The organism is Koromonas soli, assembly GCF_059726265.1.
In genome coordinates, this window is sequence record NZ_AP040872.1 from 920,493 (window position 1) to 975,171 (window position 54,679).

60 protein-coding genes (1 of these 60 running past the window's edge) are annotated in these 54,679 nt (G+C 57.8%); 28 read left to right on the forward strand and 32 right to left on the reverse strand.

Translation table 11 applies throughout. The features are described 5' to 3' along the window. Positions 1–145 precede the first annotated feature (145 nt). The 3 genes from AC6IY8_RS03985 to AC6IY8_RS03995 all read right to left on the reverse strand — a co-directional run bounded on the left by AC6IY8_RS03985 (position 146) and on the right by AC6IY8_RS03995 (position 1,463). On the reverse strand, positions 146–445 hold the full coding sequence (locus tag AC6IY8_RS03985) for a carboxymuconolactone decarboxylase family protein (RefSeq protein WP_497777401.1): 300 nt from the start codon (positions 443–445) through the stop codon (positions 146–148). Positions 446–602: 157 nt separating this feature from the next. Further along, positions 603–1,100: a hypothetical protein gene (locus AC6IY8_RS03990; protein WP_497777402.1), complete on the reverse strand. Its 498-nt coding sequence runs from the start codon at positions 1,098–1,100 to the stop codon at positions 603–605. Between the two features lie 39 nt (positions 1,101–1,139). After that, complete coding sequence (locus AC6IY8_RS03995) at positions 1,140–1,463, reverse strand: YtxH domain-containing protein (protein ID WP_497777403.1); 324 nt, start codon at positions 1,461–1,463, stop codon at positions 1,140–1,142. A gap of 417 nt (positions 1,464–1,880) precedes the next feature. Between AC6IY8_RS03995 and AC6IY8_RS04000 the strand changes: the two genes are divergently transcribed. Genes AC6IY8_RS04000 through AC6IY8_RS04015 form a run of 4 tightly spaced genes read left to right on the forward strand, consistent with a single transcriptional unit; the run spans position 1,881 to position 5,756 of the window. Beyond that, entirely contained in the window at positions 1,881–2,570 is a 690-nt protein-coding gene (locus tag AC6IY8_RS04000) for a cytochrome C assembly family protein (RefSeq protein ID WP_497777404.1), read from the forward strand. Next, positions 2,567–3,949 (forward strand): glutamyl-tRNA reductase, encoded by a 1,383-nt coding sequence (gene hemA / locus AC6IY8_RS04005; protein ID WP_497777405.1) that lies wholly within the window; start codon positions 2,567–2,569, stop codon positions 3,947–3,949. The genes AC6IY8_RS04000 and hemA overlap by 4 nt, the downstream gene beginning before the upstream one ends. Positions 3,950–3,959: 10 nt before the next feature. Continuing rightward, positions 3,960–4,895 carry a hydroxymethylbilane synthase gene (gene hemC, locus AC6IY8_RS04010; protein WP_497777406.1) on the forward strand — a complete coding sequence of 312 codons (936 nt, stop codon included), beginning with the start codon at positions 3,960–3,962 and terminating at the stop codon, positions 4,893–4,895. 18 nt (positions 4,896–4,913) lie between these two features. Continuing rightward, entirely contained in the window at positions 4,914–5,756 is an 843-nt protein-coding gene (locus tag AC6IY8_RS04015) for a uroporphyrinogen-III synthase (RefSeq protein ID WP_497777407.1), read from the forward strand. A 30-nt stretch (positions 5,757–5,786) separates the two neighbouring features. On the opposite strand, the gene msrA is transcribed toward AC6IY8_RS04015, so the two are convergent. Further along, positions 5,787–6,332 (reverse strand): peptide-methionine (S)-S-oxide reductase MsrA, encoded by a 546-nt coding sequence (gene msrA / locus AC6IY8_RS04020; RefSeq protein ID WP_497777408.1) that lies wholly within the window; start codon positions 6,330–6,332, stop codon positions 5,787–5,789. Between the two features lie 315 nt (positions 6,333–6,647). Here msrA and AC6IY8_RS04025 point away from each other — a divergent pair, with 315 nt between their 5' ends. Further along, complete coding sequence (locus tag AC6IY8_RS04025; protein WP_497777409.1) at positions 6,648–7,730, forward strand: dihydrodipicolinate synthase family protein; 1,083 nt, start codon at positions 6,648–6,650, stop codon at positions 7,728–7,730. 83 nt (positions 7,731–7,813) lie between these two features. Here AC6IY8_RS04025 and AC6IY8_RS04030 read toward each other — a convergent pair whose 3' ends face one another. Further along, positions 7,814–8,668, reverse strand: coding sequence for a ferritin-like domain-containing protein (locus AC6IY8_RS04030; RefSeq protein ID WP_497777410.1), 855 nt, complete (start codon positions 8,666–8,668; stop codon positions 7,814–7,816). Positions 8,669–9,008: 340 nt separating this feature from the next. Between AC6IY8_RS04030 and AC6IY8_RS04035 the strand changes: the two genes are divergently transcribed. Both AC6IY8_RS04035 and amrS read left to right on the forward strand, forming a co-directional pair. Then, positions 9,009–9,329, forward strand: coding sequence for a rhodanese-like domain-containing protein (locus AC6IY8_RS04035; RefSeq protein ID WP_497777411.1), 321 nt, complete (start codon positions 9,009–9,011; stop codon positions 9,327–9,329). Between the two features lie 94 nt (positions 9,330–9,423). Continuing rightward, the gene (gene amrS, locus AC6IY8_RS04040) at positions 9,424–10,449 is read left to right on the forward strand and encodes an AmmeMemoRadiSam system radical SAM enzyme (protein WP_497777412.1); all 1,026 of its coding nucleotides are present in this window, start codon (positions 9,424–9,426) and stop codon (positions 10,447–10,449) included. A gap of 3 nt (positions 10,450–10,452) precedes the next feature. Here amrS and purU read toward each other — a convergent pair whose 3' ends face one another. The 5 genes from purU to AC6IY8_RS04065 all read right to left on the reverse strand — a co-directional run bounded on the left by purU (position 10,453) and on the right by AC6IY8_RS04065 (position 15,131). Continuing rightward, positions 10,453–11,325, reverse strand: a complete 873-nt coding sequence (gene purU / locus AC6IY8_RS04045; RefSeq protein ID WP_497777413.1) for a formyltetrahydrofolate deformylase — start codon at positions 11,323–11,325, stop codon at positions 10,453–10,455. Between the two features lie 182 nt (positions 11,326–11,507). Beyond that, a complete protein-coding gene (locus AC6IY8_RS04050; protein WP_497777414.1) occupies positions 11,508–13,553 on the reverse strand; it encodes a multicopper oxidase family protein in 2,046 nt (681 codons plus the stop codon). Between the two features lie 333 nt (positions 13,554–13,886). Continuing rightward, a complete protein-coding gene (locus AC6IY8_RS04055) occupies positions 13,887–14,087 on the reverse strand; it encodes a hypothetical protein (RefSeq protein WP_497777415.1) in 201 nt (66 codons plus the stop codon). A 172-nt stretch (positions 14,088–14,259) separates the two neighbouring features. Then, a complete protein-coding gene (locus AC6IY8_RS04060; RefSeq protein ID WP_497777416.1) occupies positions 14,260–14,460 on the reverse strand; it encodes a cold-shock protein in 201 nt (66 codons plus the stop codon). Positions 14,461–14,687: 227 nt separating this feature from the next. Then, the gene (locus AC6IY8_RS04065; RefSeq protein WP_497777417.1) at positions 14,688–15,131 is read right to left on the reverse strand and encodes a DUF1059 domain-containing protein; all 444 of its coding nucleotides are present in this window, start codon (positions 15,129–15,131) and stop codon (positions 14,688–14,690) included. Between the two features lie 143 nt (positions 15,132–15,274). Between AC6IY8_RS04065 and AC6IY8_RS04070 the strand changes: the two genes are divergently transcribed. Beyond that, a complete protein-coding gene (locus tag AC6IY8_RS04070) occupies positions 15,275–15,514 on the forward strand; it encodes a hypothetical protein (RefSeq protein WP_497777418.1) in 240 nt (79 codons plus the stop codon). Positions 15,515–15,686: 172 nt separating this feature from the next. On the opposite strand, the gene glmU is transcribed toward AC6IY8_RS04070, so the two are convergent. Beyond that, positions 15,687–17,123, reverse strand: a complete 1,437-nt coding sequence (gene glmU / locus AC6IY8_RS04075) for a bifunctional UDP-N-acetylglucosamine diphosphorylase/glucosamine-1-phosphate N-acetyltransferase GlmU (protein ID WP_497777419.1) — start codon at positions 17,121–17,123, stop codon at positions 15,687–15,689. 70 nt (positions 17,124–17,193) lie between these two features. Here glmU and AC6IY8_RS04080 point away from each other — a divergent pair, with 70 nt between their 5' ends. Both AC6IY8_RS04080 and AC6IY8_RS04085 read left to right on the forward strand, forming a co-directional pair. Continuing rightward, positions 17,194–18,477, forward strand: coding sequence for an MFS transporter (locus AC6IY8_RS04080; RefSeq protein ID WP_497777420.1), 1,284 nt, complete (start codon positions 17,194–17,196; stop codon positions 18,475–18,477). A gap of 148 nt (positions 18,478–18,625) precedes the next feature. Then, on the forward strand, positions 18,626–18,808 hold the full coding sequence (locus AC6IY8_RS04085) for a hypothetical protein (protein WP_497777421.1): 183 nt from the start codon (positions 18,626–18,628) through the stop codon (positions 18,806–18,808). Positions 18,809–18,815: 7 nt separating this feature from the next. Here the strand turns inward: AC6IY8_RS04085 and AC6IY8_RS04090 are convergent, their stop codons facing one another. Together AC6IY8_RS04090 and AC6IY8_RS04095 are read right to left on the reverse strand one after the other, a co-directional pair. Further along, on the reverse strand, positions 18,816–19,883 hold the full coding sequence (locus tag AC6IY8_RS04090) for a gluconeogenesis factor YvcK family protein (protein ID WP_497777422.1): 1,068 nt from the start codon (positions 19,881–19,883) through the stop codon (positions 18,816–18,818). A 45-nt stretch (positions 19,884–19,928) separates the two neighbouring features. After that, positions 19,929–20,495 (reverse strand): tetratricopeptide repeat protein, encoded by a 567-nt coding sequence (locus tag AC6IY8_RS04095; RefSeq protein ID WP_497777423.1) that lies wholly within the window; start codon positions 20,493–20,495, stop codon positions 19,929–19,931. Between the two features lie 190 nt (positions 20,496–20,685). On the opposite strand from AC6IY8_RS04095, the gene lepB reads away from it, so the two are divergent. From lepB to AC6IY8_RS04130, 7 genes are all read left to right on the forward strand, one after another. Further along, the gene (lepB, locus tag AC6IY8_RS04100; RefSeq protein WP_497777424.1) at positions 20,686–21,249 is read left to right on the forward strand and encodes a signal peptidase I; all 564 of its coding nucleotides are present in this window, start codon (positions 20,686–20,688) and stop codon (positions 21,247–21,249) included. A gap of 24 nt (positions 21,250–21,273) precedes the next feature. Then, the gene (locus AC6IY8_RS04105; RefSeq protein WP_497777425.1) at positions 21,274–21,900 is read left to right on the forward strand and encodes an NAD(P)-dependent oxidoreductase; all 627 of its coding nucleotides are present in this window, start codon (positions 21,274–21,276) and stop codon (positions 21,898–21,900) included. 42 nt (positions 21,901–21,942) lie between these two features. Further along, complete coding sequence (locus tag AC6IY8_RS04110) at positions 21,943–22,728, forward strand: hypothetical protein (protein WP_497777426.1); 786 nt, start codon at positions 21,943–21,945, stop codon at positions 22,726–22,728. A gap of 139 nt (positions 22,729–22,867) precedes the next feature. Continuing rightward, complete coding sequence (gene carA / locus AC6IY8_RS04115; protein WP_497777427.1) at positions 22,868–24,046, forward strand: glutamine-hydrolyzing carbamoyl-phosphate synthase small subunit; 1,179 nt, start codon at positions 22,868–22,870, stop codon at positions 24,044–24,046. After that, positions 24,034–24,645: a hypothetical protein gene (locus AC6IY8_RS04120; RefSeq protein ID WP_497777428.1), complete on the forward strand. Its 612-nt coding sequence runs from the start codon at positions 24,034–24,036 to the stop codon at positions 24,643–24,645. Before carA ends, AC6IY8_RS04120 begins: the two co-directional genes overlap by 13 nt. 54 nt (positions 24,646–24,699) lie before the next feature. Then, entirely contained in the window at positions 24,700–27,996 is a 3,297-nt protein-coding gene (gene carB / locus AC6IY8_RS04125; protein ID WP_497777429.1) for a carbamoyl-phosphate synthase large subunit, read from the forward strand. A gap of 4 nt (positions 27,997–28,000) precedes the next feature. After that, positions 28,001–28,444 (forward strand): FKBP-type peptidyl-prolyl cis-trans isomerase, encoded by a 444-nt coding sequence (locus tag AC6IY8_RS04130; RefSeq protein ID WP_497777430.1) that lies wholly within the window; start codon positions 28,001–28,003, stop codon positions 28,442–28,444. Positions 28,445–28,543: 99 nt separating this feature from the next. On the opposite strand, the gene AC6IY8_RS04135 is transcribed toward AC6IY8_RS04130, so the two are convergent. From AC6IY8_RS04135 to AC6IY8_RS04175, 9 genes are all read right to left on the reverse strand, one after another. Next, positions 28,544–29,584: an IPT/TIG domain-containing protein gene (locus AC6IY8_RS04135; RefSeq protein ID WP_497777431.1), complete on the reverse strand. Its 1,041-nt coding sequence runs from the start codon at positions 29,582–29,584 to the stop codon at positions 28,544–28,546. A 27-nt stretch (positions 29,585–29,611) separates the two neighbouring features. Beyond that, positions 29,612–30,175 (reverse strand): phosphatidylglycerophosphatase A family protein, encoded by a 564-nt coding sequence (locus AC6IY8_RS04140; RefSeq protein WP_497777432.1) that lies wholly within the window; start codon positions 30,173–30,175, stop codon positions 29,612–29,614. Continuing rightward, positions 30,153–30,440 carry a DNA gyrase inhibitor YacG gene (locus AC6IY8_RS04145; protein WP_497777433.1) on the reverse strand — a complete coding sequence of 96 codons (288 nt, stop codon included), beginning with the start codon at positions 30,438–30,440 and terminating at the stop codon, positions 30,153–30,155. The genes AC6IY8_RS04140 and AC6IY8_RS04145 overlap by 23 nt, the downstream gene beginning before the upstream one ends. A gap of 18 nt (positions 30,441–30,458) precedes the next feature. Beyond that, the gene (rimO, locus tag AC6IY8_RS04150; RefSeq protein ID WP_497777434.1) at positions 30,459–32,003 is read right to left on the reverse strand and encodes a 30S ribosomal protein S12 methylthiotransferase RimO; all 1,545 of its coding nucleotides are present in this window, start codon (positions 32,001–32,003) and stop codon (positions 30,459–30,461) included. A gap of 51 nt (positions 32,004–32,054) precedes the next feature. Beyond that, the gene (locus AC6IY8_RS04155) at positions 32,055–32,438 is read right to left on the reverse strand and encodes a hypothetical protein (RefSeq protein ID WP_497777435.1); all 384 of its coding nucleotides are present in this window, start codon (positions 32,436–32,438) and stop codon (positions 32,055–32,057) included. Further along, the gene (locus tag AC6IY8_RS04160; protein WP_497777436.1) at positions 32,435–32,875 is read right to left on the reverse strand and encodes an EamA family transporter; all 441 of its coding nucleotides are present in this window, start codon (positions 32,873–32,875) and stop codon (positions 32,435–32,437) included. Before AC6IY8_RS04160 ends, AC6IY8_RS04155 begins: the two co-directional genes overlap by 4 nt. Before the next feature lie 85 nt (positions 32,876–32,960). Continuing rightward, entirely contained in the window at positions 32,961–34,277 is a 1,317-nt protein-coding gene (locus tag AC6IY8_RS04165) for a TolC family protein (protein ID WP_497777437.1), read from the reverse strand. A 32-nt stretch (positions 34,278–34,309) separates the two neighbouring features. Beyond that, positions 34,310–35,314 (reverse strand): tetratricopeptide repeat protein, encoded by a 1,005-nt coding sequence (locus AC6IY8_RS04170; RefSeq protein ID WP_497777438.1) that lies wholly within the window; start codon positions 35,312–35,314, stop codon positions 34,310–34,312. Then, a complete protein-coding gene (locus AC6IY8_RS04175; protein WP_497777439.1) occupies positions 35,314–36,570 on the reverse strand; it encodes an efflux RND transporter periplasmic adaptor subunit in 1,257 nt (418 codons plus the stop codon). Before AC6IY8_RS04175 ends, AC6IY8_RS04170 begins: the two co-directional genes overlap by 1 nt. A 240-nt stretch (positions 36,571–36,810) precedes the next feature. On the opposite strand from AC6IY8_RS04175, the gene AC6IY8_RS04180 reads away from it, so the two are divergent. The 4 genes from AC6IY8_RS04180 to AC6IY8_RS04195 are packed head-to-tail and all read left to right on the forward strand — an operon-like array spanning position 36,811 to position 40,616. Next, positions 36,811–37,716, forward strand: coding sequence for a YihY/virulence factor BrkB family protein (locus tag AC6IY8_RS04180; RefSeq protein WP_497777440.1), 906 nt, complete (start codon positions 36,811–36,813; stop codon positions 37,714–37,716). A gap of 25 nt (positions 37,717–37,741) precedes the next feature. Continuing rightward, positions 37,742–38,167, forward strand: coding sequence for a preQ(1) synthase (gene queF / locus AC6IY8_RS04185; RefSeq protein WP_497777441.1), 426 nt, complete (start codon positions 37,742–37,744; stop codon positions 38,165–38,167). A gap of 53 nt (positions 38,168–38,220) precedes the next feature. Continuing rightward, a complete protein-coding gene (locus AC6IY8_RS04190) occupies positions 38,221–39,450 on the forward strand; it encodes a spinster family MFS transporter (RefSeq protein ID WP_497777442.1) in 1,230 nt (409 codons plus the stop codon). Then, positions 39,447–40,616 carry a glycosyltransferase gene (locus AC6IY8_RS04195; RefSeq protein ID WP_497777443.1) on the forward strand — a complete coding sequence of 390 codons (1,170 nt, stop codon included), beginning with the start codon at positions 39,447–39,449 and terminating at the stop codon, positions 40,614–40,616. Before AC6IY8_RS04190 ends, AC6IY8_RS04195 begins: the two co-directional genes overlap by 4 nt. An 8-nt stretch (positions 40,617–40,624) precedes the next feature. On the opposite strand, the gene AC6IY8_RS04200 is transcribed toward AC6IY8_RS04195, so the two are convergent. Continuing rightward, positions 40,625–41,107: a hypothetical protein gene (locus AC6IY8_RS04200; protein ID WP_497777444.1), complete on the reverse strand. Its 483-nt coding sequence runs from the start codon at positions 41,105–41,107 to the stop codon at positions 40,625–40,627. 95 nt (positions 41,108–41,202) lie between these two features. Here AC6IY8_RS04200 and AC6IY8_RS04205 point away from each other — a divergent pair, with 95 nt between their 5' ends. After that, positions 41,203–41,367, forward strand: a complete 165-nt coding sequence (locus tag AC6IY8_RS04205; RefSeq protein ID WP_497777445.1) for a hypothetical protein — start codon at positions 41,203–41,205, stop codon at positions 41,365–41,367. A gap of 21 nt (positions 41,368–41,388) precedes the next feature. Here AC6IY8_RS04205 and AC6IY8_RS04210 read toward each other — a convergent pair whose 3' ends face one another. The 4 genes from AC6IY8_RS04210 to AC6IY8_RS04225 all read right to left on the reverse strand — a co-directional run bounded on the left by AC6IY8_RS04210 (position 41,389) and on the right by AC6IY8_RS04225 (position 43,300). Then, complete coding sequence (locus tag AC6IY8_RS04210) at positions 41,389–41,631, reverse strand: carboxymuconolactone decarboxylase family protein (RefSeq protein WP_497777446.1); 243 nt, start codon at positions 41,629–41,631, stop codon at positions 41,389–41,391. 106 nt (positions 41,632–41,737) lie between these two features. Beyond that, positions 41,738–42,079 carry an STAS domain-containing protein gene (locus AC6IY8_RS04215; RefSeq protein WP_497777447.1) on the reverse strand — a complete coding sequence of 114 codons (342 nt, stop codon included), beginning with the start codon at positions 42,077–42,079 and terminating at the stop codon, positions 41,738–41,740. Positions 42,080–42,081: 2 nt separating this feature from the next. Continuing rightward, positions 42,082–42,531, reverse strand: coding sequence for an ATP-binding protein (locus AC6IY8_RS04220; protein WP_497777448.1), 450 nt, complete (start codon positions 42,529–42,531; stop codon positions 42,082–42,084). Between the two features lie 124 nt (positions 42,532–42,655). Next, complete coding sequence (locus AC6IY8_RS04225) at positions 42,656–43,300, reverse strand: HAD-IA family hydrolase (protein ID WP_497777449.1); 645 nt, start codon at positions 43,298–43,300, stop codon at positions 42,656–42,658. A 118-nt stretch (positions 43,301–43,418) separates the two neighbouring features. Here AC6IY8_RS04225 and AC6IY8_RS04230 point away from each other — a divergent pair, with 118 nt between their 5' ends. Beyond that, positions 43,419–44,198 carry a polysaccharide deacetylase family protein gene (locus AC6IY8_RS04230; protein ID WP_497777450.1) on the forward strand — a complete coding sequence of 260 codons (780 nt, stop codon included), beginning with the start codon at positions 43,419–43,421 and terminating at the stop codon, positions 44,196–44,198. On the opposite strand, the gene AC6IY8_RS04235 is transcribed toward AC6IY8_RS04230, so the two are convergent. Then, entirely contained in the window at positions 44,195–44,821 is a 627-nt protein-coding gene (locus AC6IY8_RS04235) for a putative signal transducing protein (RefSeq protein WP_497777451.1), read from the reverse strand. The two genes, AC6IY8_RS04230 and AC6IY8_RS04235, sit on opposite strands and share 4 nt — an antisense overlap. Before the next feature lies 1 nt (position 44,822). Continuing rightward, on the reverse strand, positions 44,823–47,495 hold the full coding sequence (gene mutS / locus AC6IY8_RS04240; RefSeq protein ID WP_497777452.1) for a DNA mismatch repair protein MutS: 2,673 nt from the start codon (positions 47,493–47,495) through the stop codon (positions 44,823–44,825). A gap of 132 nt (positions 47,496–47,627) precedes the next feature. On the opposite strand from mutS, the gene AC6IY8_RS04245 reads away from it, so the two are divergent. The 5 genes from AC6IY8_RS04245 to AC6IY8_RS04265 all read left to right on the forward strand — a co-directional run bounded on the left by AC6IY8_RS04245 (position 47,628) and on the right by AC6IY8_RS04265 (position 52,791). Beyond that, positions 47,628–48,635 carry a galactose-1-phosphate uridylyltransferase gene (locus AC6IY8_RS04245; protein ID WP_497777453.1) on the forward strand — a complete coding sequence of 336 codons (1,008 nt, stop codon included), beginning with the start codon at positions 47,628–47,630 and terminating at the stop codon, positions 48,633–48,635. A 171-nt stretch (positions 48,636–48,806) separates the two neighbouring features. Beyond that, complete coding sequence (locus AC6IY8_RS04250; protein ID WP_497777454.1) at positions 48,807–49,553, forward strand: YebC/PmpR family DNA-binding transcriptional regulator; 747 nt, start codon at positions 48,807–48,809, stop codon at positions 49,551–49,553. Positions 49,554–49,662: 109 nt separating this feature from the next. Next, entirely contained in the window at positions 49,663–50,265 is a 603-nt protein-coding gene (locus tag AC6IY8_RS04255) for an acyloxyacyl hydrolase (protein ID WP_497777455.1), read from the forward strand. A 15-nt stretch (positions 50,266–50,280) separates the two neighbouring features. Beyond that, entirely contained in the window at positions 50,281–51,795 is a 1,515-nt protein-coding gene (ftcD, locus tag AC6IY8_RS04260) for a glutamate formimidoyltransferase (protein WP_497777456.1), read from the forward strand. Positions 51,796–51,894: 99 nt separating this feature from the next. Further along, positions 51,895–52,791, forward strand: coding sequence for a hypothetical protein (locus AC6IY8_RS04265; RefSeq protein WP_497777457.1), 897 nt, complete (start codon positions 51,895–51,897; stop codon positions 52,789–52,791). 69 nt (positions 52,792–52,860) lie between these two features. On the opposite strand, the gene AC6IY8_RS04270 is transcribed toward AC6IY8_RS04265, so the two are convergent. The 3 genes from AC6IY8_RS04270 to AC6IY8_RS04280 all read right to left on the reverse strand — a co-directional run. Further along, positions 52,861–53,160, reverse strand: coding sequence for an ArsR/SmtB family transcription factor (locus AC6IY8_RS04270; protein ID WP_497777458.1), 300 nt, complete (start codon positions 53,158–53,160; stop codon positions 52,861–52,863). A 99-nt stretch (positions 53,161–53,259) separates the two neighbouring features. Next, on the reverse strand, positions 53,260–53,931 hold the full coding sequence (locus AC6IY8_RS04275) for an SPOR domain-containing protein (protein ID WP_497777459.1): 672 nt from the start codon (positions 53,929–53,931) through the stop codon (positions 53,260–53,262). A gap of 1 nt (position 53,932) precedes the next feature. Next, positions 53,933–54,679: the 3' portion of a slipin family protein gene (locus AC6IY8_RS04280; protein ID WP_497777460.1), read on the reverse strand. Its footprint extends 54 nt past the window's final position; 747 of the gene's 801 nt are visible here — the last part of the coding sequence; its start codon lies beyond the right edge, outside the window; its stop codon occupies positions 53,933–53,935.

Below are 54,679 nucleotides of genomic sequence, written 5' to 3' on the forward strand. Positions count from 1 at the left end.
CTCGCAGGTATTAGAGTCGTGCAAAGTCATAGTTTTGTAATTACGTAAGGAGCGGAGGTGGGATTGTGAGTGGTGAGTAATGCAATCAGACCCAGAGTTGGAAAAACGCCAACTCTGGGCCACCAGGTTCATCGAGTTGAGGGGATTATTCGTCGCGGAGGGCGTGGGTGCCGTGGGTGACGGCGGCTCCGGCGCGGAGGGCGGCGGCGACGAGGACAACTTCGGAGATTTCCTGGTCGGACGCTCCGGCTTCGCGCGCCTTGCCGGAATGGATCTCGATGCAATAAGGACACTGCGTGGTAAAGGCCACGGCGAGGGCCATGAGCTCTTTGTACTTCACGGGAATGGCGCCCTCGGCCATGGCGGCTTTGTCGAAAGCTACGAAAGCCTTCATGCCCTCGGGCGAAAACTCTCCCAGTTTCTTGAGCCGCTTCAAGTTCTTCATGTCGTACATCGGCATACCCCCTTTGACTTTCAGGAACAAAGATGTTCGATTGCGGCCAGCGTGGCCGGGTTTCAAAGTTCGAGAGACAACGCTGTGATGCAAAAGAAAAGAGCAGAGGGTGTGCCTCTGCTCTTTATCTTGGTAGAAATGCGTATCGCTATTCGGGGGTTCTGCCGTTGCCATTCTCGCGATGAGCGCGGCGGCCGAAGGTTAACTGTTGAAAACCGGCCATAACGCCATCGAGGACGGCAGAAATGCGGCGGCCGGGGACCATTACACCATGCTGCAGAGCCGAGGCAGTGATGTCGATGCGCTGCATGGTGCGGGTGGCAAGTTCATCGGCACGCAGGGCTTGCGCGTGGACGAGTTCGGTAACCTCGCTGACGGTTCCGTCGATGCGGCCAACCTGGGCGCGCACCAGATCTGAGGTTTCCGTCACGTTGGTGACCACGGTGCGAATCATGGGCGCGCTTTCATCCACGATGCCGCGCACCTTCTCGACCAGCGGAAGTACCTGCTCCTCCATGCGGGTGGAGAGTGCCTCCATGCGCGAAGTCATTTTGCGCATGGAGATGTACATTCCCGCCAGGATCAACATCTGTAATACGACCGCAATCGAAGTCACCGCAACAAAGGCGATGAGTGTTTGATCCATGTGGTCCGTCCATGTGCTCTCGAAAGAGCTAAGAAGAAGTTACAGTTTGGGGGCGCCGGGCTCGGGAATCGGTTCCTGGCTTGCGTCGCGGTATGCCTGACGGCCAGCTTCAAAGGCAGAGCGCAGATTATCCTTTTGCTGCTCAAGCACCTCCTTGCTCCGGTCGGCCCATTGCTGTGCCTGTTCCTTGTACTTGCGGGCCTGTTCCTGAACCATATCGCGGCTCTCTTCAGCCGCGTGGAGGATGGACTCACGAGTCTCGCGTCCAGACTTGGGTGCGTAGAGTACGCCCAGGGCGGCTCCTATGCCGAGCCCTGCAAGAAACCATACGATTCCGCCACCGCTGCAGCTTTCATCAGCCATGTATTGCCTCCTGAAACAACTTTAAGAATGGAATGTTAGCACCCGATAGAAAGGAATGACAAACCAGTGCTGCCGGACGACTCTGGCGGGAAAAGAAAATGGGAGATTGGAATTCGGCTTATAAACAGAGGTAGAATCTAAACACGATTTTCCAGATTATCACTGCAATGTGATGTCCGTCACATGTTGCAGTGATAGTTACACTTAGGGCTGAGTCGCTCCTTTGTATAATCGGAACGTCCTTGCCATAAAATCTGTTCGTTTAGAGGGGTGGGTAAGGACCCATTTTTTATGCCTTTACTCTGGCTTCGAGTCGCGACCGTACTGTACGGGGTAGGCCTGACGCACGCAATCCTAATGCTTCGGCAAAGGGGAGAGCGTTCGGGTCGAGTAGCAGCTCCCGCAGTAGGTTTGGGCATGGTTTTCCACTTGGTATCGCTGGTGGAGACGGCCCTTCTTTTTGGATATACCGAACTGCTTACCATTCGCCAGGCGGAATCCGCGCTGGCGTTAATCATTGCCCTGATCTTTACCGGTTTGTATCTGCGTTACAAGACTGCCTCACCGGCAGCACTGATTTTCCCACTGATTTTCCTTCTCACCTTTTCCTCTGCGATCACGCAGCATCCGGTGGCATTTTCATCGCCGACCTTCCGGAGCGGCTGGATCGTGTTCCACGTCTGCACCCTGTTGTTCGGCTACGCGATGTTGTTCCTTAGCTTTGTCTCCAGCTTGCTTTACCTGATACTGTCGCGCCAGCTCAAGCGCAAACAGTCGGTAAGCTGGGCGTCGCGGTTGCCAGCATTGCAGGAGATTGACGAACTCGGGTACAAGGCGTTGCTGTTTGGCTTTCCGTTTATGACGGTGGGCCTGCTGGCAGGCGCCGTGGTGGCCCAGGAGCGCTATGGGGCGACGTATTTCACGGACCCCAAGGTTCTGCTGTCCCTGCTGATGTGGGGCATCTATCTTGTACTTCTATACACGCGCTGGAGTGCTGGCTGGCGGGGCCGAAAAGCGGCTTACCTGGCCAGTGTTGGATTCGTGGTTTCCGTGTGCGCGTGGGGTGCGAATTATATGAGCAGATTGCATAGGTTCATCGCCCCATGAACTTCTTTGTACTAGGCGTGAATCACAAGACAGCCCCCGTTGAAGTGCGTGAACGCTTCGCCATACCGGAGGCACGCCTGCCTGAAGCTCTGGGCAAGCTGACCTCGATGGAAGGGATCGAAGAGGGCATGATCGTCTCTACCTGTAACCGGGTGGAGATCTTCGCGCGCTCCAGCAGCGACGAGTGCAATTTGCAGCACTTCGTGCGGGAATACTTCGGCTTCGCTCCGGGCGAATACGAGCCATACATCTTCGAGCACAAGGAAGTGGAAGCGGTAAAGCATGTGTTCCGCGTCGCTTCCAGCCTGGACTCGATGGTGGTGGGCGAATCGCAGATCCTGGGGCAGGTGAAGGAAGCCTATGCCACGGCACGCGCCGTAGGTACGGTGAACTCGCAGCTGGATCAACTTCTGACGCGGGCATTTGCGGTCGCAAAGAAGGTGCGCAACGAGACGACGATCGCGTCGTCCTCGGTGTCGATCGCCTCGGTGGCGGTGGAGCTGGCAGAGAAGATTTTCGGCAGCCTCAATGGGAAGTCGGTGTACCTGGTCGGCGCAGGAAAGATGTGCGAACTGGCGGCCCGGCACTTGATTGCTCATGGCGCGAAGAAGATCTACGTCGCCAACCGCACGTATGATCGCGCAGTCGCGCTGGCTGAGAAATTCGACGGCGAGGCGGTGCCTTTCGAACGCCTGTATGACACGGCGTCGTGGGCTGACATCATCATCAGCTCGACGGGCGCGCCGCATGCGATTTTCCGCAAGGAACATGGCGAGAAGTTCCTGTCGGCCCGCAAGAACCGTCCGATGTTCTTTATCGACATCGCGGTTCCGCGTGATATCGACGCCGCGCTGAATGACCTGGACGGAATCTTCGTTTACAACATCGACGATCTGCAGCAGGTGGTTCAGTCGCACCTGGGAGACCGGCGCAAAGAAGCAGTGCGCGCCGAAGCCCTGGTGGAAGAGGAAGTACGCAGGTTCGAGCAGCGCGCGCAGACGGCGGAAGTGGTTCCGACGATTGTTTCGCTGCAACAGCATCTGGAGAACCTGCGGCAGGCTGAGATTGATCGCGTGCGCGGACGACTAGGGAATCTGACGCCCGAGCAGGAGATGGCGGTGGAAGCACTCTCGCGCGGGATCATCAACAAGATCATGCATACGCCGATTACGACTCTAAAGTCGGCAGCACTCGATCCGGGAGCAACCACGGTGGTGGACGTTGTCCGCAAGATCTTTAACTTGCGTGAAGAGAAACGTCAAGCCCAGGTGAGTGCGCAGGAAAATTCGGCGCCGAAACACGTGGCTGCGGAGAAGAAGCCGGTGGAGACACAGGTGCTGACCTCGGCGGTATTGACCAACCAAACCAGAAATAAATAAAGGAAGTTGAATGGCTCTGCTTCGTATTGGTTCCCGCGGCTCACAGCTTGCGCTCTGGCAGGCACATCACATCTCAGACCTGCTCAGGAAGCAGGGGCATGAAGTGGAGCTTGAGATTATCAAGACCACGGGCGACAAGATTCAGGATGTCGCGCTTGCGAAGGTCGGCACGAAAGGCATGTTCACCAAGGAGATCGAGGAAGCGCTGTCGGAAGGGCGCGTCGATCTTGCGGTGCATAGCCTGAAAGATTTGCCGACGGCGCTGCCGGGTCCCTTTGAGATCGCGGCGATCACGGAAAGAGTGGATCCGCGAGATGCATTCCTCTCGATTCGCTACAACAGTGTGAAGGAACTGCCGCAGGGAGCTCGTGTGGGCACCAGCAGCTTGCGCCGACAGGCACAACTGAAGCAGTATCGGCCGGACCTGGACATTCATCCGCTGCGCGGAAACGTAGATACCCGCGTGCGCAAGCTGGAAGAAGGCGAGTATGATGCCGTAATTCTGGCGGCAGCGGGACTGAAGCGTCTGGGGAAAACGGAGCACATCAAGGAAATTATTGAGCCGGAAGTGATGTGTTCGGCGGCGGGACAGGGAGCCCTTGGCATCGAAATTCGGCTGGGGGATACGGTGATGCGCGAGCATCTCAAGTTCCTGAACGATGAGCCTTCGCGGCTGGCGACGGTATGCGAACGAGCGCTGCTGAATCAGCTTGGCGGCGGATGCCAGGTGCCGATTGGAGCTTATGCCGTCGTGAATGGCGGCGAGATCAAGCTGACGGCGATTTGTGCGCGTCCGGATGGAAGCGAACTGCTGCGTGAGGTTGGGACGGGCACCGATCCGGTCGAGTTGGGGCAGCGCCTGGGAAATAAGATCCTGAAGCGCGGCGGCGACAAGATTCTGCAGGACGTTTACAGCGAGAACGCAGCAAGCACAACTCCAAGGTAAGCATCAGGGCTGGCAGTTATGGGAGACATCGAGAACAAGGCGTCAACCGGACCTCTGCAAGGTTGGCGCATTCTCGTCTCCCGCGCCAAAGACCAGTCTGGAGCACTGTCATTAGGGCTGAGGGAACTCGGCGCGACAGTGTACGAAATTCCATTCATAGAGATTCGACCGCCCCGCTCCTACAAATGTCTGGATGAGTCGCTGAAGCTGGTGGCTGAGTACGAATGGCTGATCCTGACGAGCGTCAACGGCGTTCGGGCGATGTTCGACCGCATGGCGCTGCTGAATATTCCCAAGCGTGTGCTTGCACACCTGAACATTGTGGCGATTGGTCCGGCGACACGGAAGGCAATCGAACAAGAGGGTCTGAAGGTCGCGGTGACGCCGAAGGAGTATGTCGCGGAGTCTGTGGTGGAAGCACTGGCCGACAAGATTCGAGGGAAACGCGTGCTGTTGTGCAGGGCAAAAATTGCGCGCGACGTGATTCCTCGCGAGATACGGCAGATGGGTGCGTTCCTGGACGTTGTGGAAGCGTATGAGACGGTAATTCCGCAGTCTTCACGAGTGGAGTTGCGGGCGGTGTTGCGCGATCAGGCAAGGCGTCCACACTTCATTACATTCACGAGCGCGTCAACGGTGAAGAACTATGTCGCGTTGCTTGGTATCCGCTCGGGAAAATCGAGACTGGTGGAAGGCGTGCTCAACGCATCCATCGGTCCGGTGACATCGGAAACACTGCGGCAGTTCGAGCTGAATGTCGATGTACAACCGGCGGAATACACGGTTCCCGCGCTGATCGACGCCATCGTGAAGCGGGCGACTTCGCAGCAATCCGCTCCCGAAGCCGCCGCGGTCAATTAACAAGTCCCGACAAATCTGAAGCAATCTGCTCTAGCTAGCGCGTTTGATGCGTTCGGAGTATTTTGCCCGCACCTTGGCGACCTTGGGCGCGACGGCGAACAGGCAATAGGGCCGGTTTGAATTGTTGGCGAAATAGTTCTGGTGGTAGTCCTCGGCTTTCCAGAATGTGCTCGCGGGCTCGACGGCCGTGACGATGGGACCGTCGAAGACGTCTTTTGCGGTGAGATCGGCGATGACACGCTCGGCGTCCTGTCGCTGAGTGTCGTTGGCGTAGAAGATTACGGAGCGATATTGCGTGCCAACATCGTTGCCCTGACGGTTGAGCGTAGTGGGATCGTGAGCAGTGAAGAAGACTTCGAGCAGCTCTGAATAGGAAATCAAAGAGGGGTCGAATTCGACACGCACGATTTCAACGTGTCCGGTGTTGCCGGCGCAGACCTGCTCGTAGCTGGGGTGGTCGAGATCGCCGCCCATATATCCGCTTTCAACGCGGACTACGCCATCGAGCTGTTGCAGAGCGGCCTCTACGCACCAGAAACAACCTCCGCCCAAAAATGCTGTCTGTGTAATGGACATACGGAATTGGATGCTTTAGCCCTGCGAACGGTGCGCGGGGAGAGGTGAGAAAGCTTTGGTTATCTCCTCGATAGAAAGAATGAATTTCACAACCGGATGATAGTTTGCGATGCTGTGTTTGCGGCCGATACGGTTTCTTGAATCGGGCGGCCATGGATAGCTTGGACCTCGTTGTGCGGGTCACTCATTCTTCCCCTGAATTGTTCCACTTCGCCCGGCCCCGATGGCCGGGTTACTTTTTTGTGGCGAGCGGCTGCGGAACGCGCACGGTTTGCACTGTGATGCGGCGGACTGCTTGCACTACAATGAAGTGTCATGTTGCTTAACGGAATCTTTGCCGCCATCACTACGCCTTTCTACTCCGACGGACGTGTTTACCTTAAAAAGCTTGAGCATAACGTCGATCGCTACACAAAAGGACCCATCGCGGGAGTCGTTGTACTGGGATCAACCGGCGAGGCCGTGATGCTCGACTGCGAAGAGCAGCGCGAAGTGCTTCGCGCGGCGATCACGGCGGCGGCTCCGGAGAAGGTGATGATTGCCGGCTGCGGGCATGAGTCGGTGCGCGAGACTATTGAGTCGTGCGAACTTGCAGCGTCGCTCGGATATGACGTGGCGATGGTGCGCACGCCGCACTTTTACCGCTCACAGATGACGGCTCCGGTGATGCTCAATTACTTCCGGACGGTGGCCGACAAATCGCCGATACCTGTGGTGCTGTACAGCTTTCCGCAGTGCACGGGGTACGATCTGCCGGTGGAAGTGATTGCTGAGCTGGCGGAGCATGGCAATATCATCGGCATCAAGGAATCTTCAGGCGACCTGGCGAAGGTGGAGCGGATGGTGCAGAAGACGCGCCATGTGAAGCGACAAGCGCGCGTGACTCACGAGTTCCTGCCGGTAACGGGGCGCATGATTCAGAAGGCAACTGCGGCGCCGGTGGGAGAGCTGGTCACGGCTGGAGCTCTGGCGGCCACGGCTTCAAAAGCGGCGGCAACACAGGCTCCTTCATCATCGGCGGTGCAGGTGATGGGGAACCTGCGCACACGTTCGAAAGAGGTGGGATTCCAGACGCTGGCAGGATCGGGACACAAGATTCACGCGTTGCTGAAGGCGGGCGCGGTGGGTGGCATCCTGGCGTTCGCGGCGTGTGCGCCGACGGCTTGCTATGAGATTTATGCAGCGTTCAAGGACGACGACCAGAAGCTGGCGGCGGAAAAGCAGCAGCGCGTTGAGGCCGCATGCATTCGCATTGTGAGCGAACTGGGAATCGCCGGAGTGAAGTATGCGTCCGACCTCAACGGCTTCTATGGCGGGAATCCGCGGCTTCCGCTGCTGCCACTTACGGCGTCGCAGCGCGAGGAGATTGATGGGCTGATGGTGGAGTTAAAGAGCTAGGTTTCAAAGTTTCAAAAGTTTCAAGGCTGGCAAGGTTGCGGGGAATTAAGGGCAGGAATTCGATTCCTGCCCTTTGTGTTGGATTAGGCGATGCGGTTTTTGCGCTGCTTTTCGAGGACTTTGGGTGAGCGGTTGGTGCCCTGCATGCCGCCCTCGTTGACGTGATCGGCTGCCTCGCTGTCGTCGGCTTCGGCGGGTTGGGTGCGGCGGTTCATGGGCCGTCCGCCGACGCCACCAATGGCTTTGCCGGGGGCTTCGGACTCGCCTTCGAGTCGCAGACGGTCTTCGCGATGATCGGCGAGGGCGCGCTCAACGAGAGTGAATTCTTCCGGCGTCTCGGGCTTCACCGAAGAACTCTGAGCGCTTTCATCGATGCCGGGAGCTTCGCCACGACCTTCTCCGGTGCGCGGATCGACGACGAAGAGTAGTTCGCTTAATTCGTCGGCGTGATCCTCTTCCTCGGCCTTGATGTGTTCGAAAAGTGAGCGCGTGGTGGGGTCCTTGAGGCCGAAGTGCTCGATGATGCGCTGATAGACATCGATTACCATGCGTTCGGCGATGAGATCTTCGCGGATCATGTCACCAAGTGACTCGCCTTCGACATAGTGGGCGACGGAACGCTCGACGAGTGTTTTGGGATTGAAGTCAGGCTTTCCGCCGAGTTGCTGGATGCGCTCGGCAATTTCGTCAACGTGCTCGCGCTCTTCGTCGGAGTGCCGCTTGAAGGTTTTCGCCACGCTGCGGCCGTGCACTCCGGAAGCCATGAAGTAGTGGTGCTGGTAGCGGAGCACGCAAACAATTTCGGTGGCGAGTGCCTCGTTGAGAATGGAGACTGCCTGATCTTTGTCGAGTTTATAGGACTCGGTGACAGCACCGTCTTCCAGTTTGCGCATTGCGCGCTGACGAATCTCTTCGACGTCTTTGATGAAGCTGGCCATGAATTCTGCCTCTCGGGAAAGGTTGGGAGAACGAGTTCGAAGCGGTTTCTGAACTCATTTTCGGTTTTTGTTGCGCAAAATTGAGCGCGAGATGCCACAGGGGCGGCAATGCTATGCTCTAAATATGTCGCGCGATGCAGAAGCTCCGGATACACCGTGTGGGTGTACAAATTGCTACCGGCTATTTACCTATGCAGAGATCGAAGATTTCTGGGATGAGGGCGAAACCCCCGTTTGCCCATGTTGCGGTGCAGATAATGTAGTGATTTCCACGCCGGACATGGTTGTGGACGAGCACTGTCTATTTGCAATGCGCAAGACCTATTACTGAGCCAACTCTATGGACTACGAGATTACGCCGCAGGATGTGAAGAAGCTGCAGGACAGCAAGGGTGACATCGTGCTGCTTGATGTGCGCGAAGGATGGGAACGGCAGACGGCGAGCATTGAGCCGAGCGAGCATATTCCGATGGCAGAGATTCCGGCTCGGATGCAGGAACTCGATCCTGACCAGCACATTGTGGTGTATTGCCATCATGGAGCACGTTCGCTCTCGGTAACGGACTGGCTGCGCAAACAGGGCTACGATCTGGTGCAATCGATGGCTGGCGGAATCGACAAGTGGTCGCAGGAGATCGATCCCAAGGTGTCGCGCTACTAGCAGGTTTGCGCGCCAGCGCCGATTTGAACGCCAGCGAAGCCGCGCGCATCTAGATATACGCAAATCAGGGTGCAAAAGCTTCAAGGTGTTTGCGATGGCTACCACGGTTCAACATGCTGCACGCTGGTGGGAGACGCTGCCGGATGGGCGTATCCACTGCTACCTGTGTCCTCGTCACTGCCACATCGGAGAAGGCCAGCACGGGTTCTGCTTCATTCGCGAGAATGTAGGCGGGGAGCTAGTGCAACTGGGCTACGGCAGGCCAGCTTCGATGGCCATCGATCCGATTGAGAAGAAGCCACTGTTTCACTTCTATCCCGGGTCGCCGATCCTCTCGATGGGGACGGCGGGCTGCAACCTGGGATGCCAGTTCTGCCAGAACTTCGACATCAGCAAAGCACGCACGGTGCAGCACGGTTCGGGGCATATGTCGCCGGAGCAGATCGTGGGTCTGGCGATTGCCCATGGTTCGCCTTCAGTGGCATTTACCTACAATGAGCCGACGATCTGGGCGGAGTTCGTAATCGATATTGCGCAGGCTGCCCATGAAGCAGGGCTCAAGACGGTGATGGTATCGAATGGATACATCACGCGAGAACCATTCTTCGAAGTCTATCAGCACATCGACGCGGCGAACATCGACATCAAGGGATTTACGGAGAACTTCTACAGCAAGATCACGTTGTCGCACCTGACTCCGGTGCTGGATGTGCTGCGCTGGCTGAAGAATGAAACAAACGTCTGGTTCGAGATGACGAACCTGATGATCCCCGGGCTGAACGATGCTCCGGAGGAAACGAGTCAGCTCTGCGAGTGGATATTGAGAGAGTTGGGAGACGAGGTTCCACTGCACTTCACAGCTTTCCATCCGGACTACAAGATGCTGGATCGCGAGCGCACGCCACCGGAGACGATTCACAGGGCGAGAAAGCTGGCGCAGGAACGCGGATTGAAGTACGCGTACGAGGGGAACATCATCACGCCGGAGGGCGGGAATACGGTGTGTCCGGGATGCGGACGCACGATCATCAGGCGTAGCTGGCACGCAGTGGAGCAGTGCGACGTAAGGCAGGGGCAGTGTGTGCACTGCCAGACGGCGATTGCGGGAAGATTCGACTAGAGATTAGTCGAACACCACGGTCTTCTTGCCGTAGAGCAATACGCGATTTTCGAGGTGCCAGCGAACGGCACGCGAGAGCACGACCTTTTCGAGGTCGCGGCCTTTCTGGATCAAATCTTCCACAGCATCACGATGGGAAATGCGAACGACGGCCTGCTCGATAATGGGGCCGTCGTCGAGTATCTCGGTAACAAAGTGGCTGGTAGCTCCGATCAGTTTTACTCCACGCTCGAAAGCCTGATGGTAGGGACGGGCTCCGATGAATGCGGGCAGGAACGAGTGGTGGATGTTGATGATCTGGTTGGGAAACTCAGCGAGGAACGCGGGGGAGAGAATCTGCATGTAACGCGCGAGCACTATGACATCGCACTGGTGTTCGCGAAGGAGCGCAACCTGCTGCTGTTCGGCCTCTCGCTTGGTGTCGCGGGTGACGGGGAGGTGGACGAAGTTGGCTTCGTAGAACTGGGCCATGCTTTCGCACGCTTTGTGATTGGAAAGCACGACGGGGATGTCGCAGTCGAGTTCTCCGGCGCGATGGCGGTACAGGAGATCGGCGAGGCAGTGGTCGTATTGCGAAACCATGATGGCCATGCGCGGGCGGCGCTTGCCCTTTGCGAGACGCCACTGCATAGAGAAGCGCTCAGCGATGTGAGAGAACTCGTCCTGCAACTCATCGAGGGTGACATCCATTCCGGCAGGGTCGAACTCGACACGCATGAGGAAGAGGTTGGTTTCGGCATCGCGATGCTCGTCGGCGTGGAGGATGTTTCCGTTATGGCGGAAGACGAAGTCGGAGATGATCGCAACCAGGCCTCTGCGATCGGGGCAACTGATCAGCAACACTGCGGAACGGCTATTCTGCGCGGGAACAGACAAGGGTGCACTCACTCAGTTTTGGGGTATGAAGATGAGTGTACCACTAGGGGTGGGTGAAACAGGGTATCTCGCAGTTGGTCCATGAGGGAGGGTAGGCGTCGCCTGTTTGCCCGCCAGGTAACTCACGTCATGGTGAGGTGGTGAGTTACCTGGCGATGATGCGGTGCTAGTCGGGTCGCCTGTTATGGCAGGTAAGGAACGACGCGAATGTGAGCCATCATTCCTCCATCTTCGTGCTCCAGGATGTGACAGTGGTACACGAAGTCTCCTACTTGGCTGAAGGGAATCTGCACTGCGACGGGGGCGACGGTGCAAGCTCCCGAACGCCAGGTGGCGATACTTCCATCGCAGCCATCACTCCCATGCGGCACCGGCACGTTATCCATCAGCGCCCCGGCCTCCACTCCGCTGGTCGCAGGCGTGACCACCTTGAACTTCGTTTGGTGAATATGGAAGTTGTGATCCTCTGACGCAACGTTCACAAGTTCCCATCCTTCCGTTACAGGCATGTTTCCTTTCGCCAGCGGCAGACAAACGTTGATGAACGTGTGATCGAAGGCAGTGATGTCCTCAAACGTGCCCGGAACCGGATTTCCGTTGGCATCGAGTTCTTCGTAACCTAATCCAAAGCCGTCCGGGTTATCCGCGGGAACTCCAAAGAAGATTCGGCGCTTATGTCCCGCCGCCAGTGCATTGCAGGCCGGGCTCGGAATTTCCGAAGGCGCCGACAATGATGCAAGGTGCTGGTGGAGGCTGATGGCCTGTTTCCTCGGCAGCTCTGCAGCGATCGCGTTTGCCTGGCTCAGCGATAGTTCGTCCGGGTGTGTTCCGCCGGAGATTCGCGCCTCGGAGCTTTGCATGTGATGCATGGTGTGCTCTGCTCCGGCGACGTTTACCGTGTCGTGAATCGCGCCGTTGCCCTTCTTGAAGGTGACATGCATCAAGCGCGCAGCCGGCCAGTCATCGGCATCTGCGCCGGTGGAATAAGAGTAAGTCACAAGCGAAGCGGAACGAGAAGACTCGGCTTGCCGCGATGACACCCAGATCTCCACTCGCGCAGACGGCATCATGCGAATTCTCGTCGCGCAGATTCCTTTTCCGTTCTGGCACGGTTGCGGCTTGATCTTTCCCTTCAGCCGCTCGCTAAGTACAGAGAGAGGGCTGGATGAATCCACGGCAACGCCGTCGATTGCCAGCACCTGAACCTCGAGATCTTTTCCGTGGTCATCATCCTGCAGTGCGAGCTCATAGCTTCTGCTGCCTGAGGCATTTGTCAGCCTCCAGACCTCGCCCTGGCCTCGGGCCACGGCAACGGAAGGATAGACCTGGCCGTTCACGGTAAAGAACCATTTGCCGCCAATGGTGCCTGCGGAATCGCCCTGAGCTTCTTCCGCTCCCACGCAGAAGCCGTTCCGAGGCGGTTCGCCGGGTTGCGGGTCGGCATTGCAGAAGGAGGGATCTTCCTGCGACAGCACCTGGCTGCCCGGGAGAATCTGAATGTCCTTCAGTGTCAGGTGGCGTATGTTGCCAGACCGCACGTTCATGTTGTCGAAGGGCGAGCCAATCGTAATGATTCCTGCAAGCCCATACGAAATCTGATTCAGAGCGAGTCCATGTGCATGTGGGTGTATCCAGAACAGGCCGGATGGGTGGTCTTTTGGCACGTAGATGTCATAGTCAATGGGCTTGTCGGTGTAATCCATGCCGGCATGTTGCATCTCAGGTAGTTTCCCGCTGGGATACGAGAGCACGTAGATGTAGTCGCCGTATGTGGGGTCGGACTCGGTGGCGCGCCGCGGTTCTACGATCAGGCCGTGAGTGTGCAGGTTTGTAGGATTATTCTCCAGCATTTCCCCCATCGGGCCATCGACATGTTCACAGTCCGGGGGCGCGGGAGGAAGCTGATTAACAAGCCGGATCTTGAGGTGGTCTCCGGGCTCGAGTTGCAGACGCATTCCGCCGTATTCAGAAGCCGTCGCGGATCCGGCCGGACAGGAGTCGCCAATGGCGTCCTTCTTGTAGCAGACCTCGTACACCCACGCATTCGGCGTGAACTGTCCCAACGTAATCTGTTTCGGCTTTGCAAGGATCAGGATGTCCAGTTCATGCCTCGTGCTATGAAACGTTGGGAGCTCTCTCAACTCTTCCAGCGCCCAACCGAAAGGGACAGTTGCAACGAAAACCGCTAACGACAGCAGGCCGAGAAGCACTCTTTTTCGAGACATCATCCCTCCCTCACAAGACAACTTCTGAGAAGCTGTTTTGGTTCAGAGAAGATGTATCTTTTTTCCGAGAGGATGTATCTTTTTTGCTCAACGAAACGACGGCGGAGTCGGTGAACAACTGCAAGATCACGGGTGTAGCACGAACGTGGGTTATTGAGTTGCAGGAGGGGCTGGAAAGGGCGAGTCGCGCGTTAATTCGCTGTTCTGAACTGGAAAGGTCAAGCACCAGCGTGGGGGGAGTTGTAATCTCCCCTGCTGATGTCGCTCTTGCACCACTTGTATTCGGGCAAGGCTGCCCGAATGCTACTGACTGACTAAGCGGCGCTGGCAGCGGGTCTAGTTGAAGTCCTCAAAGGATAGCGCGATTGGCTGGCCGTCCTCGTCGTACTGAATGACAGGTTCACCGCCACGCTTGGTGGGTTCGACCTGTTTCTGCTGTTTGCGCTCTTGCATCTTCTGCGCTTTGTCAGCACGCTTTTCCTGACGAGCGCGCTCTTTCGATCGCTTTGTGAAAGTCGTTCTTGAGTTTCCTGCCATTCATACTCCAGTCGGTGTATTCGAGTAGTCGATTGCGGTGATAAAAAGCGCAATCTCTCTATCTATTTGATGATGTCTGAGTTCTTGCAGGAGGATTTTATCTGACGTCCTCAGCACGAAAATAAAGGGCAGCCGTCCGGCCACCCTTCGCAGAGCTATTCGACCGCAAGTCTTAGAGAATCGATACGTTCTCTGCTTGCAGGCCCTTCGGGCCCTTGACGACGCTGAACTGCACAGCCTGACCCTCGGGGAGGCTTCTGAAGCCGTTCGCCTGAATCGCTGAGAAGTGCACGAAAACATCCTCGCCAGTCTGGCGGGTGATGAATCCAAATCCCTTTGCGTCGTTAAACCACTTCACTGTTCCTTGTTCCATGATGATGCTAATTCCTTTGTGATTTGAAGTGAGTCGGAGGGATTTATAAGGAGAAAGGTGTTCCGAAAGGCGCTTGGTTGTTCGCTCTCAGGGCGATTCTGCCGCTGCATCCATCCAATTCAGATGCTGTAAGAGCGTAACAGCTTACGCAGCCTGTGTATATGCCTGAACGCAAATTGTTTCTCAGGCTCTCCACGAGCCCCGAGATTCGTGGGGGTGAAGAGGGGCTAGGCTGCACGTTTTTGGATGGAGCGGCGGACATTGGCCAGTTCTTTCGGGGTGAACTCGCTTTTTCCGTGTGCTTCGCGGGCGTGGGCGCGCATGTAGCCCAAGAGTTCTTCTTCGGTGTTTCCGGTGACGCTCCATTCACACTGTGGTTGGTCGCAATGGAGGCTGCGGTCTCGAGACGATCCGGCGCCCTGGGCAGCGGGGTTCTGCGCCGTTTCGTTCTGCGGATATGAGGTATGGCGAGGATCGCCCGGGCCATTGGCATCGGGGCTAGAGGCGGCGGGATTGTTCTGTCCCACCTGCGCGCGCTTCTCGTCAGGCGTGCTACCCCATCCGGAGGTGCCGGTGGAGGGCGCAGAGGGATTAATGCCGCCGCCGGACGATTGGACGTTAGGGTTGTTGCCGGGATTGGGCGTATGTTCCTCGGGTTTCCTGGTGCTCATCTCTCCTCCTGCACTTGGGGCGAATATCTACGATGCGAATTTGCAACCGCGGGGATGATTCGCCTTCGTTTGACGAAGAACTGACGCAAGTTTGCGCATCCGCTGCGGCTTCAGCTACATCGAAACTGGAGGATAGGAGAGATATGGCGGATCATCACGCGCATCACGCTACGCACGGAATGGGAGAAACACTTGTGGGGATCACACGCGATCCGGTGCTTCGACCGATTGGGATCCTGATGATCATCGTGGGCGGATTATGGGGATTCTTTGTGGGTATGGCCGCAGAGGCGGGAACCTACAAACAGCCTATGGCTGCAGGAGCGTTGATCCTGCTGGGGTTGGTGCTGGCAGGACTAGGGAAACCGGCAGAGCAGATCTAGAGGGCTGTGAAGACCTCTCGGGGAGTGGGGGCATAGGGATCCTTCGCCTGCGGCTCAGGATGACACCGTAGCAGCAAAGGCAAAAGCAAGAGCAAGGTCAACTGCCCGTGTAAAGCAGACTGAAGGCCGAGGAATGATTCCTCGGCCTTTTGTGTGACGTCTTTCTTCGGAGCTACTTGGGTTGCGACTGCTTCTTTCGCTTTTGAGCTTCGAGGCGAGCGCGCTTCTGGACTGCCCAGCCTTCTTTGACCAACTGCTGCGGACGAGTGAGGCCGAGTGAGTCGTTGGGAACGTCGGTGGTGATGCAGGAAGCAGCGCCGATGTAGGCTCCGTCGCCGACATGGACGGGGGCGACCAGGGTGGTATCGCTGCCAATGAAGGCGCGGGCTCCGACGATGGTTTTGTGTTTGTTCACGCCATCGTAGTTGCAGGTGATGGTGCCGGCGCCGATGTTGGTGCCCTCGCCGATCTCGGCATCTCCGAGGTAGGTGAGGTGATTGGCTTTGGCACCACGGGCGAGTTTCGTCTTCTTGGTTTCAACGAAATTTCCGACGTGGGCTTCGGGGCCAATTTCGCTGCCAGGGCGAATTCGTGAGTAGGGTCCGATGATGGCGGCCTGCTCGACAGCGGAATCGTCGGCGATCGTGCCCTGATTGATCTGGACGCCGTTGGCCACGTGCATGTTAGTGAGCACGGAAAAACTGCGCACGACGCAGTCTTCGCCAATGGTAGTGTTGCCGAGCAACTGCACAAAAGGCTCGATGACAGTATCGGTGCCGACCTTCACTGTGGCGTCGATGAGGACCGTCTCTGGCTTGTAGATGGTGACACCATTGTCCATGAGTTCGTAGGCTTTGCGTTCGCGCAGGATGGAGTCGAGGTGCGCGAGTTCGCGACGGGTGTTCACACCGAGCACTTCGTTGGCGTTGGGAGTGTGCAGGGCAAGAACGGGTTCCTGATCGCGTTGAAGGATGGAGGCAATCTGGGTGAGGTAGAACTCGCCGTGAGGATTGTCGGTGGAGAGCTGATCGATGCGCGCGAAGAGTTTGGGGACGTTGAAGGCGTAGATGCCGGAATTGATTTCGCGAATATCGTTCTGCTCGGGAGTGAGCTGCTTCTGCTCGACAATGGCCTCGACGCTGTCGGTGCTCTTTCCATGAACAACGCGGCGCACAATGCGTCCGTAGCCGAAAGGATCGGGTGGCTCGGCTGTGAGGATGGTCATAGCAGCGGAGTTGTCGATGTGAAAATCGCGGACGGCGGCGATGGTGGTGGAACGAATGAGCGGCACATCTCCGCTGAGAACGAGAACGTGGTCGTAGCCGCGCAGGGCTTCGCGACACTGCATGAGCGCGTGTCCGGTGCCGCGCTGCTCGCGTTGCTCCACGAACTGCGTTCCGAGGGGAGCGATTTCGGTGCGCACGCGTTCGGCTTCGTGTCCGACGATGCAAAAGATGTCGGAAGGCGCGACGATGCTGCTGGCGGCGCGGATAACGTGCGAGAGCAGGGGCAGTCCGGCGATGCGGTGCAACACCTTGGGCAACTTCGACTTGAGGCGGGTGCCTTTGCCCGCGGCGAGAATAGCGATGGCAAACTTTGTATTCGGCATGTGCGTTTATTGTAAAGCAGCGGAATACGTGTGACGCGAGATAGACGGATCAGGAGATAATTCGCGGCACATGAGGCATAGCGAAGCCGCGCGGGCGTTTGCTCGTGCGAAGATAGTGACAGAGGTTTTCTCGCGCGGACAGATGAACACGCTTCATCGGGTATTCAAAGCTTTTCATTACCGTGATTTTCGGCTGATGTGGTTTGGGGCCTGCATGTCCAGCATTGGAAGCTGGATGCAGATCGTGGCGCAGGGCTGGCTGATCTACAGGTTGAGCCACTCGGCATTTCTGCTTGCGCTCGATCAGTTTCTCGGCGGCATCCCAATATTTCTCTTCTCCCTCATTGGCGGAGTGGTGGCGGACCGCGTGGAGCGGCGCAAGGTCCTGCTGGCGTCGCAGTATGTGCAGATGGGGAGCGCAGCGCTGCTTACGGTGCTTGTGGCGACAGGGTATATCCACGTCTGGCACATTCTGTGTCTGTCCTTTGTCTCGGGGCTCGCGCAGGCTTTTGGCGGACCGGCGTACCAGGCATTGATTCCGACGCTGGTAGAGCGCGAGGACATGCCGAATGCGATCGCGCTGAACTCGATTCAGTTCAATATGGCAGTGACGATCGGGCCTGCACTAGCGGGTATCACGCTGGCGCGACTGGGCGAGAAATGGTGCTTCGGACTGAACGCGGTTTCGTTCGTCGCACCGGTGATTTCGCTGCTAATGATTTCGACACGGTTTGTGCCGACGGCCACGACTGAATCGATATTTGGCAGCTTGAAGCAGGGCATTTCATTTGTGCGAAAGCAGGAGTCAATGGGGGCGCTGATCATTCTGGCGTTCTGCATGACGATGCTGAGCATGCCGATGAGAACCTACATTCCTGTGTTCGTGAAAGATATATTCCACCGCGGGCCTGAGGTTTACGGAAGCCTGCTGTCGTTGATGGGCGTCGGGTCGATTATGGGCTCGCTGATGATTGCGAGCCGGGGAAACATCAGGAACAAGGGATACATCGCGCTGGTGATGATGATGTGCCTCGGCGCGGCCATTGCGGGGTTTGCGGTGTCTCGTTCGCTGCCAGTGAGCTATACGATGCTGCTGGTGGTGGGCGGATCGATGATGGCAGTGTTCGCCACGGTGAACTCGCTGGTGCAGTTGATCACAACGAACGAGATGCGCGGACGCGTGATGAGCGTGTACAACTGCGCGTTCCGCGGCGGAATGCCGGTGGGCAACCTGATCTCGGGATGGCTCGTACCGTTTATGACCGCTCCGGTGGTGGTGGGGATCAACGGAGTGCTGCTGATTATGCTGGCGATGTATTTCATGCTGGTTCACAGGCGCGTGGCGGCACTGTAAACAGTCCTGATCTGAGACCCCATTCCACTTTGGGGATGAAGATCGTTTAAGACTGCTGATCCAATTCATTGAGCTGAGAAAACGTTCGTATTACGGGTGGAAACGAGATATGCATTGCGTATCGCTTGCGTGCCCGGAGGTAGGACGGATGTTTGCGCTCGACTTAGATAAGCTGCAATCACATGAAAAGGAACTGAACGCGGTATCAAGGCTTGAGACCTCGATTCCGAGCGGGGAAGTGCTGCTGATGTTTTTCCGCGAAGGACAGGGCTGGTCAGACCGAGCGTTCATCGAGAGCCTGCCGGCTTCGGATTTCGCAAAGCATCAGTAGCGACGAATCAGGTGCGAGGTGAGGTGGCCTGCCGCTCGCTCTGAAGGCGGGCGGGGAGATTGAGCAGGTCGAGCGCGATGCGGTTAATGGCGTGGCGGGCAAAGTGGCTGGCGTCCAGGTAGTCGCCCAAGATCGGGGTGACACCGAGTGCGCGAATTTGGTCGAGGTCGTTGATGAGCGGTTCGGCGTTGTCTTGGGCGTAGCGGGCGCGCAACTCTTCCGGAACGGGAGCGTCGTTGAGCATCACGTAGTCGAAGATGCGGCGCCTGGCGTGATCGAAGATGGCCTCGATGTGTTGCGACGCCGTAAGGCCGGTGCTCTCGTTGGGCTGCGTCATCAGGTTGCAGATGTAAACACGGATCGCCTTCGAGGAGCAGATTGCTTCAGGGACTCCCCGCACGAGGACATTGGGAATGCAGCTAGTGAAGAGCGATCCCGGTCCGATGCTGATGATGTGCGCGTTCTCGATGGCCTCAAGGGCCTGGGGCAGCGGATGAGCGTTGGCAGGTACGAGACGCAGCCGTGAGATGCCGCTGCGACTGGCGGTAATGTTCGTTTCTCCCCTGACACGCTCTCCATTGCGCATGATGGCGTCGAGCTGGACATTGCTGCTGGTGGCAGAAGGATAGATCTCGCCGCGCGTCTTCAGAATGGCGGAGCTGAGTTTTACGGCAAGTGAAAAGTCGCCGCAGACTTCGGCGAGCGCCGAGAGAAAAAGGTTTCCGAAACTGTGGCCATCTAGGCCTCCGCCGCTGAAGCGATAACGGAAAAGCTGAGAGAGTAGCTCTTCGTCGTCGGAGAGGGCGGTCATGCAGTTGCGAATATCGCCCGGAGGCGGCACACCCAACTCTTTGCGCAGGCGCCCGCTGGAGCCTCCGTCATCGGTGACGGTCACGATAGCGGTGAGGCGGGAGATGTAAGGCTCGATGGGGGAAGGGCCAGACGGATCGGCCGGGGAAATGGCTAGAACGTGGCGTTTAAGGCCTCGGAGAAGAGTGGACAGGCCGGTGCCTCCGCCTATGGCGACAACGCGCAGGCCTTCAACTGGACTCGTAATGATCGGCGGTACTGGCATGGAATAGCCGCGACGGGAAGCGAGGGGGATGCGCCTCCCTGTAAATTACGCTCCTACGCTGCCTTCAGGATAAAGCAGCTCGGTGAACCGAGGATCGTCGGCCATGTTTTTGAAATCGGAATCGTTGCGGGCCTGAAAGCGATTGCCTGGATTGAGGCGAATGGCTTTGGCCAAGTGCTGGAGACTTTCGCTGGTGCGTCCGGTGAGGCACTCGAGGACGGCAAGGCCGTACCAGACGAAATCAAGGCCGGGCTTCTGGTTCGATAGGGTTTCGAGATGCTCGCGGGCAGTGACGAAGTCGCCGAGATTCATGAGCGAGACGGCGAAGTCGTAATGTTCCTCTGGGGTGTTGAAGGTGGTCTGTATCCGCTCCAATTGCTGGTTGCAGATGTTGACATGAACCTTGGCCCGGTCTGCCAATTCGCTAATAGAAGACTCGATGACCTTCTGGAACAAAGACTTAGCTTTGTCGAACTTCTGGCTCTGCAAAAGCCGCAATGCCTGCTCGTAGGTTTGCAGCGTTTGGGCAAAGCGCGCCTGGTTTTCATCCTGCGGCTCGGGCTTCGAGTTGGCAGAGGGGCTTTTCGGCTTCACTTCCACTTTTTTGGTCATGCGCCCTTCCAGAAACATGAAACTTACATCCGTTCCGGTCGGTAGAAGTATGGGAACGGTAACTATCTAAGAATACAGCTTTATACCGTTTGGCGGGCACAGCGTCAACCCAGCGAAGTATTTGACGCAGGCGCGCAACCCCAGCGAGCAATCTACGTCTGTATAGAATGAGCATAGTGGAGGACGAGAGATGGAAGAAAATCCGGTTCCTGTTCCGGCGATAAGGCCGAGACACTCGAGTTCCCAGCGGATGGGAATGAGATGGCTTCGCGAGGTCTTCCTGTCGCTGGGGATTTCGGTGTTCATCGTCGTGTTTCTGTATCAACCGGTCAAGGTTGAAGGAACCAGCATGATGCCGGGATTGGCCGACCAGGAACGGATCTTCATCAACAAGTTCGCCTACCGCCTGGGGCCGATTGAGCGCGGAGATGTGGTGGTGTTCCGTTATCCGGGCGACCCGAGCAAGAACTACATCAAGCGCATAGTGGGAGTGCCGGGCGACCATATCGAGGTTCGGCGCGGCGCTGTGTATGTGAACGGCAATCGGCTGGTGGAACCCTATGTTCCCGACCAGTTCAAGGACGAACGGTCTATGAGCGAGGTGACGGTGCCGGACGGAAGTTATTTCGTGCTCGGCGATCACCGCAACCTCTCGAGCGACAGCCGTGATTTTGGGCCCATCGAGCAGGACTCAATCTTCGGCAAGGCGGTCTTCGCCTATTGGCCGACTACGATGTTGGGCAAGCTGCACTAGACGAAATCAGACAAGGAAAGATCGATGAGACTGGCAATCTTCGGCTCAACCGGGGGAACGGGGCTGGAGCTGACGCGTCAGGCGCTCGAAAAAGGACATAACGTCCGCGTGCTGGTGCGAAATCCGAACAAGATGCCGCTGACGAATCCGAATATGCGGATCGTGCTGGGCAATGTGCTGGATCACGAGAGCGTGACAAAGACGATCCTGGGAGCGGACGCGGTGTTGAGCTGCCTGGGGCAGAGGAACCTGTTTCAGAATACGCGGGTGGTGTCGGTGGGGACGCACCTGATCGCAAGCGTGATGAAAGAACAGGGCGTGCGGCGACTGGTGGTCGAATCGGCATTTGGCGCGGGTGAAAGTCTAAGCCTGGCGACTCCGTTGCAAAGGTTGATCTTCGCGACACTGCTGTGGGCTCCTTATGAGGACAAGAACCTGATGGAGCCGGACGTGAAGAGCAGCGGGCTCGAGTGGACGATTTTGCGACCAACGATGTTGACGAATGGCGAGCGCACCGGGAAGTATTCCGTCACGGTGGGACGACGGCCTGAGAAGTCGAGTGTGTCAAGAGCAGACGTAGCGGCTGCGATGCTGCGAGCGGTGGAAGAACGCTTGTGGATAGGCGAGGCTCCGGCGGTAACGGGGATGTAGAAGGCGTTTGCAGTGGGCCCACGGCAATAAGGAGGGATTGTGATGCGCATTCTGATTGCGTTGGTGCTGATGCTCGGCTGCGGCTGGGCGCAGACGGGGCTGCGGATTAGGTCAACATCTCATTCGGATTTCCCCGGGCTGCGTGGGGGGCTCAGAGATAGCGAGAGTACGGTGTACGTGCTGGGAGCTCGCGTTCGAGTTGAGTCGAGAATCGGCGGGCCGGTAATCTTGATACGGCAATGCGATACTCGTAAGTCATACACGCTTCACCCCGATAAACGTGAATATGGGGAGTTGGTGCTGCCGCCGGATGACTTCGCCCAGGCCGCAAAAAAGGCTCGGAACAACGCGCCTACAGAGCCTCCCAACATCATCATCGAAATCACGACGGTAGATTCAGGAGAGACGAAAACTGCTTTCGGGCATTCTGCGCGGCACTACATCACGACCACAAAACAAACGCCTGCGCCGGAGTTGGATCAGGAATCGAGTGAAACGGTGGAGGACGAGTGGTATTTGGATGTTCCAGACCCGATGCTCTGTGACAAGGCTGCCCCGCGGGTAGCTGGTCACATGATGACATTTACGGTCAACGACCGGAGCAGTGCTCGCCCGGAGTTCAGGCACTCAGGGCCGGAGCCGCAGGGATTGGTACTCTCGTCCAAGCGGACGACGACTTCGGCACACGTTCTTCAAACGGGTGAGAAGCAGAAGGTTACGTTCACGAGCAGCCACGAGATAACGGAGATGCAGGAAGAGAAGCTGGATCCGGCTTTATTCGAGGTGCCGCGCGACTTCAAGAGGGTGGACCGATTCACGAGTAGGTAGCGGCAGGGCAAAACGCGAGATGAATATTATGCGGAAAGATGTATTTATATGCATGATAATGCGGGATTTCCACGACTTAAACGTGCACGGAGGATTGAATAGCTGATATCATCTAGAAAATCCACTCCCTGAGGATGCGATGCAAGCTATCCTGGCGCTGGAAGACGGCAGGGTCTTCCGCGGCAAAGGCTACGGAGCGCGGCTCGAACGTACGGGCGAAGTAGTTTTCAATACATCCATTACCGGTTACCAGGAGATCTTCACCGATCCCTCCTATGCTGGGCAGATTGTTGTTCTGACCAATCCCGAAATCGGTAACTACGGCACCAATCCCGACGACAACGAAGCAGGCAAGCCCTACATTGAGGGCCTGATCGTGCGCGAGTTTTCGCCCTACGCGTCGAACTACCGCTCGCACCAGGTGACGGACGAGTATCTGGAACGGCACAAGGTTCCCGTGCTGTCCGATATCGACACGCGCGCTCTGGTGCGGCACTTGCGCGATAAGGGAGTGATGCGGGGCGTGATCTCCACGTCGGAAACCGACGTCGATAAGCTGATCGCCATGGCCAAGGCCACGCCTTCGATCGATGGCCGTGATCTGGCGAAAGAAGTGTGCACGAAAGAGCCCTACCAGTGGACGAAGGGCGACATCGATGAGCGAATCATCACCGTGCCGCATCCGTCGCTGAAGCAGCTTTCGATGGTGACGACGGCCGAAGAGATTTCGCCGGAGAGTGCTGCGGACCGCAAAAAAGTGGTTGCGTTCGATTTCGGCATCAAGCACAACATTCTGCGCAGGCTGGTGGCCTCGGGATGCGATGTGACGGTGGTTCCGGCGCAGACCTCGGCTGAAGACGTGATGAGCCTGAATCCTGATGGCGTGTTCCTCTCAAACGGGCCGGGCGATCCGGACGCGGTGGTGTATGCGCAGAAGACGATCCGCGATATGGCGGGTCGCATTCCAATCTTTGGCATCTGCCTGGGGCATCAGTTGGTGGGATTGGCCCTGGGAGGCAAGACTTACAAGCTGAAGTTCGGACATCATGGCGGGAACCATCCGGTGAAGCAGTTGAAGACCGGAAAGATCGAAATCACGGCTCACAATCACAATTACGCGGTCGATCCGAATTCGCTGAAGCAGAGCGAAGTGGAGCTGACGCACGTCGATTTGAACGACGACACGCTGGAAGGACTGCGGCATCGCACGTATCCGCTGTTCAGCGTGCAGTATCACCCGGAGGCTTCGCCGGGGCCGCACGATTCGCACTACCTGTTCTCGGATTTCGTTCAGATGATGAACGAGTGGCGGGGTTAGTGAAGCGCGCTGTGTTGTTTTCAGTGCTGACCCTCGCGGCTGCGGCAATGGCACAGATGCCGCACGGGCAGATGGGTGGCGGAAACTCCAGTCCAATGGGCCCGATTCCGCAGGATATTGTTGCGAACCGGCAGGAGTTTGGTCGAGTGTGCGGCATTGCCGATACGTCGCGGCAGAGCGCACTGTCCTTCCGTCGGAACGATGCCGGCGAATGGCTCGTAATGGACGCCAAACAGCTTCCGGTGTTGACCGACAGCGCGGCCGCACGAGTGTGGCGCGAGCAAAACTGGATGGTGGACATTCACGACGGCTCGGGCCGGGGAAGACCGAAGATTCATAGCGGACAATTGTGCTATGACCCGCAGGGGCGCATTACGCGCATGGTGGACCGCTACCTGGAAATGGCTGAATGCGGGTGCATGCGGTTCACAATGCTGACCTACGGGCAGGATGGCCGCGTCACAAGGAAGGAACAGCACTTCCTGAGCATGACCTCCGGGCAAGAGATTGCCGCGCCCGAGGCCGCGAAGGACTTTCCTCCGATGTGGGAATATCGCAGGTTTGAACAACTGCCTTTCTATTCGCTGGTGAAGAAGTAACAGACTAATTTGCAGCTTGATCGGCAAGCATTGCAGGTGAGAAAGCATACGTAAATGCCACGTCGCACAGATATATCTAAGATTCTGATCCTCGGTTCAGGGCCGATTGTTATCGGTCAGTCGGCGGAGTTCGATTACTCCGGCACACAGGCTTGCAAGGCGCTGAAGGCGGAAGGTTTTGAGGTCGTGCTGGTGAACTCCAATCCGGCGACTATCATGACTGATCCTGAGATGGCCGACCGCACCTATGTGGAGCCGCTGACGCGGCAGTACGTGGAAGAGATCATCCGGCAGGAAGTGGCGCGCGGAGTAGGCAAGGGCATGGCCGTGCTGCCTACGGTAGGCGGGCAGACCGCTCTGAACCTGGCAGTGGAACTGGCCGACGGCGGCGTGCTCGAGAAGTACGGCGTCATCCTGATTGGCGCGCAGTTGGAGGCCATCAAGAAGGCCGAAGACCGCCTGCTGTTCAAGGATGCGATGACGCGCATCGGGTTGGACGTGCCGCGCTCGGCACTGGTCAACAACTTGAAGGACGGTCTGGATTTCGCGGGCAAGCTGGGATTCCCGGTGGTGCTGCGCCCTTCATTCACATTGGGCGGATCGGGCGGCGGCATTGCGTACAACCGCGAAGAAATGCTGGACCTGCTGGCACGTGGTTTGGATCTTTCACCGGTGCACGAAGTTCTGATCGAAGAGAGCGTGCTGGGGTGGAAAGAATACGAGCTCGAGGTGATGCGCGATCTGAAGGATAACGTCATCATCGTGTGCTCGATTGAAAACTTCGATCCCATGGGCGTGCACACGGGCGACTCGATCACGGTGGCTCCGGCGCAGACGCTGAGCGACCGCGAGTATCAACGCATGCGCGATGGCGCGATCAAGGTTATGCGCGAGATCGGCGTTGAAACCGGCGGATCGAACGTGCAGTTTGCGGTGAATCCGCTGACGGGGCGGCAGATCGTGATCGAGATGAACCCGCGCGTGTCGCGCTCATCGGCGCTGGCATCGAAGGCAACGGGTTTCCCAATCGCGAAGATCGCGGCAAGGCTGGCCGTGGGCTACACGCTGGACGAGATCACGAACGACATTACGCAGAAGACTCCGGCGTGCTTTGAGCCGACCCTCGACTACGTGGTGACGAAGATTCCGAAGTGGCAGTTTGAGAAGTTCCCGGGAGCGGACGAGAGCCTGGGGCCGCAGATGAAGTCGGTCGGCGAAGTGATGGCGATTGGCCGCACGTTCAAGGAATCGCTGCTGAAGGCGGTGCGTTCGCTTGAAACCGGAAAACGGCTGGAGGCGGAAGCCATCGAGCCGAGGATTATCACGAAGCGCCTCGTGTCGCCGCATCCGGAGCGCCTGCAGTATGTGCGCTATGCGCTGCGCAATGGCTGGAGCGTTCCGCAGGTTGCGAAGCTGACGGGAATGGACCCGTGGTTCCTTTACCAATTGAAGGAAATCGGCGACGAACTGAATGTGCTTTCGGAGAAGTCGCTCAACACCATCTCCTACGACGAGATGCGCGAGGCAAAGCGCATGGGCATCAGCGATGCGCGGCTGAGCGAACTGTGGAACCTGCCTACGCGTGAAGGCGTGATCAAGATTTATGAGAAGCGGCAGGGGATGTCGCTGGCTCCGGTGTATAAGCGCGTGGATACATGCGCGGCGGAGTTTGAGAGCTTTACGCCATACATGTACTCGACCTTTGAGGAAGAGGACGAGGCGCAGCCAACATCGCGCAGGAAGGTCCTCATTCTTGGCTCGGGGCCCAACCGCATCGGGCAGGGAATCGAGTTCGATTACTGCTGCTGCCACGCGGCATTTGCGCTGCGCGACGATGGCTATGAAACCGTCATGGTGAACTGCAATCCGGAGACGGTTTCAACCGACTATGACACGAGCGACAGGCTGTATTTTGAGCCGCTGACGTTCGAAGACGTGATGGCGATTTACGAACACGAGGCCAAGGGCAGCGACGACATTGGTGTAATCGTGCAATTCGGCGGACAGACGCCACTGAATCTCGCGCTGCCGCTGAAGCGCGCGGGAGTGAAGATAATCGGAACTTCGCCAGAGTCGATCGATCTAGCCGAGGACAGAAAGCGCTTTGAGAAGCTGCTGCGCGATCTGGATATTCCGCAGTCGCCGGGTGGAATGGCCACCACTGAAGCAGAGGCGCTGGCAGCGGCCGAGAAGGTTGGATATCCGGTGCTGGTTCGTCCTTCGTATGTGCTGGGCGGACGCGCGATGGTGATCGCCTACGATGCGAAGTCGGTGAAGGAGTACATCGAAAAGGCGGTGGAATACTCGCAGGACCGCCCGATCCTGATCGATCACTTCCTGGAATCCGCAACAGAGGTCGATGTGGATGCACTGTGCGACGGCGAGGACGTAGTGATTGCCGGGATCATGGAGCACATCGAAGAGGCAGGCATTCACTCGGGCGACTCGTCATGTGTATTGCCGAGTGTCGATCTATCGCCAGAGGTGCTGGAGACGATTCGGGAGTACACGTTCAAGCTGGCAAGGGCTCTGAATGTCGTCGGGTTGATGAACATTCAGTACGCAATCCAGCGCGATAAGGTGTACGTGATCGAGGTGAATCCGAGAGCATCGCGCACGGTGCCGTATGTTTCGAAGGCAACCGGCGTACCTTGCGCGAAGATTGCGGCGAGGTTGATGACAGGGCGCAAGCTGAAAGAGTTCTTGCCCGAGAACATTGCTCAGCGGAAGGATTTGGATACGGGAGATCACTTCTATGTGAAGTCTCCGGTGTTTCCGTGGAATAAGTTCCCCGGCGTGGACACAGTGCTTGGGCCGGAGATGCGCTCGACGGGCGAAGTCATGGGCGTGGCCGACAATTTCGGAGAAGCGTTTGCCAAGGCTCAACTCGCCGCAGGACAGGCGTTGCCGTCGAAGGGAACGGTGTTCATCAGCGTGAACGAGCGCGATCAGGAATATGTCGCGGAGGTAGCCCGCAAGTTCGTGGACATGGGTTTTAAGCTCGTTGCGACGCACGGCACGGCGGAAACGCTGGAAAAGGCCGGCATGCGCGTGGAGCGGGTGTACAAGGTGAAAGAGGGAAGACCGAACGTGGTCGATCTGATCAAGGGCGACCGAATTCAACTCATCATCAATACGCCTCAGGCGCGTGGCGAGCCTTGGTTCGATGAGAAGGCGATTCGCAGAGCGGCGATCACGGCGAGGGTCCCGACGATCACGACATTGTCGGCGGCGCGCGCGGTGGTGGAAGGTATTCCGGTGCTGCAGGCTGGAGTGGTCAGCATCAGCAATCTGCAGGAGCTGCACGCGACACATCAGGCAGCGAAGCGCGATGCAGTTGCGAAGGAGTAGCACGATGCTCAGAAAAGCACTGGCTGTAATGCTGGTGTTGATGTGTTCCATGTGGCTGGCGGCGCAGAAGGGGCCGCAGCACCCGTCATCGGTGGATGGCGCGACGCCAGTGACATTGCCCAGCGGGTTGGTGTACTGGGATCTGGTTGTTGGTACGGGAAAGACGGCCGCTAAGGGCAGCAAGGTGAAGGTCAACTACACTGGCTGGCTGCTGGAACAGGGAACGAAGTTCGACAGCTCCTATGATCGCAATCAGCCACTGGAGTTCGCAATTGGCGCGGGTCAGGTGATCAAGGGCTGGGAACTGGGTGTCGCTGGGATGAAGGTCGGCGGCAAGCGGCAGCTCAGGATTCCTCCGGAGCTGGCATACGGGTGGCGCGGTCAGCCGCCGGATATTCCGCGGAATGCGTACCTGATCTTCGACGTGGAACTGCTGGAAGTAGAGTAAGTTCGGACGGCGGTGAGTTACTGGGAATCCTAGAGTTGGAAATCGTCAACTCTGGGCCACCTAAGACAGTGTTGAGAGGGCGTCCTGCGGGGCGCCCTTTTATCGTTCGGGGAGTTCTGGCGCCCAGATGAAGCCGGAGCTTTTCCAGGGCAGGAAATAGGCGGCTGAGGTTGTGGCGAGCACGATGGCCTTGTTCGGGTCGAAGGCGATGCCCACGAGATTTGGGCCGCTGATGACGAGCGAGGCTTTCTTGTCTGGGGTTATCTCGATGACTCCACGATTGCCGCGCCATGAAGCAACGAGGAACAGATTGCCTTCGAGATCGAATGCGAGTCCCTGCGGGCGTCCAAGGTTTGAGAAGAAGGGAGTTACGACTCCGTGGGGGTCGATTTCGTAGACGCTGTCGTTAGAGGACGTGGTCGGGCCGGTGACGTAGAGGTTGCCGTTGGGTGAGAAGGCCAGGTGATAGGCGGCTACGCTGGGTTCTAGTGTGGCGAAAACAAATATCTGGCGATCGGGCGCGATTTTGAAAATGGTGCCGCTGCGATCGCCGACATAGAGGTTTCCCTGGGAGTCGAAGGCCAGTCCGGTGGCGACACCCATGCCCTCAGCATAGGTCGTGAGATCGCCGGTGGTGGAGAGGCGATATACGGCGCCATCGTGGCGTGAGGAGATGTAGAGATTCCCGTCAGAGTCGAGCGCGAGGCCCGTGGCGTTCATGATGTCGGCCGTGAGTGGATGGACGGCGGATTCATCATCAATGCGGAAAAGCGAATTGGGCACAGATTGGCCGCGGCCGCCGGAGAAGGTGACGAAGATATTTCCCTCGTCGTCGATTACGGGATTGGCTACGGGGTGCAGGTTTTCCGAAAGCAAGGTGGCCAGGGTGAAATGAACCGTGGCGGAGCCGTGCGGCGTCGTGACGGTCAGCGACTCTCCCGAAGCACTTTCTGGAACGATCACTGTGAGCTGGCTGGGGCTGGCGAAAACGACTGTGCTGAGTGCCTCACCGAAATACACCTGCGCAGGCTCGGTCAGGCTCGTAAGCAGAGCGCGACCACGCACCACGACTTCTCCTCCGGGCAGGGCGAAGGAGGGCTCGACGGAGATGATGACGGGAGATTCTGGCTTTGGACTCATATTTGCGCGCGCTTGCGTTCTGAAGAACTATCTTACGATGCCCAAGTGCAATAAGAACTGCAGAACAAGGAACCCGTAGAAACCGGCGCCAAGATCGTCAACTATGATTCCCACACCTTCCGGACGCAAGCGCTCGAGTAGGCGGATTGGCGGGGGCTTAACAATATCAAATGCGCGGAAAAGTATGAAGCCTGCCAACTGCGCTTTCCAGGTGAGCGGAGCGGCAACGAGGGTGAGCATCTGCCCGGCAACTTCATCGATGACCACGTGGGATGGGTCGTCGCGATGGCAGGCCCGGGCCGTCAGGGTTGCCGCTGGAATGCCGATGGCTGTGGCCAAAGCGCAGTAAGCCAAGGCCCCCACAATGTGCAAGTTGGGGGGGAGTGCCCGGGCAATGAGCGCCCAAGTCAGTACCGCGCCAAGCGATCCCCAAGTGCCGGGGCCGGGCTTGAGCGCACCCGCGCCGAAGAAGGTTGCGACCGTCCATGCCCAATAAGGGCGAGTAGGGCGGGCGGAGCCTTTCTTGGTGTGCGAGGATGCGGGCTGATGTTGGGCGGTCGTGTGTTCCTCAGTTGGGCTTGCGGCGTCCATCAATCTCGCTTTCGTTCAGTTGGCCGGAGGCTTCGGGGCCTTTGCGCAGGTTTCCGATCTGCCGCTGCCTCGGCTCATTGTACTCGGCTTCGCCACCAGATTCAGGATCATTCATTGGCGACGAGATTACGTAGCCTTCGCTGATCCACTTGCCGAGATCGACCATGCGGCAGCGGTCGGAGCAGAAGGGAAAGTCGGGATCTGTAGCCATAACGATCTTGCGGCACGTGGGACAACGTAAGGATGCAGTCTTCTTCTTCGGCATGGGACAGTGTTCAGTTATCTAAATCAGCCGGGCCACGAGATCGTACTCATGTGTTTCTTCGACGATCGCGCGGTGGAAGCTTCCGGCTTGGGGCGACTCGTGGTCGCCAAAATCGTTGATGAAAACTTTGCCATCGATCTCAGGAGCATGCGCCGGAGTGCGCGCCTCCCAGAGGAGGTCGGTTTCGTCGCTTGGGCCCTCGAGCATGACTTCGATTTCGCGGCCAATCCATTTCTTCATGCGCTTACGGCTAATGCGCTTTTGAAGTTGCATGAGCTTGCGGCGACGGCGTTCGATTTCCTTCGATGGCACCTTGTCGCCGAGAAGATAGGCGGGCGTGCCCTCTTCGTCGGAATAAGCAAAGACACCGAGCCAGTCGAACTGGGCGGCGGTGACGAAATCGCAAAGCTGCTGAAAATCTTCTTCGGTCTCACCGGGGAAGCCAACGATGAACGAAGTGCGCAGAGTGACATCGGGAACGGTTTGTCGAATCTTCGCGATCAGCTTGAGGAAGATTTCGGCCGAGCCGCCACGCTTCATGCGCTTGAGCATGGCAGTGGAGGCGTGCTGCAAGGGGACGTCGATATACCGGCACAGGCGAGGATATTTCGCCAGCACCTCGAGCAGGCGAGGCGTGACCTTGTTCGGATAGGCGTAGAGGAACCGTACCCAGCGGAGGTCTTCGACTTGGGCGAGCTGCTCGAGCAGAAGGGCAAGGCCATCCTGAACGCCGAGGTCTTCGCCAAAGCAGGTTGTGTCCTGGCCTATCAAATTGATTTCGCGAACGCCCTCTGAGGCGAGACGGCGTGCCTCGGTTACTACCGACTCGATGCTGCGCGAGCGGAACTTGCCGCGAAGCTGGGGAATGATGCAGAAGGCGCACGGGTGGTCGCAGCCTTCGGCGATCTTGATGTAGGCCGAGTGACGGGCGGTGGCCAGCATGCGCGGCGTGGTTTCGTCGTAGAGATAGCTGGGCAGCTCGGCTGTGGCGCCGTCCCACGCGTCGCGTGCGAAGCGTCCCGCCTTCTCACGGGCATCGCCTTCAGGACGCGACGTGGACTCGTGCAAGCCGCTCTTGAGCTGCTGGGAGGCGCTGGCGTGCGGATGCGTGCCGCTGCCGAGAATGTTGAACGGAGTAGATTGCTTGGGCGTGGGAGCAATTCCGGCGGCGGCCAGAATGTCGGAGAGCTCGCCTGTTCCAAGAACCGCGTCCACCTCGGGAATGTTCTTCTGAATCTCGTCGCGATAGCGCTCGACGAGGCATCCGGTGACGATCAGCTTCTTGGCTCGGCCGTGCGTCTTGTGTCCGGCCATCTCGAGAATGGTGTCCACGGATTCCTGCTTGGCGGTGTCGATAAACGAGCAGGTGTTAACGACGATGATGTCGGCATCGTCGGCGTGGGCGGTGATTTCGGCCCCAGAGGTGGACAGCAGGCCCATCATGACCTCGGAGTCAACCAGGTTCTTGGGACAGCCGAGGCTGACAAAGCCGACACGCGGACGCGCGGACGTCGTAGAGGATGGCGCACTGTTTTCTGTGGGGGTACTGGTGTTGATCGGCATTCCTACAGATATTTTACCAGCACCGGGGCGGCCGTTTCCGGCAGGGCAAAATTACGAGTTGGTGAGTAGAAGAACTCCGCAGCAGACCAGGATGGTGGCGAGCCAACGCCGCTTATCGACGTTCTCGTGCAGGAAGAATTTGGCTCCGAGGGCGTTGGTCACAAAGGTGAGGGCGGCGGAAGCCGGTCCCATCAGGCTCAGGTCGGCCCAGGAGAGGCCAACGAGATTGCTGAAGAAGGCCATAGCCATGAAGAAGATTCCGCCGAACAGAGCGCTGCTGGAGAGAACGCGAGCCGCGACGGCAAGGATGCCGTGCTTGCGCCGGAAATCGCCCAGGTCGCCGATGCGGCGCATGGCAAGCGCAATGAACACATCTCCGGCAGCGGCAGAGCATACAACGCAGAAGATGCAGAGCCAGGTGTAGAGGGACCTCATACGCGGCCTCCGATGGTTTGGTCTCCCATCACTTCGCTGTCGGAGACTTCGGCGGGCGGATGTTCAGTTCGGGATGGACCTCCTGCGACTAGACCCACGCCAGCCACGATGAGGCTGATCCCAGCCCAGCGGCGCAGGCTTACGTGCTCGTGCAACCAGAAGATGGAAAGCAGGGCCATGAAGACATAGCTGATGGCGGTGGCCGGGAGCACGTACGTCAAGTCGGCGAAGGAGAGCGCGGTCATGTAGCTGTACATGAATCCGATGAGGAACAGGATTCCGAAGATCACGTAGGGATTGGAGAGTGCAGTGAACACGTGCGCCAGATGGTGTACGTCAATGACTCCTACGTCTTTCATTCCACGCGCCAGGAACGTGTCTCCGATGGAGCTGAAAATGACGACGAAAAGTAGAACAAGGTATTTGCGAAAGTTCAAAACGTGCTTCCTGGGCGATGGCCGATCATGTACGTGTTAGATTCCAGCTTGCCGGAAATTGAGCGAAAGCGCAAAACAGGCAAGGCTACTTTCCAAGAGCCCATGTGCGCAGCTCCCCGACCTGTCGCAGGAGCTTGAGCTGAGCCTGCAGGTACTCGAACTGACTCTGCAAGAATGATACCTGCCGATTGGCGATATCGGCGCGAGCCATTTCTTGATCCTGCGCAGTGGCCTTGCCGTTCTGCACCATGAGTTGCACGGCGTCAATGTTGGCCTGTGCGAGTTCGAACTCGAGGCGCGAGACCTTGGCGGCAGCTTCTAATTGCGATAAGGCGCGTTGTGAGCGCACTGCATCTGTCGCGACCTGATCGCGGACAGCTTGCGCGTCGGCCTGGGCACGAAGCGCCTCGGCGTCGGCGGCGGCAGCGCGAGCGTTCTGACTGAGATTGAAAAACGGAACGCGAAGATTGATTCCGAAGCTGTAGTTATGACGAGTGAAGCTCTTGTAGTACTGGTCGTAGTTGTTGAATGATGCGAGCTCTTCGTATTGTCCGGCAAAGTCGAAGGATGGATAGTTGACGCGGTGCTCGGCACGAGCGCGCAGTTTAGCACCGCGCACATGCTCTTCGGCGACGCGAACGGCGTTCGAGTTCGCAAGCGCTAAGCGGGAAACATCGTCATCGCCTTGAAACTTGGGTGCGGAGGGAATGGAGTCTGTCACGGTTTCGACCGTAGAGGGTTTCCGTCGGAGGGCAAGACCGAGACGCTCGCGCAAAATGTCGGCAGCAGCTTGCAGCTCGGCGATGCGGAGGTCAACACGCGCGAGATCGAGTTCGGCGCGCTTGCTCTCGATGGCGCTGCCGAGACCTTCCTGCTGGCGTTGCTGAGCAACGAACATAGCCTGATTTACGGCGTCGCGCTGCTGTTTGGCGTAGTTCAGCCGCTGTATGGTGTTGTCGAGTTCAATGTAGAGCAGGGAGGTATCGAGAATGACCTGCTCGGTGCGGTCAACATAATCGGTATTGGCAGCCACCGAGTCGCTGTGTGCCGCGCGCACCACGTCACGCTGAGCGAGGTTGAAAACGGTCTGACTGTGGCTGAGATTGAACAGCGAAGGAGCCTGCCCTGCAATTGAGACTGGGATGCCGACGCTGTAACCAAGTCCGGAGCCAAATACTACGGTCGGGAAATACGCATCGCGCTCTGCATGGTAGCGTTCGGCGGCGCGGGCGCGGTCGGCAGAGGCCGCCAGCATGACGCCGCTGTTCTTCAGCGCGATTTCGATAGCTTGGCGGAACTCAATCGGCTCAGCGTGGAGAGGCATGGCGGCGAACTGCGCAGCAGCAAGGACCAGAGCTGCGAAAACACGAGTTCGGAGTCGTCGGGGGCGTAAGTTCATCATGCGTTCGTTCTCCTCCGCTGGCTGGGGCGCATCTAGCGCTGACCCAGACGCCGAAGCGCATCCGCGGCGGGGCGATAGGAACTGGCTAAGGAAAGCGAAGCCCGGTACTCGACAGCAGCACGGGTTGCGTCTCCGCTTTTCAGCAGGATTTCGCCAAGCAGATAGTGCGCGCGAAATGCCGGAGCGATTTCTTCAGTATGCCCGCTTTGAATATAGGCGCGCATCTGCTGCGCGGCCTCGGGCAGATTGCGATTGGTGTTCAACAATAATTCGGCGACGTCGTATCGATCGCTGGGGCGAATGCGCGGCGACTTGATGGCATGCTGCACCGCGTCTTCAAAAAGATCCCAGCGCTTGCGACCCTTGAGGTAATGCGCGAACTCGAGATAGGTGGAAGCCGAATTGTCGAGGCGAATCGCGTCGGCGTACTCGCGCTCGGCCTGGGCGTGGTTGCCGTCGTGCGCGGCGACAAGACCGCGAATCCAGGCGGCGTCCGCTGGATGTTGAGGCGCAAGCTCGGCGGCCAGCGCCAGGGCTTTATCTGTTCCGCCACCGACGATAGCGGGGGCTGTGGCGTAATACTCACCAAGATCGCGGGCAATATCGATGCGGCCGCGATCGAGGCTGCGCGCGGTAGTGAACGCGGCAACGGTCTTGCGAGCGAGCGAGTAGGCCGAAAGCGGGCCGGCTACATTCGCCTTTTCGCCATAGCTGCGGCCAAGCCAGAGCTGATAGCTGGCGTTGCGGGGATCCAGTTGAGCGGCGCGTTCACAGTTGCGCACGGCATTGTCCCAGTCGCCGAGAGCGTAGTAGCTGCGGCACAGAAAATGGAGGGCCGAGGCATTGCCTACAGCGGCCTGCGGGACTAACAAGCGAATGGCATCGTCGATGCGCCCGGCATCGAGCAGCTCTCGTGGAGCGTTGGATTCGGCCTGGGCAGCAGAGCCCAGAGGACAGAGCAGAAGAAGGATCAATATCAGCAGCATGCGGCTCACCTCATACTGCAAACACGGGCGGACGCGGAGTTCTCTCGTCATTACGCTGGATTCTCTACGATTTTTACCTCGACACCATCCGACATGGGCGACGGACTAAAGGATTGAACACCTATGGTGTCATTCTGGGTGATGCCACTTACGACTTCGACGCGAGTCAGATTCGTGATGCCAAGCTTCACTTCCTGACGCCACAAGTGGTTGCCCTTCAGCACATAAACGTAGTTGTGACCGCCATCTTCGCGGACCGCTTCACGCGGCACGGTGAGAGCATTGTCTTTATTGTTGGCAATGATCGTGGTGCTTACGTTGACGCTCGGCAGCAAGAGGCGATCGGAGTTATCCACCTTGCAGAGGATCTCTCCCACGACTCGTGAGCCACGGCTGACGACCGTGGATGGCAGCGTGGTGACCGTGCCCTGCCATACTTTTCCTGGCATGGCGTCCCAGGTGATCTTCACGGTTTGCCCAAGGGCCAGACGGCCGATTTCCGGTTCGTCCACAAAGGCGCGCACCTGAAGTTGGGAGAGGTCGGCCTCCATAAGGAGGAGATCTCCAGTGTTGACAAAGGAGCCTACTTTAGCCGGGAGGAAATAAACAGTTCCGTCGAATGGCGCGCGAATGTTGCAGTTGCGAACGACCTCTTCGGCGAAATCCACTGCAGCCTTGGCTTCCGCGATTTCCGACTGCCAGCGAGCCTGATCCTGGGGCGAGTAACGCACCTGGGACTGCAACTGGTTGAGGTCAGCCTTGGCGCGAGTGAGACGGTCACGGGCGGCGATGACTTCATCGGGAGTGGCGGCGCCGCGCTGTTGCAGGCGTTCGAGCGAGGCAAGTTGCCGCTCGGCGGAATCGCGCTCAATGATGGCCTTTTGCAGATCGGCCTGTCGCGAAAGCACCTGCTGCTGATTGCCTCCGGCGAGCAGGTTGGAGTATCCCGCCTGCGCTGCTTTTAGACGTGCCTGGGCCGTAGCCAGATCACTGCGTGCGCGCGAGTCATCGAGCACGAGCAGCAACTGCCCGGTCTTTACGGTATCGCCTTCTTTCACAAGCACCTTGCGAACCGAAAGCGCCAAGGGCGCATGAGCTTCGAAGCCGTGAATAGGCTCAACCTTGCCATTGGTAATGATGGAACTCGAGAGGTTCTGGAGAGTTGGCTTTACGACAGAGACGCGGATGCGGCGAGGCCGAAGCTCAAGGTAAGCTCCAGCTGCAAGAAGAATCACCAGCAGAATTGCAATCGTCGTTATCCAGCGCCGACGCGCTCCGCCAGAGCTGTTAGTAGTTCCGTTAGGCATGAGTAAGAACTTTCAGTATATCTGAGCAATCGATTCCCAGGGTCAACAGTTCCAGACTAGGAGGTTTGTTGCGGGTTTGGCAAGTTACTAGCTTGATTTGCCAAACCTCGATGTTTCTTGGACAAAGTGACAGAATTTGCCCTGCCGAGCCACGAATGCATGTGGGGAAGTGGGCGCGAAGCGAAAAACTGTCATCGAAACTTCAGCAAGCTCAAACAACTGCTGAATAGAGGTATGAGGATGCCGGCGCGTAGGTGGGGAAACATTCTTAAGAGTGCAGTCACGGACGTGAATCAGAATCACACGATGGCTTTTGCTGCGGGGCTCTCCTACTACTTCGTGCTAAGCCTTTTTCCGGCCTTGATTGCTCTTTCGGCAGTCGTTGGCTACCTCCCCATTCCTAACCTGTTCGATCAGACGCTCAGCCTGATGGCGCGCTTTGTTCCGCCGGATAGTATGGGAGTAGTGCGGCAGATTGTGCATGACGTAATCACGCCGCATAAAGGTGCGCTGCTGTCGTTCGGATTGCTCGGCACGCTGTGGTCGGCATCCAGCGGGTTTGCTGGAATGATCGAAGCCCTCAACGTGGCCTACAACGTTCCGGAGACGCGTCCCTACTGGAAGACGCGCGGACTAGCGGTGGTAATGACGTTTGCCGTGGGTGGGCTGCTGTTGGTGGCACTTGCGATGATGCTGGTGGGACCTCGATTTGGCGAGTGGATGGCAGGAATGTTGCACCTCAGCTATGTGTGGGCGCGCGTGTGGCCAATCATCCGGTGGGCAGTTTCTGCCGCATTCATCGTCATGGCCGTGGAGCTGTTGTACTTCATGGCCCCGAACGTGAAGCAGAGATTTTGGCATACGTTAACGGGAGCCGTGTTTGCCGTGACGGGCTGGCTGGTGCTTTCGTTCGGACTGGGGATCTACTTCCAGAGATTTGCAAATTTCAATAAGACCTACGGCGCGCTGGGCGGGGCGATTGCATTGATGACATGGCTTTACTGGAGCTCGTTTGTGATCCTGCTTGGAGCGGAAATCAACAGCGAGGTGCTGCAGGCGAGCGGCGACGGAACTCTTCCGCTCAAGGAAACTCCTCCGGAGAGGGTCACCCCGAAACCGGCAACGGCGAGCGATATCGCCGCCTAAGCTGCTGGTCAGCTAAAATAGCTGAATGGCATCCAGAACGAACACAACCACTCCGGGAGCGACGCGCCTCGGCTACACCCCTGACCACGCCGCAAGTGGGTTGGACCACAAATTTCCTGAAATCGAATGCTGGCCGAACCAGTTTTCGGCCTACGAGATCGAGATCGACATCCCCGAGTTCACTTCGGTGTGTCCGAAGACGGGACTGCCGGACTTCGGCACAATATGGATTCGCTACGTGCCAAACAAGCTCTGCTTTGAGCTGAAGTCGCTGAAGGAATACATCAACGAATACCGCAATCTGGGTATCTTCCAGGAGAACGTTGTGAACAAGATACTGAAAGATGTCGTCAAGGCCTGCAAGCCGGTTTCCTGCGAAGTGCGTGGACAGTTCCATGCGCGTGGCGGGCTGGGAACGATGGTTGTGGCGCGCTATCCGCGACAGAAGTAAGAATCAGCGGTTCGCATTCGCTGGGCACTTCAACGGAAATGAGGCCATTCCGCTTGAGCGAGCAAGAAGGCGTGAAGCGTTGGGCGACAACCGCACTGGTGGTTCTGACGGCACTGAACTTCGTCAACTATATCGACCGTTCGGTGCTGTTTGCCGTGCAGCCGCTGGTGCAGCGCGAGTTTCCGGGGTCGGATGCGAAGTTTGGGCTGCTGACGACTGCATTCTTCTTTTGCTATATGGCAACGGCACCGCTGGTCGGCTGGCTGGCGGATCGCTACGCGCGACACTACATCATGTGCGCCGGAGCGTTGATCTGGAGCGCGGCAACGCTGCTGACGGCGGTCACACATAACTTCACCGAACTGATGATTCGCCATACGCTGGTCGGCGTGGGCGAGGCTACGTTTGTGGCAATCGCGCCGTCGTTCCTCGCCGATCTGCATCCTGAGAACCGGCGCGCGCGTGTTCTGTCCGTTTTCTATCTGGCAATTCCGGTCGGCACCGCCTTGGGATACTTGCTGGGCGGCGCATTGGCTGCGCGCTGGGGATGGCGGGCACCATTCCTTGTAGGGGCGATCCCTGGAGTACTACTGGGACTGTTTCTCCTGGTGGTTCCGGAACCGAAGCGTGGAGCACAGGATCATCTTGACGTCACTGTCGAACGCGGTACGTTTCTTGGACTGTGGCGCAATCCTGCTTTCTGGACGGGCACACTCGGCATGGCTATGATGACCTTCGCCGTGGGTGGAATGCAGGTGTGGATGCCGACGTTCCTCTCGCGCATAAGAGGAGTGCCGCTGCACACCGCCAACTTGCGCTTTGGGCTAATGACGTTGGCAGCCGGCATCCTGGCGACGATGCTCGGTGGCTGGCTTGGTGACCGCATGGAGCAAAGAAAGCGCGGCGGGCATTGTCTGATTTCGGCAATTGGAATGTCGCTCGCACTGCCTGCGGTGCTGATGGCGGTGTTTCACACCGGCGACTGGATGTATCCTGCTATCTTTCTCGGCGAGTTCTTCCTGCTGCTGAACACGGCTCCGTTGAACGCGGCGATTCTGAATTCTGTGGCGGCGCCGATTCGCTCGACGGCCTTTGCGGTGAACATCTTCACCATTCACTTACTGGGCGACGCATTCTCTCCGAGCCTCATGGGGTATATCTCCGATCGCAGCAATATGCAGATGGCATTCGTGGCCGCATCGACGGCAATTGCGATCTCTGCAGCGCTGTTGTTTGTTGGCGTACGCTTCGCGCCGCAGTTGCCGCCGGGAGATGCTGCTTGAAGATATTGCACGCAGTCAATCTTCTGTCCGGTGTGGCGTTGGGCGCGACGTGGGTGTATCACATGGTCGCCGCAGCAAGAGGAATGCGGAAAATCCCAGAACTGACTCGGCCTGAGTTTAGCGTTCCTGCGGGCACGAAATTGCCTCGCGTTAGCATCATCGTTCCGGCAAGGAATGAAGCGGAGATGATCGAAACCGCTGTGCGTTCGCTGCTCACAATTGACTATCCCGACTACGAGCTGGTGGTGGTGGACGATCGCTCGGAGGATGAGACGGGCGCGATCCTCGACCGGCTTAAAGAGGAGTACGGCGCGCGCCTGGTTGTGGTGCATGTGCGCGAACTGCCTGAGGGTTGGCTGGGAAAAACTCACGCTATGTGGAGCGCAGCGCAAGCCTCGACTGGCGAGTGGGTACTGTTCAGCGATGCGGACGTGGTGCATGCTCCGGAGGCGTTGCGGCGGGCCGTGCATTATGCCGAACTGCAGGGCGCGGGGCACATGGTGCTGCTACCTACGATGCTGATGAAAAGCGTGGGCGAACGAATGATGATCTCTGCGTTCCAGGCCTTGTTCATCTTTGCCTCACGCCCGTGGAAGGTGTGCGACGCGAAGGCGAAGGATTCCATGGGCGTTGGCGCGTTCAACCTGATACGAAGAGCGGCTTACGAGAAGATCGGCACATATCAATCTATGCGCTTGAGTGTGGTGGACGATATGCGCCTGGGTGAGAAAGTGAAGCGGGCAGGCATCGGCTCGTGCGTGGCGTTCGGCGAGGGAATGGTCTCGATCCGCTGGGCGGTGGGCGCGCGCGGAGTGGTGCAGAACCTGACGAAGAACTTCTTCGCCCAGCTTCGCTACAACCTGGGGTTCGCCATTGTAGCGTCGCTGAGCATGTTGTGGCTGCAACTGGGACCCTGGATTGGTACGGCATTCGCAACCGGGTGGGCTCGCGCCGGATATGCCGTTGCGCTCGTCTCACTGTGGCTGATCTACGCAGCGATGGGGCTGCGAACTGGGATTGGGGTCGGCTACGTGCTGCTGCATCCAGTGGCGAGCCTGCTGATGGTGTTCACGATGCTGCGCTCCGCGGCAGTGACTCTCGTGAACGGCGGAGTGAGGTGGCGTGGGACTTTCTATGATCTTGCGGAGCTACGGCGCAACGCTTGAACTCTGCCTTACATGTGCGAGCGTGTGGCTCGTGACATAGGAGTGACAACCGGACCTTTTGAGCGGCTGGCGTCGAATTCGGATGGTTTATCGCCAGCGATCACGCGGAGCTGGTCACAGTTTCTGAGCACGAGTTCCAGACGTTTCCCATGCTGCGCCACATCGCCTACAAGCATCACGATTCGTCCGTGCAGATGGGACAAATCTCCGAAGGTTTCGCGGTCTTGTGCCGCGATGGTCGCTTGAAAGCCGGGAGTGCCTTTTGGATGGCGAAGACTCAGGTGTGTGCTGCCATCGCGCAAGGCGCTTACGCGCGAGATGCGTCCAGCAATGCACCCGTTCTTCCCGATCAGTTCTGAAGCCCGCGAGGGTGGAAGGCACTCCACCTTGATTTCGATTGTGGACTTCGGCTGCCGGGCCGCAGGAGGGAATTGCTGCGCTGCTGCCGAGATGACGAGCAGCAGCGCAGTACAGACGTGGTACCTTCTCACTTCGTAGGTTCCATTCGTAAAGCGTTGTTGAAGCGGTTGAAGTAGTTGAACAGCCCGATCGCAGCGGCCAGCTCAATGATTTCACCTTCCTCGAAATGCTCACGGAGCTGCGCCCAGAAGGCGTCATCGATGTTGTTGGAATCGAGGGTCTCTCGTTCGGCAAGCTCGAGTGCGGCCTTTTCGGCATCGCTGAAGTCGGTGCGAGTGCGGAAATCTCTCAGGTTGGCGATCTGGTCTTTGGTGTATCCGTGCTTCTCTAACAGAGAAGTGTGGGAGGCCAGTCAATACTCGCATTCATTGAGCTGGCTGGTTCGGACGATAACGAGTTCCTTCATCTTTGGGCTGATGGTGCCGGTTTCCATGATGGCGCGGAAGTGGGCGATCATGGTGCGAAGAATCTCGGGACGGTGAGCAACGGTGCGAAACATGTTCGGCACGTTGCCGCGAGCTTTCTTGTAGTGGTCAAAGATTTCTTGGGAAGTGTTGTCGGCCTGCTCGTAGTTGACGGTTGGTATTCGAGGCATGCCAGCTATTGTGCGGCGAGGGTGGCAATGTGTCCAGTATCCAGAGCATAAAGCAGGGCGGCCATAGGAGCCGCCCGCTTGTGAAACGACTGGCTTGACTTCGAAGTTACTTATTGAAGGCGGCGATGGCCGAGGCCTCGTCGTCCTGAATGTCAAATACAGTGTAGAGCTTTGTAATCTGAAGAAGATCGTGAACCTTCTTGGTGAGGTTCAGCAGTTTGAGTTCGCCACCGGCGTTACGAACGCTTGTGAAGGCACTTACGAGTTCACCGATACCCGAGCTGTCGATATAGCTGACGTCGCCCAGGTTGAGGAGAATCTTCTTGTGCCCCTGGCTCGAGAGATTCTTCACTGTATCGCGCAGAACGACACTGCCTTCGCCGAGTGTGATACGCCCGCTGAGATCGACGACGGTGACACCGTCCACTTGACGCGAGCTTGCTTTCATCGTCACTGGTTAGCCTCCTTATTGCCGTCGCGGTCCGGACCGCGCACGAATTTGGTCATTGTGATTTCAGTCCCGGGAGACAGTGCACGAAAACTGATTTCGTCCATGAATGCCCGGATAAGAAAGATTCCTCGTCCCGATTGCTTGAGCAGGTTTTCAGGGGCAAGAGGGTCAGGAACTGTTGATGGATCGAGACCCGGCCCCTCGTCACATACGGACACTCTGAGCTTTTCGGGGGTGCTTTCGAAGGAGACTGTCACGCGCTTATTGGGATCGTAACGGTTTCCATGCAGGACTGCGTTTACGGCAGCTTCGCGGACGGCCATGGCGATGCGTCCGCTCTCGTCCTCGTCGAATCCGGACTTGGCGGCGACCTCCGTGGCAGCTTGCTCGGCCTTATTTACACTCGCCAGAGTGGACTCGAGCGTGTAAGAGACCCTTGTTCCATTCATCGCGTGACGTATCCATCGTGCTTGTTTGGACGTCAATGAAAATACAAGTCCAACAAGGATGCGTAAGTGTGCCTGTTGCATGATGACGCTGTCAATTCTGCAAGCCAAACACAACCCAACCAATTTACCAGCTCAGACGTATGAAGTCGCCATTAATCATCGCTTTTACCGCAGCAAGGCTCGGCAGCAGTGCTGTGGCATAGGTCAGTTCCTCGACCGGATAGGTGGTGGGAAGAGCTAAAACCGGCATTCCCGCGTCAACTGCGGAACGGATTCCGCTGGGGGCGTCCTCGAAAGCGACACACTCAGCTGCCGCCAACCCGAGAAGAGCGGCTCCGCGCTGGTAAGGCTCAGGATGCGGTTTTCCATTGTGAATATCGCTGCCGGTGATCATGAGTTTGGGAACGGGAAGACCAGCTACCTGGAGCCGATGACTGGCCAGATCGCGCGTGCCGCTGGTCACGATGGCCCACTTTCCGGAGGGTAAAGAGTTAAGCAGCTCTGCGGCTCCGGGGAAGGTCACGACATCGTAGGAGTCGGCGATTTCGCGACGCTCCAGATCTTTCAACTCGGCCTCGGCATCCAGTTGCGGAGCGAGCAGACGGACGGTGTCGATGGCGCGGCGTCCATGAGCGATGTGTGCGGTCTCGTCTGGGGCGAAGCCATGACGCCGGGCCCAGTCATGCCAAACGCGTGTGACTCCCGCGGTGCTGTCGATGAGCACACCATCGAGGTCAAAGAGAACTCCCTTAACGTCCAGAGATGACATAGATCGAGTGTAAACCGGTCATCGAGTGCAGTTCAGCGGGCAATCTGCGAAGTTCATGGATAATGCTTAGTTCCTGCCGGGCCAAACCGTCCTATGATGGCGAGCAGAGATGGTGAATATGAAAAGACTCTGCGCTCTGCTTGCACTTGCTTTACTTTCCGTTCCTTCGTTTGCCGCTGAAAAGCTTATCGCCCTGACCTTCGACGACGGCCCGCGTCCTTATGTTTTATATGGAGTGAAACAGCCGGGGGCGGCTCCAGGCATGCTCGATGTGCTGGATCGCAATGGAGTGAAGGCGACATTTTTCTACATGGGTTGGAGACTGACTCCGAAGACCTGGGGCGAAACGCCGCACGAAACTAACATAGGAATCACTTGCCTGGACGCCGCACGCGACGTGCTGAAGCGCGGTCATGAGATCGAAAATCACACTTACAGCCATGCCGATCTGCGCATTGCCGAGAAGAAAAAGGGCGAAGCCTGGGTGGTGGGCGACGTCGAGCGTGGGGCCGAGGCGATCAAGGGCGTCACGGGGGCGAAGCCATTGTGGCTGCGTCCGCCGGATTGGGATTTGACGGCAGATGCGCGTCAGGACCTGGAGAGGCATGGGTTTAAGATTCTGACGATTTCAAGCCAGAACCCGGTGGCGCTACGCGACATCAACTCGCTCGACTACCTTTGCGCGGGACGCGGAACAGGCTGCCCCAAACCGTCACTGGCGCAATCGGTGCTGAAAGTGATTGAGCAGCGCGAGAAAAAGGGCGTGTACACGCATGTGCTGGCTTTTCACGAATTGACGACCACGACGACGCAATTGCCGGAATTGATTTCGGCGCTGAAGGGGAAGGGATATCGGTTTGTGACCGTGAGTGAATATATGAAGGCGGTGAAGAACTAGTCCGAGTTTGATGTGTGATCGTCGCCATGCCACCGATGTCCGCATTGGTGGCATCCCCATCCTTTTCGATGTAGAGGAAGCGGCACCCCGAAATAGGTGCTCACGAACGAGACGGGACTTATTTCCTCGAAGTGAATATCCATCGAGTTGCATTCAGGGCAGCGAGGTCGTTCATAAGTTCCGGCACCCTCCACTTCGAATCTCTCCAGTTCCGGTCCACTTAGGATTTCAACTGCGGCATCCACGTCCTCAGCTCGTACTTGCAGTTTGATTCCTCCCAGCAGGTTGGACCAGAACCAATCGATTCGCACGATATTCTCATCAGCCAGGAAGCATTCGATCCCGGCGGAGTCAAGAGCTGCCTTGGCCAGCATCGCCTCTGGTAGATCTCTGTACCTCCCGATCATTACAAGTTCGCTATATTCCAGCTGATCCGTTCCCGAACTCGAATCGAGAATAGATTCGTCCATTCCTCTTCTTGCGAATTCGAGGCGAAGGACGTCCCGCGCAGTTTCGGTCAACGACTCCAAGCTGCCGGCGACCTCCAGAAGCTCTCCTTCGGCCATTTTTTGATAAACGACTGTGAGTCGCTGCCGCTCCTCTCCAGGATCGAGCGTGGTCATGTCAGTCCACCTGCTTCTTCAACTCGTACAGCAGATTCATAGCCTCGCGCGGACTAAGCGAATCGAGGTCGGCTTCGCGCAGGCGGTCGAGGACAGTGTTGGATACGGGCGTGAAGATCGTTAGCTGCACTGGTCCCGTTTTCTCCTGCTTGGGAGAAAGCTTGTCGGTCGCGGTGTGCTCGGCGTTCTCGTGCTGGTGTAGAACTTCTCTGGCGCGGATGATGACGTCGGCAGGCAAGCCTGCGAGTTTCGCGACTTCGATACCGTAGCTTTTGTCGGCGGCACCAGGAGACACTTTCCGCAGGAACACGATGTTGCCGCCCGTTTCTTTCACGCTGACGTGGTAGTTCTTTACCGAATCGAGAAGCGTCTCCAGGTCGGTCAGTTCGTGATAGTGCGTGGCGAAGAGCGTTTTGGCTCGGCTCCGCTGGTGGATGAATTCGACTACTGCCCAGGCGATAGCAAGCCCGTCGTAGGTGGCCGTGCCACGGCCAATCTCGTCGAGCAGGATCAGCGAGCGTGAGGTTGCTGTGTTGAGAATGGCGGCGGTTTCGGTCATCTCGACCATGAAGGTTGAGCGGCCACGAGCGAGGTTGTCAGCGGCTCCAATGCGGGTGAAGATGCGGTCCACTGTGGAGAGCCGCGCCCGGGTGGCAGGGACGAAAGAGCCCATCTGCGCCATCAGCACGATCAGCGCCGTCTGGCGCAGGTACGTTGATTTTCCGCCCATGTTCGGACCAGTGATGAGCAGGATGGATTGCTTTTTTCCGTCCAGGTAGAGGTCGTTGGGGACGAAGCGATCATTGGAGCCCGTGAGCTCGGGTTGCTCGATGACAGGGTGGCGTCCTTCGAGAATTTCGAGCACCTGCGCGTCTTCGTTGAATTGCGGACGGCAGTAGTTACGCAAGGCGGCAAGGTGCGCAAACGAAAGCAGAACGTCGATTTCGGCCAGTGCCAGCGCGCTCTGGCGAATACGGCGCGATTCGGCGGCGATGGCCTGCCGCAACTCGGCGAAAAGGCGGCGCTCGATTTCAACGATCTTCTCTTCGGCATCGAGAACCTTGGTCTCGTACTCTTTCAGCTCCGGAGTGGTGAAGCGCTCGGCACCCACCAGCGTCTGCTTGCGTTCGTAGTCGGCGGGAGCGTGTTGCAGGTTTGACTTGCTGATCTCGATGTAAAACCCGAAAACATTATTGAACTTCACCTTGAGCGAGTTGATGCCGGTACGTTCGCGCTCGCGCTGCTCGATCTGTGCAATGTAGTGCTTGCTGTTGCGGCTTATATCGCGCAACTCGTCCAGCTGCGGATCGAGTCCCGGCTGAATTACCCCACCATCATTCAGCGTTACCGGAGGCTCGGCGACGATCGTTCGTTCGATGCGTTCACGCACGTCGGCCAGTTCGTCGAGAAGGTCTTCCAGGGCGCGGAAACGGGCGGCAGGGAAGTGCTGCAGGGCACGGCGCACGACGGGCAACTTTGCGAGCGACGCGCCGAGGGCGAGAATGTCGCGCGGGTTCGCCGTCTCGAGCGTGATTCGGCTGAGCAGCCGCTCTATATCCAGAATGCCGTCGAGGCCGCGGCGGAGTTCTTCGCGGTGAATGAGCTGGCTTAGGGCGGCGGCAACGGCGTCCAGGCGCTGTTCAATTTCCGCGATGTCGATAGAGGGCCGCAGCATCCACGAGCGCAACAGGCGCTTGCCCATTGGAGTAAGCGTGTGGTCGAGGGCACGGAAAAGCGTGACCGCGTCGCCCGAGCCGGAGAACAGCGGTTCGATCAGCTCAAGGTTGCGCACCGTTACGGCGTCGAGGATGAGGCAGTTCTGGCGCTCGTAGTAGCTGATGCGGTCAACGTGATCGAGCGAACCGCGCTGGGTCTGCCGAACGTAATGCAGGATGGCTCCGGCGGCACAGGCGGCTGCGTTGTGATTCTGGAGGCCAAAGCCCTCAAGCGACAGCACGCCGAAATGATTCTCAACCAGCGGTATCGAATAGTCGGGAGCGAAAATCCAGTCATCCAGCGGAGTCTCGCTCCAGCGCACGAGAGGTGCAATCTCCGGCGGAGCCATGCGCGGCGCGGGTGCGGCTGCGGTGGACGTTGATGGCAAGGTCGGCTGTGGCGCGGCGAAGAGCGGCAGCGAAGCGGCGTAGAGCAACTCGCGCGGACGGACGGTTTGCAACTCGTCTGCTACGCGCCGGTCGGCATCCGGGCCGCTGAATTCAGTGGTGCGAAACTCTCCGGTAGATAAATCGAGGGCGGCGAAGCCAAGTCCGCTGTTGTGGCGAGCAATAGCGCAGAGGAAGTTGTTCTCCTCCGAGCCAAGCTGAGAGTCGGCGGCGGTGCCGGGGGTGACGACGCGTGTCACCTCGCGGCGGACGAGTTTCTTGGTGAGCTTGGGGTCCTCGACCTGATCGCAGATGGCGACCTTGTATCCCTTGCGGATGAGCTTGGAAATGTACCCTTCGGCGGCGTGATACGGCACTCCGCACATGGGAATGGCGACGCCATCCACCTTCTGGCGCGAGGTCAAGGTGATCTGGAGCTCGCGGGCGGCGGTCACGGCATCATCAAAGAAGAGCTCGTAGAAGTCGCCTACGCGGAAAAACAGCAGCGCGGTCGGATGTTCTTTCTTGATCGCGGCATGCTGCCGCATCAGGGGTGTGGAGGCTTCACTCATCGGGAAATTGTGGTCTCAAAAGGGCGAGTATAGCAGAGCCATCCGGCGGCGCAGAGCGCAAATGCCAGTGCAAAACGCGAGTTGACCTCGCCCTGATTTGACTCAGGGCCGGGGTTTTGATTTGCTATCGCAATGGAACTTCGGAAAGATCCAATCACGCGCTCCTGGGTTGTTATGGGCGATCAGCCTTCGCAGGCACGGAATCTTCAGCAGGTTTGCCTGTTCTGTCCTGAATCCCCGCAGCAGCCGCAGGTGATTTCCTCGATGGCTTCCGTGAATTATGGGCCGTGGTCGGCGCGGGCCGTTGTGCATCCCCAGCCGCTCTACCACGTGGAGGGTGATCCTGGACGGCGCGGAGTTGGTCTTTACGACGTCATGCGCTCGGTGGGAGCTCACGAAGTCATCGTCGAGAATCCTCGGCACGATCGACAGCTCTGGACCGCTTCCGATGCGGAGATCGAGCAATTTCTGCTGCTATGCGCTCGACGATTGGAAGACCTGAAGCACGATCATCGCTTTAAGTACGTCAGCATCTTCAAGGATTTCGGATCGCTCAGCGGGCAGGAGTTCGATCATCCGACATCGCAGATTGTCGCGACCACCTATGTGCCCCGGCGAGTGCTGTACGAGTTGCGCTCGGCCAGAGAACACTACGCCCACAAGGAGCGCTGCGTATTCTGCGACATACTGACGCAGGAATTGCATCAGCGCGAGCGCATTGTGGAGATACGTGGCGACTTCGTGGCCTGCTGCCCGTTTGCCTCACGTGCGCCGTTTGAGACCTGGATTGTTCCGGTTGTTCACAGCGCCCACTTCGAGCGCACCGCCAACTCCAGGCCGGGAGCGCTGCGCGATTGTGCTTCGCTACTGCGCCGCATGCTGAACCGAATCCGCTCAATTACCGACAGCTTCCACCTTGTTGTACATACGGCTCCGAATACACAACACCAGTCGAAGGTGCTGAATTACTGGCGAACGATTGACGACGATTATCACTGGCATATTGAGATCCTGCCGATTTTGCAGGAGCGCCAGAAGTCATATTCGTTCAAGGAAGCATACCGTTCGGCGGTGCTGCCGGAAGAGGCTGCAGCAAGGCTGCGCGAGGCTCCGACGGAGCATACGTTGACGACTACGTAGGACTCTGTTCTGAACTGAATAAGCTACACACGAGTGTTCGGGTATGGAGCGCCTCCGCGTGTTATACTCAGGCGTTACCCAACGTTTGTTGTGGTAGTGGTATGCCCTCACGGCTGGATAGGGCAAGACCTAAGAGCATTTTCCAGAAATCACACAATTTACGAGGTTGGCATGTCTGGCCACTCAAAATGGGCCACAATCAAGCACAAGAAGGGCGCGCTGGATGCTAAGCGCGGCAAGATTTTCACCCGCCTGATCAAGGAAATCACGATGGCTGCCAAGGGTGGCGGCGATCCTGAAAAGAATCCTCGATTGCGCACGGCAGTCGCTGCGGCCAAAGCCGAAAACATGCCGCAGGATAATATCAAGCGCGCCATTCAGCGCGGTACCGGCGAGTTGCCGGGCGTCACCTACGAAGAAATCACCTTCGAAGGTTACGGCCCTGGCGGCGTGGCGGTCCTGATCGAGACATCGACGGACAACCGAAACCGCACGGTCAGCGATATTCGTCACATCTTTGGCAAGAATGGCGGCAACATGGGTTCTTCGGGTTCAGTGGCTCACTTGTTCTCGAAGAAGGGCACCATCCTAATAGCGAAGTCTGATGCCAAGGAAGACGACCTGATGAACCTGGTGCTCGAACATGGCGCCGACGATCTGAGGGATGAGGATGATAGCTGGGAAATCGTGACCGACCCGTCTGCTTACGAGGCTGTACTGGAGGCCGTGAAGGCCGCCGGTATCACTCCCGAGCACAGCGAACTGGGCATGGTTCCTGCTAACTACATCAAGTTGGAAGGGCAGCCGGCTCGCACCATGGTGCGCATGATGGAAGCTTTCGAGGACTACGACGACGTGCAGAACGTGTACTCGAATGCCGACATCGACCAGAAGGATCTGGAAGAAGTCGCCGGTTAGTTTACCCGCAAGTTACTTCCGAAAAAGGCCGCTCAACAGGCGGCCTTTTCCTTTGAACTTGGAAGCAGGGTTCTTGGCCTGTTACCGTATTCAGGTACATCGTTTATTTATGACCTTGTCTCGTTTCTCCATTCTCGCGGTGATGCTTCTGAGCACGGTTGCGGCCGTGGGCCAGGCGACAGACGATGCGGCGGTGATCCGGCGCGAACACTGGAATTTTGGTGTGCTGGCAAGCGGCGGTACAGGACTGATCGATCGCACGAATGTTCAGTTTGTGGGCGGCGGTTTTCGCGCGGGCCGCGTCATGACCGGGGAGCTGGGCAGTGGCGCTCTTCGCGGCACGTTCGAACTGAATTCGGAAATCATGCCGGTCGATGCAGTGCTTTGGAGCGGCTATAAGAACGTGTATGGATTCGGAGTGAATCCGCTGATCATGAAGTGGAACTTTACGGCACGAAAGCGCGCTGTTCCTTACTTCATGACGCAGGGCGGAGTGCTCTGGACTGCCAAGAATGTGCCGCCGGGGAACACCTCAAAGATTAATTTCATCTCGGGTGCGGGCGTGGGTATGCAGTACTTCGTACGGCCCAGGCGCTCGATCAACTGGGATGTACGGGCGACGCACCTTTCGAATGCTTCGCTTGGTTCGCATAATCCCGGAGTAAACGCCAGTTTGCAATTTTCAATTGGATACAACTGGTGGAAGCAGTAGCGCAGAGGAGCAATCATGGCAGCGCTGATTGAATGTGTACCGAATTTTTCCGACGGCCGCGACAAGTCGCGCGTGGACGCCATTGTGAACGCGATGAAGCGCGATGGCGTGTACCTGCTCGACTACGAGATGGACGCCGATCACAACCGCTCGGTAGTGACGCTGGTAGGTGATCGCGAGCCATTGATGGCCGCCGTGCTGGCCGGTATTGGTAAAGCCACGGAGTTGATCGATCTGAATGTTCAGCGCGGCGCGCATCCGCGACTAGGTGCGACCGACGTTGTGCCGTTTATTCCCATTGAGGGCGCGACCCTTGATGACTGCGTGCAAATGGCTCGCGAACTGGGGCAGCAGGTTTGGGAGCGCTACAGGATTCCGGTTTACTTCTACGAGGCTGCGGCTACACGCCCCGAGCGTACAAATCTAGAAAACATCCGCCGAGGTCAGTTCGAGGTTATTCGCGAAGAGATTACGCATGTGGAGTCGCGACGCCCTGACGTTGGCGATCCGTGCTGCCATCAGACGGCGGGAGCTGTTGTCATTGGCGCACGCAAGTTTCTCGTCGCCTACAACGTCTATCTTCAGACGAAGGATGTGGACATCGCGAAGAAGATCGCGAAGGCCGTTCGCTTTTCGAGTGGCGGATTCCGCGCGGTGAAGGGAATGGGTGTCGAGGTGCGCGGGCAGGCACAGGTTTCTATGAACCTGACCGACACAGACCTCACTCCAATGGCGCGAGTTTTCGAGTTCGTAAAGCGGGAAGCGGCGCGTTATGGCGTGGCCGTTCAATCGAGCGAAATCGTGGGACTGGTTCCCAAGCGTGCGCTCGAAGATGCCGCCGAGTGGTTTCTGCAGGTCGAAAACTTCAACTCATCGATGATTCTCGAGAATCGTTTGGCATCCGTGATGAGCGGAAAAATGGCGGCGGGCGGGTTGCGCGCCGGAGTCGAGCCGTTTATCGAACAATTGGCCGCTCCCACGGCGGTTCCCGGAGGAGGCAGTGCTTCTGCCGCCGCTGGAGCCATGGCTGCCGCACTTGCCGCGATGGTCGCGGGAATGTCGCGCGGGAAGAAGGCCTACACGCAATTTGATTCGGAACTCACGGCGGCGCTCGCCCGACTTGAGACTTTGCGAGAAGAGCTGAAGGCAACAATCGACGCGGATGCAGCTTCTTACGAAGCAGTGGTGCTGGCCTACAAAGCCCAGAAGAGCGCCATAACGGAGAAGTCCGGTGCGGCAGCCGAGGCCGTCGCAACTGCTCTACGTGGTGCTTCGAGCGTTCCGTTGCGTGCAGCCGAGTGTGCAGCCGAGATCATTGCCCTGGTGGATGCACTGCGCTCGAAGACCAATCCCAAGATGGCGAGCGACCTGACGGTCGCGTCATCGTTGGCCAATGCGGCGCTGGATGGTGCGCTGGCCAACGTCGAAATCAATCTCGATTCGTTTGAGCCCGGCACGGAGACCGATTTCATCAAGAAGACTCGCACAAGAATCGCCGAGCTTCGTGGCGGAAACGGTGACAAACCTTAGGCCAAACTGCGACTTTCGACTAAGTGTAGGGTTCAGCTTTACGGGGGTACAATCTTTAGTATGAAACGTTCTTTACTTGCACTACTTCTAGCTTGCGCTTTGAGCGCAAGCGCTTTTGCGGCTCCGCTGGGGACCAATACGCGGACGGTTCTTCCCGCGCAGATTCAGCAGGTGATCTCCGTCGATTACCGCATGCTGCGCAACTCCCCAAGCGGAATGGCGCTGAAGAACCGCGTATTGCCCGACAATCTCAAGGCATTTGAGACTTCGCTACGCGGCATGGGTGTAAATCCTGACGTGGATGTAGAGCAGTTGACGTTTGTTGCGTATCGTCCCGGACGTGGTGGACTGCGCAATTTCGGCGTTGCTTCCGGGCAGTTTGAGCCCAAGCGCGTCCTGGCGCGGTTCCGCCTGAAGAAGCAGAAAAGCGACAAGTATAAGGATTCCGATCTGTGGTCTGCTGGCGGCGGGTTCGTGATGACTTTCCTGGACGACAACACGATGCTGTTTGGTGAGCCCAGCGCGGTGAAGGATGGATTGGACGTCCGCAACGGTGATGCTCGCGGCGTGGCATCCACCCCCGAGATGATGCAGTTGATTGTCGATGCCGAGTCCGGCCCGGTCTGGAGCGTTCTGGATCAGCAGGGCACGCAGAACATGATGCGCTCCGCCCTTGGTGAAGCGTCGGCGCTGGCTGATTTCGAGGCAATCAAGAAGCGGTTGCTGGCTTCGCGCTACAGTCTTGATTTGCAGCACGGAATTGATTTCGGCCTGAATGTGCAGACGTCGGATTCCTTCACCGCGGGCACGCTCTCGGCTCTGATGAAGGCCGGCATGCTTTATAAGAAGGCCGCGGGAACGGCGATCGAGAAGAGCGCGATGGACAGCATGGAAGTGGATTCAGACAGCGGACGCTTGCTGGTCAAGTTCCGCGCTGATGACAGCAAATTCCAGGCACTGCTCAAGAGCGACCTGTTCCAGGCGGTTTCGCACTAACTTTCCAGCACTTGCAAATAGATTGGCGGCCTCTCGGGCCGCCATTTTTCTGCTATTGAATTGATCCGATTAGATTTCGTCAAGAAGGCCCTTGCGGATTGAGCGGATCGCGACTTCGACGCGACGATAGCGAACCCAGGTGCCTTCCTTCGTGGATTCGATCAGTCCCGCGCCCTTCAGAATCTTCATGTGATGCGAGATGGTCGGCTGCGCAAGTTTTATGCGCTGCTCTATGTCGGAAGCAGTCCAGCCCTCCGGAGTGCCGGCTTTGCGTGCGGCGCCTGGATGCAAAAGTCGCAGAATCTTTCGCCGCGTTGGATCGGCGACGGCTCTTAGAGCGAGGCTCAGCTTATCTGTGGCAGCCTTCATGGTTACTCAATCATGATAGAGCATTTGAACAACAACAAGCGGCAAACACTTCCTCGCAATTACTTTTGTAATCCTGATTCCATATCGACAATCATCGATTTAGCGTTTTACGAAGGCGTTGTAGCCCGCGCTGATGAGTTTGGCTCGGATCGCCTCGGCTTCCTTGATGTCTGCGTAGGGGCCAACCTGCACGTGGAAGAGCTTGTCTCCCGGTTGCGCAACGACGACGGGAAAATGCTGTTTTTGTAGTGCATCGCTCAGTAGCTTGGCGTCGTCCTGGTTGCGCACGGCCGCAATCTGCACCATGTAACCGGTCCCCAGCGTGCTGCGCGGAGCCTCGGCGGGCTTGGCTGCCGGAGCCGCAGGTTCAGCAGGAGTCAGTTGAGGATGCGTCTCCTTCTGCTGCACGGACTGATAGAACGTCAGGTCGCTCGTGTTTGGAGTGGAAGCCGTTGTCTGCTGGTTGGGGCAGTTTTCGTTTGGCGTCGAGCAGTCGGGAGCTTTTGGAGCCGCAATCTGCGAGGCGCCGGGTTTCGGTGCCGACGATGCGGGACTGGCAGGTGCTGTGGACGCCGTGTTGTCGGGTACAGCAGCCATAGCCTGCTTGGCCGAGTTCCTTCCCAACGAGTAGCCAACCCCGAGCGAGATGCCGCACAACACAACCAACGCGAAGAACAGGCCCAGCAACTTACCCACGCCAAGCGTAATTTCTGTATCTGTTTCTTCGATGTCCGCCATTGGTTTCTGCTCGCGCGTGTAAGTGTTAGCCACGTTAGACCTCGGCCCCAGTGTTCGATCCAGCCGGAGCTGCGGGTTTAGGCATGGTGCCAGTGAGCTTCTGAATGCCAGAGAGCAGGTCAATGGGCACAGGGAAAATCACAGTCGTATTCTTTTCTACACCGATCTCAGTGAGCGTTTGCAGATAGCGAAGCTGGATGGATGCGGGTTCGGTCTGCAACAGGTGCGCTGCATCTACCAGGCGCTGCGCGGCAGAGTATTCGCCCTCGGCGTGGATGATCTTCGAACGTTTTTCGCGCTCGGCTTCGGCCTGCTTTGCCATCGCGCGCATCATGCTCTCGGCGAGATCCACCTGCTTCACTTCCACGTTCACCACTTTCACGCCCCACGGCGCGGTGTGCTGGTCGAGGATGGATTGCAGGCGGAGGTTGATCTTATCGCGATGGGCGAGTAGTTCATCGAGTTCCACCTCGCCGAGGACGCTGCGAAGGGTGGTAAGCGCAAACTGCTGAGTCTGGTACTGATAGTTAGTGACTTCAACCACGGCGCGACGCGGATCGATGACGCGAAGGAAGACAACCGCATTCACCTTAAGAGTAACGTTGTCGCGGGTGATGACATCTTGCGGCGGCACGTCAAAAGCGACCTGGCGAAGATCGACGCGCACCAGGCGATCGAGCGGAGCAAACACAAAGATCAGTCCAGGCCCCTTCGGGTCTTCGAGCAAGCGCCCGAGCCGGAAGATCACACCGCGTTCATATTCGCTCAAAATCTTGATGGA

Bases quoted from the DNA above. Each gene is read 5' to 3' on its own strand.
- AC6IY8_RS03985 (WP_497777401.1), bottom strand. From the start codon at position 445: ATGAAGAACTTGAAGCGGCTCAAGAAACTGGGAGAGTTTTCGCCCGAG.
- AC6IY8_RS03990 (WP_497777402.1), bottom strand. From the start codon at position 1,100: ATGGATCAAACACTCATCGCCTTTGTTGCGGTGACTTCGATTGCGGTC.
- AC6IY8_RS03995 (WP_497777403.1), bottom strand. From the start codon at position 1,463: ATGGCTGATGAAAGCTGCAGCGGTGGCGGAATCGTATGGTTTCTTGCA.
- AC6IY8_RS04000 (WP_497777404.1), top strand. From the start codon at position 1,881: ATGGTTTTCCACTTGGTATCGCTGGTGGAGACGGCCCTTCTTTTTGGA.
- hemA (WP_497777405.1), top strand. From the start codon at position 2,567: ATGAACTTCTTTGTACTAGGCGTGAATCACAAGACAGCCCCCGTTGAA.
- hemC (WP_497777406.1), top strand. From the start codon at position 3,960: ATGGCTCTGCTTCGTATTGGTTCCCGCGGCTCACAGCTTGCGCTCTGG.
- AC6IY8_RS04015 (WP_497777407.1), top strand. From the start codon at position 4,914: ATGGGAGACATCGAGAACAAGGCGTCAACCGGACCTCTGCAAGGTTGG.
- msrA (WP_497777408.1), bottom strand. From the start codon at position 6,332: ATGTCCATTACACAGACAGCATTTTTGGGCGGAGGTTGTTTCTGGTGC.
- AC6IY8_RS04025 (WP_497777409.1), top strand. From the start codon at position 6,648: ATGTTGCTTAACGGAATCTTTGCCGCCATCACTACGCCTTTCTACTCC.
- AC6IY8_RS04030 (WP_497777410.1), bottom strand. From the start codon at position 8,668: ATGGCCAGCTTCATCAAAGACGTCGAAGAGATTCGTCAGCGCGCAATG.
- AC6IY8_RS04035 (WP_497777411.1), top strand. From the start codon at position 9,009: ATGGACTACGAGATTACGCCGCAGGATGTGAAGAAGCTGCAGGACAGC.
- amrS (WP_497777412.1), top strand. From the start codon at position 9,424: ATGGCTACCACGGTTCAACATGCTGCACGCTGGTGGGAGACGCTGCCG.
- AC6IY8_RS04050 (WP_497777414.1), bottom strand. From the start codon at position 13,553: ATGATGTCTCGAAAAAGAGTGCTTCTCGGCCTGCTGTCGTTAGCGGTT.
- AC6IY8_RS04055 (WP_497777415.1), bottom strand. From the start codon at position 14,087: ATGGCAGGAAACTCAAGAACGACTTTCACAAAGCGATCGAAAGAGCGC.
- AC6IY8_RS04060 (WP_497777416.1), bottom strand. From the start codon at position 14,460: ATGGAACAAGGAACAGTGAAGTGGTTTAACGACGCAAAGGGATTTGGA.
- AC6IY8_RS04065 (WP_497777417.1), bottom strand. From the start codon at position 15,131: ATGAGCACCAGGAAACCCGAGGAACATACGCCCAATCCCGGCAACAAC.
- AC6IY8_RS04070 (WP_497777418.1), top strand. From the start codon at position 15,275: ATGGCGGATCATCACGCGCATCACGCTACGCACGGAATGGGAGAAACA.
- glmU (WP_497777419.1), bottom strand. From the start codon at position 17,123: ATGCCGAATACAAAGTTTGCCATCGCTATTCTCGCCGCGGGCAAAGGC.
- AC6IY8_RS04080 (WP_497777420.1), top strand. From the start codon at position 17,194: ATGAGGCATAGCGAAGCCGCGCGGGCGTTTGCTCGTGCGAAGATAGTG.
- AC6IY8_RS04085 (WP_497777421.1), top strand. From the start codon at position 18,626: ATGTTTGCGCTCGACTTAGATAAGCTGCAATCACATGAAAAGGAACTG.
- AC6IY8_RS04090 (WP_497777422.1), bottom strand. From the start codon at position 19,883: ATGCCAGTACCGCCGATCATTACGAGTCCAGTTGAAGGCCTGCGCGTT.
- AC6IY8_RS04095 (WP_497777423.1), bottom strand. From the start codon at position 20,495: ATGACCAAAAAAGTGGAAGTGAAGCCGAAAAGCCCCTCTGCCAACTCG.
- lepB (WP_497777424.1), top strand. From the start codon at position 20,686: ATGGAAGAAAATCCGGTTCCTGTTCCGGCGATAAGGCCGAGACACTCG.
- AC6IY8_RS04105 (WP_497777425.1), top strand. From the start codon at position 21,274: ATGAGACTGGCAATCTTCGGCTCAACCGGGGGAACGGGGCTGGAGCTG.
- AC6IY8_RS04110 (WP_497777426.1), top strand. From the start codon at position 21,943: ATGCGCATTCTGATTGCGTTGGTGCTGATGCTCGGCTGCGGCTGGGCG.
- carA (WP_497777427.1), top strand. From the start codon at position 22,868: ATGCAAGCTATCCTGGCGCTGGAAGACGGCAGGGTCTTCCGCGGCAAA.
- carB (WP_497777429.1), top strand. From the start codon at position 24,700: ATGCCACGTCGCACAGATATATCTAAGATTCTGATCCTCGGTTCAGGG.
- AC6IY8_RS04130 (WP_497777430.1), top strand. From the start codon at position 28,001: ATGCTCAGAAAAGCACTGGCTGTAATGCTGGTGTTGATGTGTTCCATG.
- AC6IY8_RS04135 (WP_497777431.1), bottom strand. From the start codon at position 29,584: ATGAGTCCAAAGCCAGAATCTCCCGTCATCATCTCCGTCGAGCCCTCC.
- AC6IY8_RS04140 (WP_497777432.1), bottom strand. From the start codon at position 30,175: ATGGACGCCGCAAGCCCAACTGAGGAACACACGACCGCCCAACATCAG.
- AC6IY8_RS04145 (WP_497777433.1), bottom strand. From the start codon at position 30,440: ATGCCGAAGAAGAAGACTGCATCCTTACGTTGTCCCACGTGCCGCAAG.
- rimO (WP_497777434.1), bottom strand. From the start codon at position 32,003: ATGCCGATCAACACCAGTACCCCCACAGAAAACAGTGCGCCATCCTCT.
- AC6IY8_RS04155 (WP_497777435.1), bottom strand. From the start codon at position 32,438: ATGAGGTCCCTCTACACCTGGCTCTGCATCTTCTGCGTTGTATGCTCT.
- AC6IY8_RS04165 (WP_497777437.1), bottom strand. From the start codon at position 34,277: ATGATGAACTTACGCCCCCGACGACTCCGAACTCGTGTTTTCGCAGCT.
- AC6IY8_RS04170 (WP_497777438.1), bottom strand. From the start codon at position 35,314: ATGACGAGAGAACTCCGCGTCCGCCCGTGTTTGCAGTATGAGGTGAGC.
- AC6IY8_RS04175 (WP_497777439.1), bottom strand. From the start codon at position 36,570: ATGCCTAACGGAACTACTAACAGCTCTGGCGGAGCGCGTCGGCGCTGG.
- AC6IY8_RS04180 (WP_497777440.1), top strand. From the start codon at position 36,811: ATGCCGGCGCGTAGGTGGGGAAACATTCTTAAGAGTGCAGTCACGGAC.
- queF (WP_497777441.1), top strand. From the start codon at position 37,742: ATGGCATCCAGAACGAACACAACCACTCCGGGAGCGACGCGCCTCGGC.
- AC6IY8_RS04205 (WP_497777445.1), top strand. From the start codon at position 41,203: ATGCTCACGGAGCTGCGCCCAGAAGGCGTCATCGATGTTGTTGGAATC.
- AC6IY8_RS04210 (WP_497777446.1), bottom strand. From the start codon at position 41,631: ATGCCTCGAATACCAACCGTCAACTACGAGCAGGCCGACAACACTTCC.
- AC6IY8_RS04215 (WP_497777447.1), bottom strand. From the start codon at position 42,079: ATGAAAGCAAGCTCGCGTCAAGTGGACGGTGTCACCGTCGTCGATCTC.
- AC6IY8_RS04220 (WP_497777448.1), bottom strand. From the start codon at position 42,531: ATGAATGGAACAAGGGTCTCTTACACGCTCGAGTCCACTCTGGCGAGT.
- AC6IY8_RS04225 (WP_497777449.1), bottom strand. From the start codon at position 43,300: ATGTCATCTCTGGACGTTAAGGGAGTTCTCTTTGACCTCGATGGTGTG.
- AC6IY8_RS04230 (WP_497777450.1), top strand. From the start codon at position 43,419: ATGAAAAGACTCTGCGCTCTGCTTGCACTTGCTTTACTTTCCGTTCCT.
- AC6IY8_RS04235 (WP_497777451.1), bottom strand. From the start codon at position 44,821: ATGACCACGCTCGATCCTGGAGAGGAGCGGCAGCGACTCACAGTCGTT.
- mutS (WP_497777452.1), bottom strand. From the start codon at position 47,495: ATGAGTGAAGCCTCCACACCCCTGATGCGGCAGCATGCCGCGATCAAG.
- AC6IY8_RS04245 (WP_497777453.1), top strand. From the start codon at position 47,628: ATGGAACTTCGGAAAGATCCAATCACGCGCTCCTGGGTTGTTATGGGC.
- AC6IY8_RS04250 (WP_497777454.1), top strand. From the start codon at position 48,807: ATGTCTGGCCACTCAAAATGGGCCACAATCAAGCACAAGAAGGGCGCG.
- AC6IY8_RS04255 (WP_497777455.1), top strand. From the start codon at position 49,663: ATGACCTTGTCTCGTTTCTCCATTCTCGCGGTGATGCTTCTGAGCACG.
- ftcD (WP_497777456.1), top strand. From the start codon at position 50,281: ATGGCAGCGCTGATTGAATGTGTACCGAATTTTTCCGACGGCCGCGAC.
- AC6IY8_RS04270 (WP_497777458.1), bottom strand. From the start codon at position 53,160: ATGAAGGCTGCCACAGATAAGCTGAGCCTCGCTCTAAGAGCCGTCGCC.